The sequence below is a fragment of the Verticiella alkaliphila genome (assembly GCF_018904615.1).
In the GTDB taxonomy this organism is placed as follows: Bacteria; Pseudomonadota; Gammaproteobacteria; order Burkholderiales; family Burkholderiaceae_B; genus Verticiella; species Verticiella alkaliphila.
The window spans coordinates 113,166-169,006 of the sequence record NZ_JADCNH010000005.1 but is presented as its reverse complement, the minus strand read 5'-3'; the positions used below and the strand labels follow the sequence as shown (position 1 = coordinate 169,006).

Annotated in this window: 48 protein-coding genes, 2 tRNA genes and 7 pseudogenes (1 of these 57 only partly in view); 40 read left to right on the top strand and 17 right to left on the bottom strand. The window is 66.4% G+C overall.

The genetic code is table 11. From position 1 onward, the window contains the following. Positions 1–55: 55 nt before the first annotated feature. A complete protein-coding gene (locus IMZ29_RS05935; protein ID WP_216181544.1) occupies positions 56–880 on the top strand; it encodes an SIR2 family NAD-dependent protein deacylase in 825 nt (274 codons plus the stop codon). Between the two features lie 40 nt (positions 881–920). Here IMZ29_RS05935 and sstT read toward each other — a convergent pair whose 3' ends face one another. Both sstT and IMZ29_RS05925 read right to left on the bottom strand, forming a co-directional pair. Further along, positions 921–2,147 (bottom strand): serine/threonine transporter SstT, encoded by a 1,227-nt coding sequence (sstT, locus tag IMZ29_RS05930; protein ID WP_216181541.1) that lies wholly within the window; start codon positions 2,145–2,147, stop codon positions 921–923. Between the two features lie 97 nt (positions 2,148–2,244). Next, positions 2,245–2,580, bottom strand: a complete 336-nt coding sequence (locus IMZ29_RS05925) for a thioredoxin family protein (RefSeq protein WP_216181538.1) — start codon at positions 2,578–2,580, stop codon at positions 2,245–2,247. A 174-nt stretch (positions 2,581–2,754) separates the two neighbouring features. Here IMZ29_RS05925 and IMZ29_RS05920 point away from each other — a divergent pair, with 174 nt between their 5' ends. The 4 genes from IMZ29_RS05920 to IMZ29_RS05905 all read left to right on the top strand — a co-directional run bounded on the left by IMZ29_RS05920 (position 2,755) and on the right by IMZ29_RS05905 (position 5,904). Then, on the top strand, positions 2,755–3,681 hold the full coding sequence (locus IMZ29_RS05920; RefSeq protein WP_216181678.1) for an ABC transporter ATP-binding protein: 927 nt from the start codon (positions 2,755–2,757) through the stop codon (positions 3,679–3,681). After that, positions 3,678–4,439, top strand: a complete 762-nt coding sequence (locus IMZ29_RS05915) for an ABC transporter permease (protein ID WP_216181535.1) — start codon at positions 3,678–3,680, stop codon at positions 4,437–4,439. Before IMZ29_RS05920 ends, IMZ29_RS05915 begins: the two co-directional genes overlap by 4 nt. A 4-nt stretch (positions 4,440–4,443) precedes the next feature. Continuing rightward, positions 4,444–5,673, top strand: coding sequence for an MFS transporter (locus IMZ29_RS05910; protein ID WP_253206881.1), 1,230 nt, complete (start codon positions 4,444–4,446; stop codon positions 5,671–5,673). Between the two features lie 75 nt (positions 5,674–5,748). Beyond that, on the top strand, positions 5,749–5,904 hold the full coding sequence (locus IMZ29_RS05905) for a DUF3309 family protein (protein WP_216181532.1): 156 nt from the start codon (positions 5,749–5,751) through the stop codon (positions 5,902–5,904). A 103-nt stretch (positions 5,905–6,007) separates the two neighbouring features. Here IMZ29_RS05905 and IMZ29_RS05900 read toward each other — a convergent pair whose 3' ends face one another. The 4 genes and pseudogenes from IMZ29_RS05900 to gnd all read right to left on the bottom strand — a co-directional run. Further along, a complete protein-coding gene (locus tag IMZ29_RS05900; RefSeq protein ID WP_216181530.1) occupies positions 6,008–6,577 on the bottom strand; it encodes a gluconokinase in 570 nt (189 codons plus the stop codon). After that, positions 6,538–7,260, bottom strand: coding sequence for a 6-phosphogluconolactonase (gene pgl, locus IMZ29_RS05895; RefSeq protein WP_216181528.1), 723 nt, complete (start codon positions 7,258–7,260; stop codon positions 6,538–6,540). Before pgl ends, IMZ29_RS05900 begins: the two co-directional genes overlap by 40 nt. A 2-nt stretch (positions 7,261–7,262) precedes the next feature. Further along, positions 7,263–8,753: a glucose-6-phosphate dehydrogenase gene (gene zwf / locus IMZ29_RS05890; protein ID WP_216181526.1), complete on the bottom strand. Its 1,491-nt coding sequence runs from the start codon at positions 8,751–8,753 to the stop codon at positions 7,263–7,265. Next, positions 8,750–9,745 (bottom strand): annotated as a pseudogene (gene gnd / locus IMZ29_RS05885) (phosphogluconate dehydrogenase (NAD(+)-dependent, decarboxylating)); the annotation flags it as partial. The pseudogene gnd and the gene zwf, both read right to left, overlap by 4 nt. A gap of 279 nt (positions 9,746–10,024) precedes the next feature. Here gnd and IMZ29_RS05880 point away from each other — a divergent pair. The 10 genes from IMZ29_RS05880 to IMZ29_RS05835 all read left to right on the top strand — a co-directional run bounded on the left by IMZ29_RS05880 (position 10,025) and on the right by IMZ29_RS05835 (position 20,051). After that, positions 10,025–10,228, top strand: a complete 204-nt coding sequence (locus IMZ29_RS05880) for a cold-shock protein (protein WP_216181522.1) — start codon at positions 10,025–10,027, stop codon at positions 10,226–10,228. Between the two features lie 211 nt (positions 10,229–10,439). Continuing rightward, entirely contained in the window at positions 10,440–12,632 is a 2,193-nt protein-coding gene (locus tag IMZ29_RS05875; protein ID WP_216181520.1) for a putative bifunctional diguanylate cyclase/phosphodiesterase, read from the top strand. A 201-nt stretch (positions 12,633–12,833) separates the two neighbouring features. Then, complete coding sequence (locus tag IMZ29_RS05870; protein WP_216181517.1) at positions 12,834–15,731, top strand: monovalent cation/H+ antiporter subunit A; 2,898 nt, start codon at positions 12,834–12,836, stop codon at positions 15,729–15,731. Then, positions 15,731–16,075, top strand: coding sequence for a Na+/H+ antiporter subunit C (locus IMZ29_RS05865; RefSeq protein WP_216181515.1), 345 nt, complete (start codon positions 15,731–15,733; stop codon positions 16,073–16,075). The genes IMZ29_RS05870 and IMZ29_RS05865 overlap by 1 nt, the downstream gene beginning before the upstream one ends. After that, the gene (locus IMZ29_RS05860) at positions 16,072–17,715 is read left to right on the top strand and encodes a monovalent cation/H+ antiporter subunit D (RefSeq protein ID WP_216181513.1); all 1,644 of its coding nucleotides are present in this window, start codon (positions 16,072–16,074) and stop codon (positions 17,713–17,715) included. Before IMZ29_RS05865 ends, IMZ29_RS05860 begins: the two co-directional genes overlap by 4 nt. Further along, positions 17,712–18,203, top strand: a complete 492-nt coding sequence (locus tag IMZ29_RS05855; RefSeq protein WP_216181511.1) for a Na+/H+ antiporter subunit E — start codon at positions 17,712–17,714, stop codon at positions 18,201–18,203. Before IMZ29_RS05860 ends, IMZ29_RS05855 begins: the two co-directional genes overlap by 4 nt. Then, entirely contained in the window at positions 18,200–18,478 is a 279-nt protein-coding gene (locus IMZ29_RS05850) for a K+/H+ antiporter subunit F (protein WP_216181508.1), read from the top strand. The genes IMZ29_RS05855 and IMZ29_RS05850 overlap by 4 nt, the downstream gene beginning before the upstream one ends. After that, the gene (gene mnhG / locus IMZ29_RS05845; protein WP_216181507.1) at positions 18,475–18,897 is read left to right on the top strand and encodes a monovalent cation/H(+) antiporter subunit G; all 423 of its coding nucleotides are present in this window, start codon (positions 18,475–18,477) and stop codon (positions 18,895–18,897) included. Before IMZ29_RS05850 ends, mnhG begins: the two co-directional genes overlap by 4 nt. 87 nt (positions 18,898–18,984) lie before the next feature. Beyond that, positions 18,985–19,413, top strand: coding sequence for an OsmC family protein (locus IMZ29_RS05840; protein WP_216181505.1), 429 nt, complete (start codon positions 18,985–18,987; stop codon positions 19,411–19,413). 80 nt (positions 19,414–19,493) lie between these two features. Beyond that, a complete protein-coding gene (locus IMZ29_RS05835; RefSeq protein ID WP_216181503.1) occupies positions 19,494–20,051 on the top strand; it encodes a nucleoside 2-deoxyribosyltransferase in 558 nt (185 codons plus the stop codon). On the opposite strand, the gene IMZ29_RS05830 is transcribed toward IMZ29_RS05835, so the two are convergent. Next, entirely contained in the window at positions 19,985–21,307 is a 1,323-nt protein-coding gene (locus IMZ29_RS05830) for an MATE family efflux transporter (protein ID WP_216181501.1), read from the bottom strand. The two genes, IMZ29_RS05835 and IMZ29_RS05830, sit on opposite strands and share 67 nt — an antisense overlap. 81 nt (positions 21,308–21,388) lie before the next feature. Between IMZ29_RS05830 and IMZ29_RS05825 the strand changes: the two genes are divergently transcribed. From IMZ29_RS05825 to IMZ29_RS05780, 11 genes and pseudogenes are all read left to right on the top strand, one after another. Beyond that, a complete protein-coding gene (locus IMZ29_RS05825; RefSeq protein ID WP_216181499.1) occupies positions 21,389–21,841 on the top strand; it encodes a MarR family winged helix-turn-helix transcriptional regulator in 453 nt (150 codons plus the stop codon). A gap of 73 nt (positions 21,842–21,914) precedes the next feature. Further along, the gene (locus tag IMZ29_RS05820; RefSeq protein WP_216181496.1) at positions 21,915–23,024 is read left to right on the top strand and encodes a metallophosphoesterase family protein; all 1,110 of its coding nucleotides are present in this window, start codon (positions 21,915–21,917) and stop codon (positions 23,022–23,024) included. After that, positions 23,021–23,614: pseudogene (locus tag IMZ29_RS23210) on the top strand (AAA family ATPase); the annotation flags it as partial. The gene IMZ29_RS05820 and the pseudogene IMZ29_RS23210, both read left to right, overlap by 4 nt. 324 nt (positions 23,615–23,938) lie before the next feature. Next, positions 23,939–24,223, top strand: a complete 285-nt coding sequence (locus IMZ29_RS22600; protein ID WP_253206903.1) for a hypothetical protein — start codon at positions 23,939–23,941, stop codon at positions 24,221–24,223. Beyond that, on the top strand, positions 24,216–25,895 hold the full coding sequence (locus IMZ29_RS05810; protein WP_004350508.1) for a ParB family protein: 1,680 nt from the start codon (positions 24,216–24,218) through the stop codon (positions 25,893–25,895). Before IMZ29_RS22600 ends, IMZ29_RS05810 begins: the two co-directional genes overlap by 8 nt. Positions 25,896–25,909: 14 nt before the next feature. Next, a complete protein-coding gene (locus IMZ29_RS05805; RefSeq protein ID WP_003090097.1) occupies positions 25,910–26,470 on the top strand; it encodes a DUF2857 domain-containing protein in 561 nt (186 codons plus the stop codon). Positions 26,471–26,473: 3 nt separating this feature from the next. Continuing rightward, the gene (locus tag IMZ29_RS05800) at positions 26,474–27,712 is read left to right on the top strand and encodes an STY4528 family pathogenicity island replication protein (protein ID WP_003116837.1); all 1,239 of its coding nucleotides are present in this window, start codon (positions 26,474–26,476) and stop codon (positions 27,710–27,712) included. Between the two features lie 429 nt (positions 27,713–28,141). Next, positions 28,142–28,933: a PFL_4669 family integrating conjugative element protein gene (locus IMZ29_RS05795; RefSeq protein ID WP_003098981.1), complete on the top strand. Its 792-nt coding sequence runs from the start codon at positions 28,142–28,144 to the stop codon at positions 28,931–28,933. After that, positions 28,930–29,457 carry a DUF3158 family protein gene (locus tag IMZ29_RS05790; protein ID WP_003098978.1) on the top strand — a complete coding sequence of 176 codons (528 nt, stop codon included), beginning with the start codon at positions 28,930–28,932 and terminating at the stop codon, positions 29,455–29,457. The genes IMZ29_RS05795 and IMZ29_RS05790 overlap by 4 nt, the downstream gene beginning before the upstream one ends. Positions 29,458–29,530: 73 nt before the next feature. Beyond that, complete coding sequence (locus tag IMZ29_RS05785) at positions 29,531–29,971, top strand: single-stranded DNA-binding protein (RefSeq protein ID WP_003098976.1); 441 nt, start codon at positions 29,531–29,533, stop codon at positions 29,969–29,971. 283 nt (positions 29,972–30,254) lie between these two features. After that, complete coding sequence (locus IMZ29_RS05780) at positions 30,255–32,285, top strand: DNA topoisomerase III (RefSeq protein WP_003116834.1); 2,031 nt, start codon at positions 30,255–30,257, stop codon at positions 32,283–32,285. Positions 32,286–33,008: 723 nt separating this feature from the next. Here IMZ29_RS05780 and IMZ29_RS05775 read toward each other — a convergent pair. After that, complete coding sequence (locus IMZ29_RS05775; protein WP_003098972.1) at positions 33,009–33,644, bottom strand: cation efflux transmembrane domain-containing protein; 636 nt, start codon at positions 33,642–33,644, stop codon at positions 33,009–33,011. 411 nt (positions 33,645–34,055) lie between these two features. On the opposite strand from IMZ29_RS05775, the gene IMZ29_RS22595 reads away from it, so the two are divergent. Both IMZ29_RS22595 and IMZ29_RS22590 read left to right on the top strand, forming a co-directional pair. Further along, complete coding sequence (locus IMZ29_RS22595) at positions 34,056–34,265, top strand: sterol desaturase family protein (RefSeq protein WP_014747696.1); 210 nt, start codon at positions 34,056–34,058, stop codon at positions 34,263–34,265. A gap of 12 nt (positions 34,266–34,277) precedes the next feature. Next, entirely contained in the window at positions 34,278–34,652 is a 375-nt protein-coding gene (locus tag IMZ29_RS22590) for a DUF3703 domain-containing protein (protein ID WP_055312603.1), read from the top strand. Positions 34,653–34,719: 67 nt separating this feature from the next. On the opposite strand, the gene cadR is transcribed toward IMZ29_RS22590, so the two are convergent. Beyond that, complete coding sequence (gene cadR, locus IMZ29_RS05765; RefSeq protein WP_003098965.1) at positions 34,720–35,118, bottom strand: Cd(II)/Pb(II)-responsive transcriptional regulator; 399 nt, start codon at positions 35,116–35,118, stop codon at positions 34,720–34,722. Between the two features lie 91 nt (positions 35,119–35,209). Here cadR and IMZ29_RS05760 point away from each other — a divergent pair, with 91 nt between their 5' ends. The 5 genes from IMZ29_RS05760 to IMZ29_RS05740 all read left to right on the top strand — a co-directional run bounded on the left by IMZ29_RS05760 (position 35,210) and on the right by IMZ29_RS05740 (position 40,238). Continuing rightward, positions 35,210–38,122: a heavy metal translocating P-type ATPase gene (locus tag IMZ29_RS05760; RefSeq protein ID WP_003098961.1), complete on the top strand. Its 2,913-nt coding sequence runs from the start codon at positions 35,210–35,212 to the stop codon at positions 38,120–38,122. 3 nt (positions 38,123–38,125) lie between these two features. Next, entirely contained in the window at positions 38,126–38,626 is a 501-nt protein-coding gene (gene lspA, locus IMZ29_RS05755; RefSeq protein ID WP_003098955.1) for a signal peptidase II, read from the top strand. A 336-nt stretch (positions 38,627–38,962) separates the two neighbouring features. Then, positions 38,963–39,274 (top strand): hypothetical protein, encoded by a 312-nt coding sequence (locus IMZ29_RS05750; RefSeq protein WP_003108988.1) that lies wholly within the window; start codon positions 38,963–38,965, stop codon positions 39,272–39,274. 337 nt (positions 39,275–39,611) lie between these two features. Next, on the top strand, positions 39,612–39,824 hold the full coding sequence (locus tag IMZ29_RS05745) for a hypothetical protein (protein WP_073667573.1): 213 nt from the start codon (positions 39,612–39,614) through the stop codon (positions 39,822–39,824). Between the two features lie 21 nt (positions 39,825–39,845). After that, positions 39,846–40,238 carry a hypothetical protein gene (locus tag IMZ29_RS05740; protein WP_003098949.1) on the top strand — a complete coding sequence of 131 codons (393 nt, stop codon included), beginning with the start codon at positions 39,846–39,848 and terminating at the stop codon, positions 40,236–40,238. A 235-nt stretch (positions 40,239–40,473) separates the two neighbouring features. On the opposite strand, the gene istB is transcribed toward IMZ29_RS05740, so the two are convergent. From istB to IMZ29_RS05710, 6 genes and pseudogenes are all read right to left on the bottom strand, one after another. Next, a complete protein-coding gene (gene istB, locus IMZ29_RS05735) occupies positions 40,474–41,265 on the bottom strand; it encodes an IS21-like element ISPa36 family helper ATPase IstB (protein ID WP_003097544.1) in 792 nt (263 codons plus the stop codon). Continuing rightward, positions 41,252–42,750 (bottom strand): annotated as a pseudogene (istA, locus tag IMZ29_RS05730) (IS21-like element ISPa36 family transposase). The gene istB and the pseudogene istA overlap by 14 nt, the downstream one beginning before the upstream one ends. Before the next feature lie 116 nt (positions 42,751–42,866). After that, positions 42,867–42,995, bottom strand: a pseudogene (locus tag IMZ29_RS05725) (Arm DNA-binding domain-containing protein); the annotation flags it as partial. Between the two features lie 227 nt (positions 42,996–43,222). Then, positions 43,223–43,298: transfer RNA gene (locus IMZ29_RS05720), tRNA-Gly, on the bottom strand. 101 nt (positions 43,299–43,399) lie between these two features. After that, positions 43,400–43,473: transfer RNA gene (locus tag IMZ29_RS05715), tRNA-Cys, on the bottom strand. A gap of 116 nt (positions 43,474–43,589) precedes the next feature. Next, positions 43,590–44,429, bottom strand: coding sequence for a LysR family transcriptional regulator (locus IMZ29_RS05710; RefSeq protein ID WP_253206877.1), 840 nt, complete (start codon positions 44,427–44,429; stop codon positions 43,590–43,592). A 319-nt stretch (positions 44,430–44,748) separates the two neighbouring features. Here IMZ29_RS05710 and IMZ29_RS05705 point away from each other — a divergent pair. Beyond that, positions 44,749–45,946 (top strand): annotated as a pseudogene (locus IMZ29_RS05705) (CaiB/BaiF CoA transferase family protein). Between the two features lie 21 nt (positions 45,947–45,967). Next, positions 45,968–46,957 carry a Bug family tripartite tricarboxylate transporter substrate binding protein gene (locus tag IMZ29_RS05700; RefSeq protein WP_216181490.1) on the top strand — a complete coding sequence of 330 codons (990 nt, stop codon included), beginning with the start codon at positions 45,968–45,970 and terminating at the stop codon, positions 46,955–46,957. 25 nt (positions 46,958–46,982) lie between these two features. Here IMZ29_RS05700 and IMZ29_RS05695 read toward each other — a convergent pair whose 3' ends face one another. After that, the gene (locus tag IMZ29_RS05695) at positions 46,983–48,461 is read right to left on the bottom strand and encodes a TPM domain-containing protein (protein WP_216181485.1); all 1,479 of its coding nucleotides are present in this window, start codon (positions 48,459–48,461) and stop codon (positions 46,983–46,985) included. 113 nt (positions 48,462–48,574) lie between these two features. Between IMZ29_RS05695 and IMZ29_RS05690 the strand changes: the two genes are divergently transcribed. Continuing rightward, complete coding sequence (locus IMZ29_RS05690) at positions 48,575–50,575, top strand: hypothetical protein (protein WP_216181482.1); 2,001 nt, start codon at positions 48,575–48,577, stop codon at positions 50,573–50,575. Continuing rightward, the gene (locus tag IMZ29_RS05685; protein WP_216181479.1) at positions 50,491–50,799 is read left to right on the top strand and encodes a hypothetical protein; all 309 of its coding nucleotides are present in this window, start codon (positions 50,491–50,493) and stop codon (positions 50,797–50,799) included. The genes IMZ29_RS05690 and IMZ29_RS05685 overlap by 85 nt, the downstream gene beginning before the upstream one ends. A 135-nt stretch (positions 50,800–50,934) precedes the next feature. On the opposite strand, the gene IMZ29_RS05680 is transcribed toward IMZ29_RS05685, so the two are convergent. Further along, positions 50,935–51,936, bottom strand: a complete 1,002-nt coding sequence (locus IMZ29_RS05680; protein WP_216181672.1) for a LacI family DNA-binding transcriptional regulator — start codon at positions 51,934–51,936, stop codon at positions 50,935–50,937. Between the two features lie 160 nt (positions 51,937–52,096). Between IMZ29_RS05680 and ptsP the strand changes: the two are divergent. The 3 genes and pseudogenes from ptsP to IMZ29_RS05665 form a co-directional block, all read left to right on the top strand. Next, positions 52,097–54,606, top strand: a pseudogene (ptsP, locus tag IMZ29_RS05675) (phosphoenolpyruvate--protein phosphotransferase). Next, positions 54,603–55,691 carry a 1-phosphofructokinase gene (pfkB, locus tag IMZ29_RS05670; protein WP_216181476.1) on the top strand — a complete coding sequence of 363 codons (1,089 nt, stop codon included), beginning with the start codon at positions 54,603–54,605 and terminating at the stop codon, positions 55,689–55,691. Before ptsP ends, pfkB begins: the two are co-directional and overlap by 4 nt. 47 nt (positions 55,692–55,738) lie before the next feature. Continuing rightward, a pseudogene (locus IMZ29_RS05665) lies at positions 55,739–55,841 on the top strand (fructose-specific PTS transporter subunit EIIC); it runs 1,657 nt beyond the window's last position.

Sequence of the window (55,841 nt, the reverse complement as noted above, 5' to 3'; positions counted from 1 at the left end):
ACCATGGCAGCACTGGCGGCAGCCTCCTGCTCGTCGCCTGCGTGGCCCCCTCATCATGTCTGTGCTCCCCCCCGCTTCCCCCCCCGATGCCGACCCGGTCGTCGTGCCGTCCATGCTGGTCGATCGTCTCGTGCATGCCGGCAATATCGTCGTATTCACGGGGGCGGGGGTGTCTGCCGAGAGCGGCATCGCCACCTTCCGGCAGCCCGGCACGGGGCTCTGGAAACGCTACGACGCGGCCATGCTGGCCACCCCGGCGGCGTTCGACGCCGACCCGTCCCTGGTGTGGGGCTGGTACGAGTGGCGCCGTGCGCGCATCCTGCAAGCCCGGCCCAATGCCGGGCATCGCGCCGTTGCCACCCTGGCGCGGCTGCTCCCGCGCGTGACCGTGGTCACCCAGAACGTCGATGATCTGCATGAACGGGCGGGCAATCCGTCCGTGGTGCACCTGCATGGCCGGCTCGATGCCGCCCGCTGCCGGCGCTGTGCGCAGCCCTGGACACATGCCGACGAGCCCGTCGACATGCCCGAGGGGGGCGCTCGGCTCGATCCCCCCGCCTGCCACCGCTGCGGCGGGCCGGTGCGGCCGGGCGTGGTGTGGTTTGGCGAATCCCTGCCCACGGATGCCTGGGAGCATGCCATGGCGCTCGCAACCCAGGGCGGCGTCTTCTTGACAGTGGGCACGTCGGCCCTGGTGTATCCCGCCGCGGAACTGCCGCAGGTCGCGGCGCGGCATGGCGCGCTGGTGGTGCAGATCAATCCCGAACCCACGCCGCTCGATGCCGTGGCAGATGTCTCTCTGCAGGGGCCCGCCGGGTCCGTGTTGCCAGCAATCCTCGCGGCGGTGACGGCACGTTTGGGTCTGGTGCCACGCCGCTGAGGCCTGCGGGTCAGGCCTCAGCGGGCAGCCCGTGCGATGCTCATTGGGGCGCCGGTGCGTCAGCGTCTGCGTCGAGCACGGCCGCCGTGAACACGACGTCGGTGGACGAGTTGAGCGCCGTCTCGGCAGAATCCTGCAGCACGCTGATGACAAAGCCCACGGCCACGACTTCCATGGCCTGCTCCGCGGGGATACCGAAGAGACTGCAGGCCAACGGGATGAGCAGCAACGAGCCACCGGCCACGCCTGACACGCCGCAGGCGCACACGACGGACACGACGCACAGCAGGAGCGCCGTGAGCAGGTCCACCTGCACGCCCAGGGTATTCGCGGCAGCGAGGGTGAGCACGGAGATCGTGATGGCGGCACCAGCCATGTTCACCGTCGCGCCGATGGGGATCGATACCGAATAAGTGTTCTTGTTCAGGCCAAGGCGCCGGCACAACTCGAGATTGACCGGGATGTTGGCAGCCGAACTCCGGGTGAAGAAGGCCGTGACACCACTCTCACGCAAGCAGGTGAACACCAGGGGATAGGGGTTGCGGCGCATCACGAGCCAGGCAATGGCAGGATTCACCACCAGCGCCACGATCAACATGCCCGCGATCAATACGCCCAGCACGTGCACATACGTCAGCAACGTCTCCAGCCCCGTGGCGGCCAGCGTGGCGGCAACCAGTCCGAAGATGCCCAGGGGGGCGAGGCGCACCACAAGCCGCACCAGTCCGGTGACCCCCTGCGAGACATCGTGAAGCACGGCGCGCGTCGTCGGCGACGCATGGCGCAGCAACACGCCCAGGCCGACCGCCCAGACCAGGATGCCGATGAAATTGGCGTTGGCAATGGCGCTGACCGGGTTGTCCACGGCGCTCAGCACAAGGCCGTGCAGCACGTCCACCACGTTCTGTGGCGGCGCGACGTTCGCCGATTCGCGCAGCACGAGTGTGGACGGAAAGAGAAAGCTCAGCGTGACGCCCACCAGCGCGGCGGCCAGCATGCCGACGACGTAAAGCAGGAACACCGGCCGGACACTGGTTTGCCCCGTGCGCTGCATGTTGGCGATGGATGCGATCACGAGCACGAAGACCAGCAGCGGTGCGACCGCCTTGAGGGCCTGCACGAAGAGTTCACCCAGGAGGCCGACGCCCAGGGCGCCAGCCGGCCAGAGCACGGCCAGGAGGATGCCGAGCACCAGACCGATGGCAATCTGTGCCACCAGGCTGCCGTGGAGGATGCGGTGTCGCAGGGAACGGGAAGTAGCGGTCATGATGAGGACAGGCGCCCCGGCTCTCGGGGGCCGACGCAAGGTTTGAGGAAGCGGACCTGAAAGGACGCTGGCGTGTCCGGCCACGCCATGGGAGGTCCTAGGGAAGTTCCGCGGGGTAGCTTTGCAGGGCGAGGGCGATCTGCCGCCCGATGTCCCAGCTCGCCAGGCGCGCATCGATGGCGCCGTAGAAGACACCGCTTCGCACCAGGTACATCGCGGGCAGGTGAAAGACTTCATAGCGCGTGACAAGACCGCGGTTGGCCTCGGCGTCCACCCAGCAAAGCCGGGCGACGGGCAGGTTCATCTGCGGCAGCGCCTCGCGAGCCTGCTTGCAGTTCCCGCAACCTTTGCTGTGAAAGACGACCAGCGAATCGCCTGTCGCATCCAGGAGGAAGCGGTCAGCGGTGCCATCGTCCAGGTCGACCTGCTCCATGGGAATATCCCCGGGGGAAACCCGCGATTTTACCGAAAATGGCGATCGTTCCTGCCCGGCTCGGGCGCATGGCGCACTGCCCCTGCTGGCGGAAGGGGGGTGACCAGCCGGGATGATGGCCCCGGTTATGATGCTCGGACTCGGCGCATGCGCCGTGTTCACAGGGAGACGGCAGTGCAGCCGGTCATATCGGTCAAAGGCCTGCAGAAGACCTATGCAGGCGGGTTCCAGGCGTTGCGGCAAGTGGACCTGGACATCCGGCGCGGCGAAATCTTCGCCCTGCTGGGCCCCAACGGGGCAGGCAAGACAACCCTCATCAGCATCATCTGCGGCCTGGTCAATCCCACCGCGGGCACGGTGCACGCGGACGGCCATGACGTCGTGCGCGACTACCGCGCCGCGCGCGCCAAGATCGGTCTGGTGCCGCAGGAGCTCTTCACCGATGCCTTCGAATCGGTGTGGGCTACGGTGAGCTTCAGCCGCGGTCTTTTCGGCAAGCCGCCGGCGCCCGACATCATCGAAAACGTGCTGCGCACGCTGTCGCTCTGGGACAAGCGCCACACCAAAGTGATGGCGCTCTCGGGCGGCATGAAGCGCCGGGTGATGATCGCCAAGGCCTTGTCGCACGAGCCGGACATCCTGTTCCTGGATGAACCCACGGCCGGCGTGGACGTCGAGCTGCGCCGCGACATGTGGGAGATGGTCGGGCGCCTGCGCGAGCGTGGCGTGACGATCATCCTCACGACGCACTACATCGAGGAAGCCGAGCAGATGGCCGATCGCATCGGCATCATCACCAAGGGCGAGATCGTGCTGGTGCAGGAGAAGGCCACGCTGATGCGCCAGCTCGGCAAGCGCGAGCTGGCCCTCACATTGAAGCGACCGCTCACCGAGGTGCCCGAGGGCCTGAGGGATCTGCCGGTCGCACTGGCGGCCGACGGCGCCGAGCTCATCTACACCTTCGATGCGAGCCTGGAGGATCCTGGCATTGCGGCGTTGCTCGCACGGGTCTCCGCATGCGGCATCGATTACATCGACGTGCAGTCCCGCCAGAGTTCGCTGGAGGACATCTTCGTCAGCCTGGTGAGGTCCAATTCATGAACATGCACGCCATCCGCGCGATCTATCGCTTCGAAATGGCCCGCATGGGCCGCACCCTGATGCAGAGCATCGCCTCGCCGGTGATCTCCACCGCGTTGTACTTCGTGGTCTTCGGCACTGCCATCGCCTCGCGCGTGGGCGAGATCGACGGCGTGAGCTATGGCGCGTTCATCATCCCGGGGCTGCTGATGCTGTCCCTGATGACGGAGAGCATCTCCAACGCGTCCTTCGGCATCTTCATGCCCAAGTACTCGGGCACCATCTATGAGGTGCTGTCGGCGCCGATCTCGTTCGTGGAGATCCTGCTGGGATACGTGGGGGCGGCGGCGACCAAGTCCCTGATCCTGGGCGTCATCATTCTTGCCACAGCGCGCGCCTTCATTCCCTATTCGATCGAGCACCCTGTCTGGATGGTGGGTTTTCTGCTGCTCACGGCCATCACCTTCAGCCTCTTCGGCTTCGTGCTGGGCGTCTGGGCCCAGGGGTTCGAGAAGTTGCAGGTCGTGCCGATGATGATCATCACGCCGCTCGCCTTTTTGGGCGGCAGCTTCTACTCGATCAGCATGCTGCCGCCGTTCTGGCAGACGGTGACGCTCTTCAATCCAGTGGTGTACCTGGTGAGCGGATTTCGCTGGAGCTTCTACGGCACGGCCGACGTGCACGTGGGCGTGAGCGTGGCGATGACGCTGGTGTTCCTGAGCCTGTGCCTGGCGGCCGTGGCGTGGATCTTTCGCACCGGCTATCACCTGAAGGCGTAAGGACATGAGCACTTGCGCGGGCACAGCGTCCACCGACGCGTACCGGGCGGCCCGGCTGATGCTGGCGGTGCTGGGCGCGGGCTTCGCGCTTAGCCAGTCCTACCGCACGCTGGCCGCCATCCTGGCCGCGCCGCTGCAGACCTACTGGGAACTCTCGCCCCGTCAGCTCGGGCTGTATGGCGCGATGTTCCACTTCTCGTTCGCGGCGTGCCAGTTCGCGATGGGCATCGGCATCGATCTGCAGGGCATCCGCCGCACCATCCTCTGGGTGGCGCCGCTCTGCGTGGCAGGCGCGGTGCTGTGTGCGGTGGCCCCGAGCTTTGGCTGGCTTTTGCTGGGGCAGGCCGTGATCGGTATCGGCTGCGCGCCCGCCTTCGTGGTCTGCACCGTGCTCATTGCGCGCACCTTTCCCCCTGACCGCTTTGCTGCGTTGTCGGGTGCGACGATGGGCGTCGGCGGGCTGGGCATGCTCGCCACGGGTACGCCGGCGGCCTGGCTCGTCGCCGAAACCTCCTGGCGCGCGCCGTATCTCGTGCTGGCCCTCGGCTCCGCCGTGGCCTGGGTGGCCGCCTGTCGCGTCCTGCACGATGATCGCCCCTCCACCGCGGGCGGCAAGCCCACCGTCGGGCAATCCATCCGCGGCTTCCTGCAGCTGTTCTCCCTTCCCCATACCGCAGGGATCGTGGTGCTGGGCGGTCTGACCTACTCGTGCTTCATGGCGATGCGGGGTCTGTGGCTCGGTCCGCAACTGCTCGAGCGCGAGCAGTTCTCGCTGGTGGAGGTCGGCAATCTCGCGCTCGCGGTGTCCGTGATCGCGCTGATCGCGCCGCCACTGTTCGGTCGGCTGGATCCGGGCGATCGCCTGCGTCGCCGCTGGATCCTCACGGGCGCCTGCACATTGGCCACGCTCTTTGCGCTGTTGGCGGTGGTGCGCGGCCCGGTGCTCACCATCGCGCTGGTGCTTGCCATTGCGCTGGTCCATGGCTACGCCGTGCTGCAGTACGCCGACGTGCGGGCTGCCTATCCGCCCGAGATGACGGGACGCGCGATGGCCGTCTTCACCATGGCGATGTTCCTGGGCGTGGCCATCATGCAGTGGCTCACAGGGCAGGTGGCAGGGCTGGCCGTGGTCTGGCAGATCGACACCTATCTTGCCGTGTATGGCTTCGTCGCAGTGGCGCTGTTCCTGGGGGCACTGGCCTTTCGGCTGTTGCCCCAGCCGCCCCGTCATTGACATTCTGGACTGGGATCAGTTCTTGCGAAGTCTGCTCGGCAGGACGGCCTTCCCGCGCTGTTCCAGGAGACCAACATGTTGGGCACGATTCTTCTCATCATTCTTATCTTGCTCCTCGTGGGCGCGTTGCCCGCCTGGCCGCACAGCCGCGCGTGGGGCTACGGCCCGACGGGTGGCATCGGGCTCCTGCTCGTCATCCTGATCGTGTTGCTGTTGTTGGGCTATATCTAGAAGGGCGTTGCATGACCTGGTTGCGGCCAGGTCTTGAGCGACGCGCACGGGCGCGTCCTTGCATCGGGCTTATGGCCCAACCGATGCAAGGGCGCGCTCGTTGTCATGTCTGGCCCATCGTGGCCAGGGCCGGGTGTGTCTCGTGCAGCCACCGCTGCACGCGCGCAGACTTCTCCGCCAGTTCGAGCATGATCGGCAACGACAGGACCGGTTCGTCGACGCCAGGCGGCTCCAGGGCATTGAGTTGGCTGGTCAGCAGCGACGGCGACATGAAGTGGCCCGTCCGATGCGCGAGCCGTGCCGAGATCTGATCGTGCGTGCCGGTCAAGAGCACGAAGCGCACGTTCGGGCGTCCCGCACGCAAGGTGTCCCGATAGCTGCGACGCAAGGCAGAGCAACTGACGGTGCCGCCGCCACCTTGCGCGTTGCGCGCATCGATCCAGCGGCCGATCGCCGCCAGCCATGGCGCGCGATCCTCGTCCGTGAGCGCGACCCCGGCAGCGAGCTTGGCGAGGTTGCCAGCAGAGTGCAGCTGATCACCCTCCTGGAACGGCCAGTCGAGGTCGGTCGCCAGCTGGCGGGCCAGCGTCGTCTTGCCGGTTCCCGTTACCCCCATCACCACCACCACGGGCGTCATGTCAGCCCCTTCGCCGCGGCCTTGTCCAGGAACCATAGCGTTTCCTCCTCGCCCTGCACCTGGGCCGCCGGCAACGTCGTGTCTCCCGCGGCCAGCTGCTGCATCACGGGTGCCTTGTCCTCGCCCGCCACGAGAAATGCCACCGAACGAGCACTGCGCAGCACGGGCAAGGTAAGCGTCATGCGCGCAGGTGGCTCTGAACGGACGACGCCGCGCGCCCACGCCGGGTCGTTCGCCGCCATCGGATCACCGGGGAACACGGATGCGGTATGGCCATCTGCACCCACGCCCAGCAAGACGACATCGAACAAGGGCCGACCGGGGTCGAGTGCCTCGTGGCCATAGAAAGTGCGCAGCGTGTGCTCGTAGCGCAACGCCGCCGTGCCCGGATCGGGCTCGATGGGCATCATGTGCACCTGGGCGGCGGGCACGTTGACCTTGTCCAACCAGGCGGCCCGCGCGTTGCCTGCGTTGCTTGCAGGGTCGTGACGCGGCACCAGCCGCTCGTCACCCCAGAAGATGTGAACGCGCGACCAATCCAGCGTCTCCGCCCAGGCGGGCGACCCGAGCAGCCGATACAGGGATAAGGGCGTGCGTCCACCGCACAGAGCGAGCGAGAATCGTCCGGGCTTTCGTGCGATGCGTCCTGCAAGCCAGCGCGCGACGACCTTGGCGAGATCGTCGGCATCGCGAGTGACGAAGCGTTGGTCCTGCGCCATGATCATGCTGCGGGCTCCCACCATTGCCGGCCATCCCGCTCGATCAAGGTGCGCGCGCCCTCCGGGCCGTCGGAGCCGGCGTGGTAGAACTCGGGTTCGGTGCCTTGTGACCAGACGGCCTGGAAGGGCGCAACGGCGGCCCAGGCGGCCTCGACTTCCTGCGCGCTCTGGAAATGGGTGGCGTCGCCTTGCAGGCATCCATACAACAGGGTTTCGTAGCCCGAGCCAGGGCGCTGGCCCAGGGCTTCATCCACGTTCAATGCGAGCTGACGGCAGGTGAGGGTATTGCCAGGCCCGGGCTCGCGCAGCGGCCATTCGAGCACCAGCGTTTCCGGATCCAGGCGCAAGATGGCGCGCGTGGGCGTCGGCAGCGTCGGCACACCAGGCACCTGCGGCTGGCGGAACTGAATCACGATTTCCGTGGCGCGCCGGGAGAGCCGCTTGCCCGTGCGCAGATAGAAGGGCACACCCTGCCACCGGGGCGTGTCCAGCATCAGGCGCAGCGCGACGTAGGTTTCGACCGTGCTGTCGGATTCCACGTTCTTCTCGTCGCGGTACGCTTTCCCATCGCCTGTCGGCGGCGCGCTGTACTGACCCCGCACGCCATCGTCAGCGGCTTGAGCCGGTTTGGGGCAGCGAATGGCGGCGACTGCTGCCGTCTTGGCCGCCTGCCAGTCTGCAGCGGTGTCGCCCTGGGGTGGCTCCATCGCCACCAGCGCGAGCAGCTGCAGCAGATGGTTCTGCACCATGTCGCGCAGCGCGCCGGTGGCTTCATAGAAGCGTCCACGACCTTCCACGCCGAGCGTTTCCACGGCGCTGATCTGTACGCTGTCGATGAAGTCGCGATGCCAGAAGGGCTCGACGAACCCGCTCGCGAAGCGATACACCGCGAGATTGCGCGCGGCATCCTTGCCGGCGAAATGATCCACACGATAGATCTGTGTCTCTTCGAGATGGCGCCTCAGCGTGGCGTTCAGCGCGCGCGCGCTGTCCAGGTCAATGCCAAAGGGCTTCTCGACAGCCACCCGGCGAAACGCACCCTGCGCTTCACGCAGCAAGCCGGCCTGCGCCAAATGCTCGACGATCGGCCCGAAGAATCGAGGCGCGGTACCGAGATAGAAGATGGCGTTGCCGCCGTATTCATCCAGGCGTTGCGCGATCGCTGCATACGTATCGTCTTCGAGGAAGTCGCCGGTCTGGTAATGGATGTTGGGCGAGAAGTCGCACCAGCAGTCGTGGTCCAGGGCATGGCCGCCGCCCTCGGCGTGCGGATCGCTCGCCAGGGCGCGCAGGGCTTGCGCGATGCGCTCGCGAAAGGCTTCGTCCGTGGCCTCGTTGTGATCCACGCCGACGATGCGTGTCTCTGGGTTGAGGAGCCCCGCGCGGCAGAGCCGGTACAGCGCGGGCACGAGCAGGCGCTGCGCGAGATCGCCATGCGCACCAAAGAGGAACAGCGTGGCTGCGGGGGTGGGTTTCAGGTCCGTGGTGTTCATCCGCGCGGCTCCTCACGAGGTGATTCCAGGTGGCCGCCGAAGGCGAGGCGCATGGCCGACAGCAGGCGGTCTGCGTAGCCACCGGTCACGCGGGATCGGAAGCGCGCATAGAGGGCGGCCGTGAGCACGGGGGCCGGCACAGCATGCTCGACCGCCGCGTTGACGGTCCAGCGACCTTCGCCGCTGTCACCCACCACGCCGGAGAAATCGGTCAGCGCCGCATCCCGGTCCAGCGCCTGGGCCGTGAGATCGAGCAGCCATGAAGACACGACGCTGCCGCGTCGCCAGGCCTCGGCCACGGCCGCCACGTCGATCTCGAAGCGTTCGTCTTCCGGCACGCTTGCCTCGCCCTTGGCCTGCAGGAGATGAAAGCCTTCGGCCAGCGCCTGCATCATGCCGTATTCGATCCCGTTGTGGATCATCTTGGCATAGTGGCCCGCACCGGCGGGGCCGACGTGCACGTAGCCCTTCGCTGGCCGCGCGTCGGTGCTGCGACGTCCTGGCGTGGCCGACGCCGCATCCTCGCCGGGCGCGAGCGCCACGAAGAGCGGATCCAACCGCTCGACGATGTCCGCTTCGCCGCCGATCATCAGGCAGTAGCCCCGGTCCAGGCCCCATACGCCGCCAGATGTCCCTACATCCAGATAGTGCAGACCGCGTTGCGTGAGGGCGTGACCCCGGCGCACGTCGTCTTTATAGAAGGTGTTGCCGCCATCGATCACAATGTCTCCGGGAGACAGGTGATCCATGAGCGCGGTGATGGTGTCCTCGGTGGGGGCGCCAGCGGGCAGCATCACCCACACGATGCGGGGCGCCGACAGCGCCTCGACCAAGGTGGCGAGCGTGTCCGCGTCCACCGCCCCGTCTGCCGCGAGCGCAGCACGCGCGGCGGGGAGGGCATCGTGAGCCACGATGTCGTGGCCATGCCGCATCAGACGGCGCGCGAGATTCGCGCCCATGCGGCCCAATCCGATCATGCCGATTTGCATTGATTTCTCCTGCTGCCGAACCCGGCCTGAGCGTCGGGTTCACTGCGCTGTCCAGCACACGTCATTCCCGGGAAAACCCGCAGAAACGCTGGCTCGCGGGGCACTTCTGCCCCCTTGGGGCAGGGGGTTGACAAGGCGGTTTTTCGCCAGCATAGTGCGCAGCAAGATTTTCAAGTGTCTAGCGCGAAGCTTGCGTGAGCCGGATCCGGTCTTGTCCTGCTGCCTATCCTTGATTTTCTGGTCACCCTGGCATTTTGCCTATTTCGTCTTAAGGAAAGCAGTATGGAAACCGGTGTCGTTAAGTGGTTCAACGCGGAAAAGGGTTTTGGCTTCATCGTCCCCGATGCCGGCGGTAAGGATCTCTTCGCCCACTTCTCCGAAATTCAAGGCTCGGGCTACCGCACCCTGGAAGAAAACCAGCGCGTGAGCTACGTCGCCGGCCAAGGCCCCAAGGGCCCGCAAGCCACGAAGATCCAGCCGCTGTAATCCACGGCGATCTTCCGCAGTCATTGAAAGGCCCGCGCTTCGCGGGCCTTTTGTTTTTGGGATGCGCTGGGATTCACCGCTTGCCTCGTGCGCATGGGTCGGGGCCGATTCCTGCTGAGCTAACGCCGTATGCTATTGGTCATCACTCATTGCAATCCCTCGGTTTGCGTTACGATTGTTCGACGTGTTCAACAGGACGTTCGAGGTCTGCATGCCCGGCACCGCAAACCCCGCCCAACCTACGCCGGATGAAGCTGCACGGCTGCGCGCACTGGGCGCCTACCATGTATTGGACACTCCCCCGGAGGACGACCTCGACCGGCTTGTGCGACTCGCCCGGCGCCTCTTTCACGTCCGTGCTGCCGCCATTGCCCTGCTGGACCGCGAACGCTACTTTCTGAAAGCCAAATCGGGCACGGCATGCGATGCAGTGCCGCGTGATGATGCAGCGTGCGATACCGTGACACTCACGGGCGACGCATGGATGCTCAGCGATATTTTGCGTGAGCCGCATTTGAACTGCCGGGGCTGGGATCGTGTCCTGCCCGGCTTGCGGTTCTTCGCCGGGGTACCGCTGCTGGCAGCGGATGGTCATCAGCTCGGGGTCTTCTGTCTGTTCGACGATCGTGCGCGGGACGATGTCGGACCGGTGCAGGCCGAGTGGTTGAGCGAGCTCGCGAGCCTCGCCATGAACCGATTCGAGGTGCGGCGGCTTGATGCTGCCCGCCGGGTTGGGCGACATCGTCTGGAGAACCTCGCCTCGACGTCGCCGGATGCCATCGTGTGCTTCGATGACGAGGCACGCATCACTTTCTGGAATCCGGGGGCCACGCGTCTGTTCGGCATGTCGGTCGAGGCGATGTTGGGCCGTCCCTTCCTGACCTTGCTCGATCCCGCATCGCAAACCCGGCACGCCGTGCGCATGCACCAACTGGAGGCGGGGCATCAGGAGGCGGCGCAGCCCACGCAGCGCCTGGTCGGCCTGCATGCCAATGGTTCGCCCCTGCTCATCGACGTCTCGCTGTCGCTATGGCGGGAAGACGGGCAGCCTGTGTTTGGCGCCATTGTGCGCGATCTGTCGGCGTGGCGGCTGAGCGAAGAGCGCCTGCTGCGGCTGGCCCAGCTGGATCCGCTCACGGCATTGGCCGATGCGGCCACGTTTCGCCAAGCGGTGGCCGCGCTGTCGCCCACCGTCCCCGCTGCCGTGCTGCTCGTCGCCCTCAACGGCATCAAGCCGATCAATGATGCGCGCGGCACCGAAGCCGGCGATGCGGTGCTGCGGGCCATGGCACACCGCTTCCGGCTCCTGTTTCCGGAGTCCGGAACGCTTGGCCGCCTGGGCGGCGCCGAGTTCGCTGCGCTCGTGCCCGAGTGTGCGGACGCCGCGGAATGCGCGGCGCTGTGCCGTCGCGTGCTGCACGCGGTGTCTGAACCGCTGGAAGTCGATGGGGTGCGCGTCGAACTCACCGGGAACATCGGGATTGCCCTGCATCCCTTCGATACGCCAGCTGAAGCCGGCGGACTGCTCGCCAATGCCGACCTCGCACTCTACGAGGCCAAGAAGCAGGGTGGCAACACGTTTCGCTTCTTCGTGCAGGAGTTGCGCGAGGCTGTGATGCGTCGGCGCAAGATGGAACACGAGCTGATCGACGCCTGCGACCAGGGCCAGTTCGTTCTTTTCTATCAGCCGCAGGTGGCCCTGGACACCGGACGTGTCGTCGGCGCAGAAGCGTTGCTGCGCTGGCGCCACCCGGTCGCTGGCGTGCTCGCGCCGGGCGAGTTCATCCGCATCCTCGAAACCAGTCCGTCCATCGAAACCGTCGGGCGCTGGATTCTCACCCACGCATGTCAGCAGGCGGTGGCGTGGCGGCGCCTGCATCCCGAATTTCGCGTGGCGGTGAACCTCTTTGCTTCGCAGTTCCAGAGTGACCGCCTGCTCCAGCTCGTCAATGAGGTGCTGGCTGAGACCGGGCTGGACGCCACCGGACTGGAGCTGGAGATCACCGAGAACACGTTGCTGCGGCCCGACGCACGCATGATGGAAACGCTGCAGCAGCTCTACGATTCCGGGGTGAGTATCGCCTTTGATGATTATGGGACGGGCTACGCTTCGCTCAGCCTGCTGAAACGGCTGCCCATCACGCGCCTCAAGATTGACCGCTCTTTTTTGACGAACTTGCCAGGAGATGCGGCAGACGCCGCCGTGATCCAGGCCATTTTGTATCTCGGTGCGAAGTTTCATCTCGACGTCGTTGCCGAGGGCATCGAAACGCCTGCCCAGGCGCAATTCCTGCGAGAACAGGGCTGTGCGCTCGGGCAAGGCTATTGGTATGGCGTGCCCATGCCTGCAGAAGCATTTGCGACCAAGTTCCTCGCTTCGTCGCGCCGTTCGCCAGAACCCTGACAGCTCTTCCTGAGGACGCTCGACCCTGTAGGGAGGCGGACGCGTGCCCAGTTGTTATCTCGCACCAAAATGGTGCGAAGAAAGTTTTTTGCAAGTTGAGTGAACTTCGGTGCAGATAATCGTCGAAGACTACAATTCTTGCAGGTAAAATTCCGAGGTCGCGGCGATGGCGTCGGGAACTGGATCGCATCAGGCTGCTACATGTCGTTACTTCCCATCGTACTCCTCCCGCTGCTAGGCAGCCTCGTTGCAGGACTGCTCCCCCATAACGCCCGTAACCGGGAGGCGTGGCTGGCGGGCGCGATCACGGTGGTCGGCCTCGTCCTCACCGTCATGGCGTATCCGCAAGTGGCGGCCGGGGAGCCGCTGCGCCTCGAATACGCATGGCTTCCCCAGCTGGGCCTGGATTTTGTCCTGCGCATGGATGGATTCGCGTGGCTCTTCACCCTGCTGATCCTCGTGGTCGGGCTGATGGTGATCTTCTACGCGCGCTATTACATGTCGCCTGAAGACCCGGTGCCGCGCTTCTTCAGCTTCTTCCTCGCGTTCATGGGTGCCATGCTGGGCCTCGTGCTCTCGGGCAATCTCATCCAGATGGTGCTGTTCTGGGAGATGACGAGTCTCGTCTCCTTCATGCTGATCGGCTATTGGCATCACAACGCGGAAGCCCGGCGCGGCGCCCGGATGGCCTTGATCGTGACGGGCACGGGCGGGCTAGCCCTGCTCGCGGGCGTGCTGCTGCTGGGGCAGGTGGTAGGCAGTTACGACCTGGACGTGGTGCTCGCCGCAGGCGACATCGTGCGGGCACATGCCTGGTATCCGGCCATTCTCATCTTGGTCCTGCTGGGCGCCTTCACCAAGAGCGCGCAGTTCCCGTTCCATTTCTGGCTGCCACGAGCCATGGCGGCGCCTACGCCGGTCTCGGCCTATCTGCACTCGGCCACGATGGTCAAGGCCGGGGTTTTCCTGCTCGTGCGTTTCTGGCCCGTGCTGGCCGGCACGGATACCTGGTTCTGGATCGTCGGCACGGCGGGCCTCGTCACGCTGCTGCTCGGCGCGTACGCCGCGATGTTTCAGCAGGATCTGAAGGGCCTGCTCGCATACTCGACGATCAGCCATCTGGGCCTCATCACGCTACTGCTGGGCCTGAACAGCCCGCTCGCGGCCGTGGCAGCGATCTTTCACATCCTCAATCACGCCACCTTCAAGGCCTCGCTCTTCATGGCGGCGGGCATCATCGATCACGAGACCGGCACGCGTGACATCCGCAAGCTGTCCGGGCTCTACAAGGCGATGCCCATCACCGCGACGCTGGCGATGGTGGCCAGTGCCTCGATGGCCGGCGTGCCGCTGCTCAATGGGTTTCTGTCCAAGGAGATGTTCTTCACCGAGACCGTGCTGATCAGCGGCGATGCCTTCATGCGCGTTGGCCTTCCCCTGGCAGCCACGGTGGCGGGGATGTTCAGCGTGGCGTATTCACTGCGCTTCATCAAGGACGTCTTCTTTGGCCCCGTGGCCACAGATCTCCCGCTGGCCCCGCATGAGCCACCGCGCTGGATGCGCTTTCCGATCGAGCTGCTGGTGCTTGCCTGCCTGGTGGTGGGCGTCATTCCCGCCTTGACCGTGGGCGGCATCCTGCACGTCGCAGCCCAGTCGGTGCTGGGTGCACAGACACCTGAGTACACGCTCGCGGTGTGGCATGGTTTCAATCTGCCTCTCGTGATGAGCATTGTGGCTCTCGTGGGCGGCGTTCTGGTGTATTTCCTTCTGCATCGGTTCCTGCGCATGGGTACGCTAGATCGCGTCCCGCTCATTTCCGGCCTGGATGGGCGCAGCACCTTCGAGGCCACGCTCAATCTCGTGGGCTCGCTCGCCGACCGTGCCGAGCGCTTCTTCGGCACGCAACGCCTGCAGCCTCAACTCTTCATCATGTTGCTGCTCGCGCTTCTGGCGGGGGCCGCACCGCTCGTCGCCAGTGGCGTGACCTGGGGCGACAAGGCGCTCACGCCGGTGGACACGTCGTTCGCGCTGCTTTGGGCCGTGGGCATCCTATGTGCATTTGCCGCTGCCTGGCAAGCAAAGTACCACCGTCTCGCGGCACTGATGCTCATGGGTGGCTCTGGTCTCGTCACTTGCATTACCTTCGTCTGGTTCTCGGCCCCGGATCTGGCACTCACACAGCTCATGGTGGAAGTCGTGACCATGATCCTGATCCTGCTCGGCTTGCGCTGGCTGCCGGCCCTGCCTCGCGCGGACGCCGCTTTGCCCGGGGCCAAGCGGGCCAGCCGGCGGGTGCGTGACATCGTCATTGCCAGTCTGGGTGGTGTCGCCATGGCGATCGCGGCCTTCGCCATCCTGACGCGTACGTTCCCGCAGAGCATCTCGCCGTACTTCCTGGATCGCGCTGCGCCGGAAGGTGGCGGCACCAACGTGGTGAACGTGATCCTGGTGGATTTCCGCGGGTTCGACACCATGGGCGAGCTCACCGTTGTCGGCATCGTGGCGCTCATTGTGTACGCCTTGTTGCGTCGCTTCCGTCCGTCCCCGGAAAGTCTGGAACTGCCTCGCCAGCAGCGCGGCCCGCGCGCAAGCGATGTGCCGCCTACGCATGGTGCGGAAGATCAGGCAGCCCGCGGCTACATGCACGTGCCAGGTGTATTGATGCGCCTGCTGCTGCCCATCCTCGGCATGGTTGGGATCTACTTCCTGCTGCGTGGCCACAATCTGCCGGGCGGCGGCTTCGTCGCCGGGCTGGTGACGGCCGTCGCGATCATCCTGCAATACATCGTGGGCGGCACGCTCTGGGTGGAGAAGCACATGAAGATGCGGCCGCAGAAGTGGATGGGCTGGGGGCTCCTTTTTGCCGTGGGCACGGGCCTGGGCTCGCTACTCTTCGGTTACCCCTTCCTCACGTCGCATTCGCCGTATGTCGACGTGCCGTTGATCGGTTCGGTGCATGTGGCGAGCGCGCTCTTCTTCGACCTGGGCGTCTATGCGCTGGTCGTGGGCTCCACCGTGCTCATCCTCACGGCGATCGCCCACCAATCCGTCCGTAGTCATCGGGCTGCGGAGAAACCCGTCGCCGAAGGAGGTCAGTAATGGAGCTCGTCCTCGCCCTCGGCATTGGCGCTCTGACCGGTACGGGGATCTGGCTGGTGCTGCGTCCGCGTACCTACCAGGTCATCCTCGGCCTGTCGTTCCTGTCGTATGCCGTGAATCTCTTCATCTTCGGCATGGGCCGTCTGTCGATCGATCAGGCGCCCATCCAGGAGGCCGGGCGTTTTGCCAGCCTGTTGCAGTATGACGATCCGCTGCCGCAGGCCCTGGTCCTCACGGCCATCGTCATCGGTTTTGCCATGACGGCTCTCTTTCTCGTCGTCCTGCTCGCGTCTCGCGGTCTGAGCGGCACTGATCACGTCGACGGCAAGGAGCCTGACGAATGATGCGTTCCATGGACCACCTGCTGGTCGCTCCCGTGGCGCTGCCCATGGTGGTGGGCGCGGCCATGCTGTTGCTGAACGAGCGACGCCGCTCGCTCAAGGCGGGCATCGGCCTGGCGAGCGTGATGGCCCAGTTGGGCATCGCGCTCACGCTGGCCTGGCAACTCCATGCCGCCGATGCATGGCCGGATTCGCTCGCTGTGTACCTGGTGTCGAACTGGTCGGCCCCGTTCGGCATCTCGCTGGCTGCCGATCGTCTCACCGCGCTCATGCTGTCGATGACGGCAGTGCTCGGCCTGGCTGCGCTCACCTATGCGGTCGCGCGCTGGGACCGCGCCGGCGTGCACTTTCATCCGCTCTTCCAGTTCCTGTTGATGGGGATGAACGGCGCCTTTCTCACGGGCGACATCTTCAACCTCTTCGTGTTCTTCGAGATCATGCTCGCGGCCTCGTATGGGCTGGTGCTGCATGGCTCGGGCAGCACCCGGGTGAAGGCTGGGCTGCACTACATCGCCATCAATCTCCTCGCCTCGTCGCTCTTTCTGATCGGGGTGGCGATGATCTACGGCGTGGCCGGCACGCTCAACATGGCGGATCTCGCGGCCAAGGTGCCGGACATCGTTGGCGATGATCGTGCCCTGCTGCAGGCCGGCGTGGGCGTGCTGGCGGTGGCCTTCCTCGCCAAGAGTGCGATGTGGCCGCTGAACTTCTGGCTGCCGCCGGCCTATTCGGCCGCGAGCCCGCCGGTAGCCGCGGTCTTCGCGATGTTGAGCAAGGTAGGGGTGTATGCGGTGCTGCGCCTGTGGCTGCTGATGTTCGCACCCGGCACCGAGGGCTCGGAAGGCTATGGCGGCGACTGGCTGGTGTATGGCGGTCTTGCCACGCTCGCCTTCGGCACGGTGGGGCTGCTGGCCTCGCAGGAGCTGACGCGTCTTGCGTGTTTCAGTCTGATCGTGTCCTCTGGCACGCTGCTCTCGGCCGTGGGCTTCGGCCATGCGAGCGTGACGAGCGGTGCGCTCTTCTATATGGTCGTGTCCACTTTCGCGGTGGCGGCCTTCTTCCTGCTCGTCGAGCTCATTGAGCGCACGCGAGTGTTCGGCGCGAACGTGCTGGCGCTCACCATGGAAGTCTTCCAGGCCGAAGGCGCCATCGAGACGGCCGAAGTCGACGAGGTCGGCGTGGCGATTCCGATGGCCATGGCCTTCCTGGGGCTCGCGTTCTTCACCTGCGCGCTCTTGATGGCAGGGTTGCCCCCGCTGTCGGGCTTCATCGCCAAGTTTGCCTTGCTGTCGGCCGTGCTCGATCCCGTGCAGCAAACCGCTGCCTGGATCTCGGGCGGGCAGGTCTGGGCGGTCGTGGCGCTCGTCATCCTCTCGGGGCTGGCCGGCATCATCTCGCTGTCGCGTGCCGGCGTGCGCGTCTTCTGGTCGCCCGCTGACCGCACGTCGCCGCGCCTGCGCCTGATCGAGGTGGGCCCGATCGCGTTGCTGCTCGGGGTGTGCGTGGCGATGACCATCGCTGCGGGCCCAACCATGCGCTACATGGAGGCCACCGCCCAGGCACTGCACTCGCCTGCGTCCTACAGCGACGGCGTGCTGTCCACGCCGCGCGTACCGTCGCCCACGGCCCAGGAGGCACCATGATCAAACGCTGGCTGCCCTCGCCGCTGCTCTCGCTCTTTCTGCTGATGCTGTGGCTGCTGCTGAACGAGTCGCTGTCGCTCGGCCACCTGATGTTGGGGAGCGCGCTGGCCCTCTACGGCCCCCTCACCACTCGCGCCCTGCGCCCCACACCGGTGCGCGTGCGCGCGCCGCTGGCCATCCTGCGACTGGCGGGCCGCGTCGCCAAGGACATCGTCACGTCGAATTTCCAGGTTGCACGGGTCATTCTGGGACGGCACGAATACCGGCAGCGCTCCGGCTTCATGAAGATTCCGCTGGACATGCGCGATTCGCACGGCCTTGCAGCGCTCGCGTGCATCCTGACCGCGTGTCCGGGCACGGTGTGGGCGGGCATCAACGAGGAAACGCACGTGCTTTCCATCCACGTTCTGGATCTGCAGGATGAAGGTGTGTGGATCGACATCGTGAAGAACCGCTACGAGAAACTCCTGATGGAGATCTTCGAATGACACCCGTGCTCGGCTTTGCCATTGCGCTCTCCCTGCTCTTGCTCTCGGTCGCTATCGCGTTGGCCGCGCTGCGCCTCATCAAGGGCCCGACGGCCCAGGATCGCGTGGTCGCCCTCGATTCGTTTTACGTGAGCGGGATGCTCATGCTGCTGGTGCTGGGCATCCGGTTCGGCCATCACCTGTATTTCGACGTCGCGCTCCTGATCGCACTGTTCGGTCTGGCCGGCTCGGTCGCCATGGCCAAGTTCCTGCTGCGCGGGGAGGTGATCGAATGAATCCCGAACTGGTCCCGGTCTGGGCACAATGGCTGGTGGCGCTGCTGCTGGTAGCGGGGTCGCTGCTGGCGCTGGTGGGTGCCTTCGGGCTCATGCGACTGGCCAACTTCTTCCAGCGTATCCATGCGCCTGCGCTGGGCAACACGCTTGGCACGTGGTGCACCGTCATCGGTTCGATGGTGTTCTTCTCCATGGCGGGGGGGCGCTCGATGCTGCACGAGCTGATGGTGAGCTGCTTCATCATTCTCACCGCGCCTGTGACCTCCATCCTGCTGGTACGGGCGGCGCTTGGCCGGGATCGCCGGGCCCAGCCAGGATGGCAGGATTCGCCGGAAGGCATGACCGACGTCGATGACACCGGTCCGGATCACGGCCGTGCCTCCATCAAGCCTGACGACCGGCCGCGGCCGAGTGCGTGAGGTCTGCCGCTGGCACGCGGCTTGCAGCCGAGCAGGGTTTCCGGGCCGAGTGCGCCCGGAGGTTCTGCAACTCATCGGGAGAATCTCATGAAGAAATTCGGCTCCGCCGTCTGGGAAGGCGATCTCAAGCAAGGCAAGGGTACGGTGTCCACGGAGAGCGGTGCGCTGTCGGCTGCTCCCTACGGCTTCAATGCCCGCTTCACCGAAGGTGCCGGCACCAATCCGGAAGAGCTCATCGGTGCCGCTCACGCCGGCTGCTTCTCGATGGCCTTGTCAATGATGCTGGGCGAGGCGGGCTTCACCGCGGACCGCATCGAGACGCGCGCCACCGTCACGCTGGACAAGAAGAGCGCGGGTTTCGAGATTACGGCGGTGCACCTGGACGTGACGGCCAAGATCCCCAAGGCCACCCAGCAGGATTTCGACGCGATCGCGCGCAAGGCCAAGGAAGGCTGCCCGGTCTCGCGCGTGCTGAACGCCGAGATCACCATGGATGCCAAGCTGCAGACTGCCTGATCCTGCCAGCCTGGCCCGAAGGCCGCGCCGCGTGAGCGGGCGGCCTTTTTTCATCTGAACTGACGGCAGCGAGCCCTACCATGAACCTCTACCTGGCCGGTTTCGACGTCTTTCGTACCGACGCGCAGGCGCACGGCGAGCGCCTGAAGGCCGCGTGCGCGGCGCACGGCATCACGGGCTGGTATCCGCTCGATGGCGACGTGCCGCCAGGGTTGTCGGGCCCGGCCGCTGCCCGCTGGATCTTCGAAGCCAATGTGGCGCGCATTCGGGCGTCCGATGCCGTCATGGCCAATCTGAATGCGTTTCGTGGGCACGAGCCGGATTCCGGCACGGCGTTCGAGGTCGGTTACGCCGCGGCGCTCGGCAAGCCGATATGGGCTTACACCGACGAGGCCCGTCCGCTCGTGGCGCAACTCGGGCAGGGCGCCGACGCGCCGGGGCAGCCCGTCCACGACACCGACGGCTATCTGGTCGAGGACTTCGGGCTTCCCGTCAATCTCATGCTGGCCTGCGCGGCCCGGCTGGTGGTGGGCGATGCGCAGGCCTGCCTCGCGGCCATCGCCGCCAGCCGTCAGCGGGCGGCTGGCGCGGGAACGCCGGCGCCAGGCGCGGGGGCGGCCGGCTTGGATACGGTGTGAATCGCGTAGAGGTTCACGAGGCCATAACCCATGAAGGCAATCGCGACGGCATAGAAGAACGCGACCGGGTCGGGTGACAGCTGCAGCGCGATCGTGCCGCCGGCGAGCACGAGCACGGCTCGGGTGAGGGCACCGATCATCGCGGGCACGATGCGGCCGAACGCTTGGGACGCGAAGAACGCCGTCAGGCCGAAGCCAAAGAAGAGGTAGAACGGGCCGACGTGACGCAGGTAGCTGGCGGCAACCTCGGTGGCCGCGGGCGAGGCGTCGAACCAGCGCACCCAGAGGCTGGGGAAAATGGCTGCGGTACTGCCCAGGATGCCCAGGAGCAGGCCGGAGGCGATGACGCCCGCGAGTGCGAAGCGGCGAGCACCGGCATGATCGCCAGCGCCGCGAGCTTGCCCGGCGAGCGTCACCAGCGACACGCCGATGCTGAACGCGACGGGCACGAGTACATACTCGAGCCGCGCGCCGATGCCAAAGCCGATCAGGACGTCAGGGCCATAGCCGGCCGCAAACCGGATCGACAGCGCCACGCAGAGATTGCTGAGCAGCACGGACACGATGGAAGGCACGCCGATGCGCAGGATCATTCCGGCGACGTCTGTCTGCCAGCGGAACTGGGCAAGCCCCGTGAGCACGCGCGTGCGGTGGATGCCGATGAGCAGGGGCACCAGGCTGGCCGCATAGCTCACGACCCAGCTCGTGCCGATGCCGGCCACGCCCCAGCGCGCGGCAAGCGTGGGCGCGAGCACCGCGTGCAGGGCCGCGGCCGCCACCAGCGACACGGCTGGCAGCCACATGCGACCCTGACCGCGGGCGATGCCGCCGAGCGCGCCATTGACCCAGACCGCCACGCAGCCGACGAAGATGGGCAGCGCGTAGCGTACGGCTTCGGCCAGGATGGCCTCGCGCCCACCCAGCCCGGCGAGCAGCGTCTGTGCGAAAGCCACCCCGGCCGCGCAGAACACCAGCCCGATGACCACGGCCGTCAGGAAGGCGTGCCAGGCGATGCTGCGTGCGCGCACGGGATCGGCCGCACCAGTGGCCCGGGCGATCATGCCGGCGACCGCAGCGCCGTAGGCGCCGTTGGACGTCTGCCCCAGCAGCATCTGCAAGGGCAGCACCAGCGCGACGGCGGCCAGGGCGGTGGCGCCCAGCCGCGCGGCGATGATGCCATCGACCATCGACATGACCAGCAGGGCCGCGAAAGCCACGAGATTGGGAAGCGTGAGACGCGCGATGGCAGAGAGCATGATGGCGAGAGCTTGCAGTTACGTGCATATGCACGTATGGCACTATACGCAGGTGATCGACGTTCGCCAAGAGGCCGCGACATGACGCAGCCGTCCCCCGTAGAACCCCGCGCCCAGGGATGCACGGCGTTTCGCCTGCGCCGCTTGTCGCGCCGGGTGAGCCAGCATTACGACACGCACCTTGCTGCCGTGGGGCTGCGTTCCACGCAGTTCTCGTTGCTGGGTTCTCTCGTGCGCCGCGATCGTCCGCCGCTCACGCGCCTGGCCGAGGTGCTCGACATGGACCGCACCACGTTGACGCGCAACCTGCGCCCGCTCGAGGCCGCGGGGCTGGTGCGCATGGAGACGGGCGAGGACGCGCGCAGTCGCCTGGTGGCGATCACGCCAGCAGGGCGCGAGCGCTGGGAGTCGGCCGTGCCGCTCTGGGAGGCGGCGCAACGCACGCTCCATGAGATCCTGGGGGCGGACGACGTCGTGCGACTGCACGGCGCGCTCGACGGCGCGCTCGCCAGTCTGAAGGGCGTGACAGCCTAGGCTTACGACGCACCTGCGGTATCCTCGCCGATCGGGCGCGTAGCCACGCGCCGCAAGAGAGGGCAGACGGGCAATGGTGCGATTCCTGCACACGGCTGACTGGCAGATCGGCCGCCAGTACGGACAATTCGACCCCGAGGACGCCGCGATGCTCGCGGAGGCACGGCTGGCGGCCGTCGAGGCCATTGCCGCGCAGGCCGCGCAGGAGCGGGTGGACGCGGTGCTCGTCGCGGGCGACGTCTTCGACATGCAGGAGGTCTCGGACCGCACAGTGCGCCGGCTGTTCGGCGCCTTGTCCGCCTACGCCGGCCCCTGGGTCATGATCGCCGGCAACCACGATGCCGCCTTGTCGGCGAGCGTATGGACGCGCGCGCAGCAGCTCGGCTGTGTCCCTCACAATGTGCATCTGCCAGCCGCGACGGGCGTGGTCGACCTGCCCGATGCCGGACTCGCCGTGCTCGCCGCGCCGCTCACGCAACGCCACACCTATGACGACGTGACCGCCGCGTTCGACGCCCTGGCGAGCGAGCCCGGACGCGTGCGCGTCGGTCTGGCCCACGGCAGCGTGAGCGGTCACCTGCCCGACACCATCGATTCCGCCAACCCGATTGCGGCCGACCGGGCCGCGCGAGCACAGCTGGACTATCTGGCCCTGGGCGACTGGCACGGCTGCCTGCAGATCGACGCGCGCACCTGGTATGCGGGCACCCCGGAGCCGGACCGCTTCCGCGCGAATGCCCCGGGCCAGATGCTGCTGGTGCAGATCGACGGCCCCGGCGCGACGCCTGATGTCACGCCGCGAGCCGTGGGGCGCTACCGCTGGCACGCCGTCGAGGCGAGGATCCACCTGCCGGGCGATGCCGACGCGCTTGTGCATCAGCTCGCGGGCCTTGGTGCGGACGATGTCGTGCAGCTCAAACTGTCTGGCGAGGTCAACGGCGGCACCCACGCCCAGGTGATGACGGCGGTGGGCGAGACACAAGGCCGCGTGCGGGCGTTGCGCCTGGATGCGCGGGCCCTCGAACTCGTGCCGGACGACAGCGACGTGGCCGCCTTCGGCTCGAGCGGCTATCTGGCCGACGTGGCTGCCGAACTGCGGGCGCGGCAGGACGATCCGGCGCAAGCGACGGCAGCGCGTGAGGCGCTGCGGCTGCTCGTGGGCTTCGCGCGGGAGGGCGCATGATGCATTTGCGCACGCTTCGCCTGTCGGAATTCCGCCGATTTGTGCCAACATTCGAACTGGCCGGACTGGCGCCCGGCCTGAACCTGATCACCGGGCCCAACGAGGCGGGCAAGAGCACGCTGGCCGCCGCCGTGCGGGCCGCGTTCCTGGAGCGGTATCGCACCAGCACCGTCACGGATTTCGCGCCCCATGGCGTGGCTGGAGCCAAGCCCACGGTCGAAGTCGAGTTCCATCTGGACGGGCGCGACTACCGCCTGCGCAAGACCTTCCTCAATCGCGCGCGCTGCGAGCTTCAGGTCGAGGGCGGCGAGCGCCTGGAAGGCGAGGCCGCCGAAGAGGCGCTGGCGCGTCTGCTGGGCTTCGCGCTGCCAGGCCGCGGCCAGAGTCGCCCCGAACATGCGGGTGTGCCAGGGCTGCTCTGGATCCGTCAGGGCGACAGTGGTGACCGAACCCCGGTGCAGCACGCGGGCACGCACGTGCGCGAAGCCTTGGCCAAGCTCTCGGGCGAGATCGCGAACGAGGAGAGCGATCGGATCCTCACGCGGGTGGAGGCCGAGCGCGGGCTGCTGCTGGATCTGCGCGGCAAGCCGCGTGGCGCGTATCGCGAGACGGAAGAGGCGCTCAGCCAGGCGCGCACGGAAGTGGTGCGCCTGCGCGAAGCGCGCGCCGCGCTGGAGGCGACGGTGGATCGTCTGGCCATCCTGCGCCGCTCGCATGCGGACGACGAACGCGAGAAGCCCTGGCTGGTCTTCGAGGAGCAGGCGGCCCACGCCCGCGCACGTGAGCAGGCGGCAAGCCAGGAGAAAGCCCAGCTCGACAGCCTGCTGCGCGAGCGGCGCCAGACCGACGAGCAGATCGCCTTGCTGCTCGAACAGGTGCGGCGCGATCACCAGGACGACGAAGAGCTCGTGGAACTGACGGCGGCGCGCACGCGCGCGGCCGAGGACGCCGAGGTTGCCCACAAGCGGCTGCGCGCCCTGATCGAGTTCGCGGTCGGTGAGGGCTGGCACGTCAAGCGCACGCCGGGCGGGCACCTCAAGTTCACCAAGGCCGGCTGCGCGGCGATCTACACGAGTTCGACAGCGAGTGACCACCGGGCCGAATTGAACGCCCGTGCGCAGATCCGCCGCGCCGAGCGAGAGGCCCGCATGGCGCCGGCCGGCGGTCGTGGGGACTGCGAGGGGTGCGGCCATGGCTGACATGACCTCGCAGGACATGGCAGGCAAGCTGCTCGCGGCCGGCTTCGAGCGCAGCGGCCCAGCGGCTACGGCCTTGAGCGACCCGATCGCGGACACGCCCATGGTCGTGACGCTGGACCAGTTGCGGCCCTACGACCATGACCCGCGCATGAAGCGCAACCCGGCTTACGAGGAAATCAAGGCATCCATCCGCGAGCGCGGCCTGGACGCGGCGCCGGCCATCACGCGCAGGCCCGGCGAGGACCACTACATCATCCGCAACGGCGGCAACACGCGACTGGCGATCCTGCGCGAACTCTGGTCGGAGACCAAGGAAGAACGCTTCTTCCGCATATCGTGCCTGTTCCGACCATGGCCGGAGCGCGGTGAAATCGTCGCGCTGACCGGGCATCTTGCCGAGAACGAACTGCGCGGCGGCCTCACGTTCATCGAGCGCGCGCTCGGCGTCGAGAAAGCACGGGAGTTCTACGAGCAGGAGAGCGGCGCCGCCCTGAGCCAGTCGGAACTGGCCCGCCGCCTGGCGGCCGATGGCTTCCCCGTCCAGCGGTCGCACATCACCCGCATGGCCGACGCGGTGCGCTACCTGCTGCCCGCCATTCCCACTGTGCTCTATGGCGGCCTGGGGCGCCACCAGGTCGAGCGGCTGTCGGTCATGCGCACGGCCTGCAAACGCACCTGGGAGCACTACGCCAAGGACCGTTCGCTGCCGCTGGACTTCGACAGTTTCTTTCAGGAGGTGCTGGCGCAGTTCGACACGCAGGGCGACGAGTTCGCGCCGCAGCGCGTGCAAGACGAGCTGATCGGCCAGATGTCCGAGCTGCTGGGCATCGGCTACGACGTGCTGGCGCTGGACCTGACCGAATCGGAAAGCCGCCACCGGGCGCTGGTCAGTGACCCGACGCCACCTGCGGCGCAGCCGGCGTTGCCTTCGCCCACCGCCGGCACGCCGACTCCGCCGGGCGCAGCATCGTCCATCGCCACGCCTGCAGCGGCGGCCGGTCCTCCACCCGCCAGCCCTCCGGCGTCCGAGCCCACCTTGCGCCACGACGACACGGCGGTTGGCGAAGCGGCCACGGGAAGCCAGCCGGCCGCACCGGGCGATCTGCTTCGCGAGCACATCGTCTCGCCAGCACCGACGACAGAACGGCTCCAATCGATCCAGCGCATGGTCGCCGACCAGTTGGGCGATGCGCTGCCGCCCGACTTCTCGGCGAGCGTGCTGCAGTCCATCCCGGTGCAAGCCGGCGGACTCTATCCGATCTCCGACGTCTGGTACATCGACGCCGGCCTGGACACGCCCGATCGGCTGCGCATCCACATCGCGCAGTTCGCGCGCGAGATCGCCGGGGAGGCAGGCCTGGACGAGTGCATCGAGGATCGCGCCGATGGCATCGGGTTTGCGTGCCGCGCCCGCGGCCAAGCCCCGTCGCCGCTCGGTCGCGCGGTGCTGACGCTGCTCACTTCCCTGACGGGTCAGCCCGTCGCCGAAGCGGGCCTGGACGGCGCGCAGCTCGCCGCCGACCTGCCGACCCTGTTGCACGGCCAGAGCCAAGGCCATGGCAGCGGCGCAAGGCGCTTGAGCGACACGGCGTTGGTCAAGCTCTTTCGGCTGCTGCGCCTCGCCCGGCGTCTGCTGGACCTGGAAGCCGGCACCACGGCGCCCGGGACGTGAGCGAGGGAGGCCGCATGTCCACATCGCATCCGCTCAACCAGGCCGTGATTGCCCAGGCGCTGTATGACCTTCGCAACGGCCAACTGCGCCGCTGCAAGGCCATGGGCTTCGGCGAGGCCGAGCTGGATGCGCTCAAGCACCCCGCGCTGATCAGCGTGCTGGCCAACGCCAGCGTCTCGTGGTGCTCGGTCACGGTCAACCGCGAAGTGCTGCAGCGCCTGCTCAACCAGGCACAGGACGTGGAGAAGGAAATCGCCACGGTCGATCGCATGCTGCGGCTGGGGGCCAGCACGGAGATGGTCAGCCGCTTCTATGGCCTGACCCATCAGGAAGTCGCCCTGCGGCGGGAGATCCTCGGCCTGCCCAAGCGCAAGGGGCGCCACCCCGTCCTGGACGAGACCCAGGACACCGAACTGTGGCGGCAATGGAAAGCCGTGACCAGCAGCAGGAACGTCGATCTGGAGGACGAGACCTCGATTCTCGATGCGGCCATGGACCTGGCCGAGGGCATGTCGCTGCCGCTCTCGGTGGTCTGGGCCGCGATCAGGAACTGGGTCGATCAGGGATTGGGCTAGGCCATGGCCGTGGACGACACCGCCCCACGAGCCCAGCGCCCTGGCCCCATCGCACTCGCCGACCTGTTCGACGCTGCGCTGAAGGACCTCGCGCCCAAGTCCAGCTCTGGCGCTCCCGCGTCCCTGCCTGCTCCAACGCCCACGCCTCCTACGTCCGGCGACGCCTTCCTGTTCAGTGGCAATCGGCACGAGAGCGTGCCGCGGCGGCTGTTCCTCGACCGCCGCCTGACACCGCTGGAGCGCAACGCCTGGCAGGTGTTCCGATTGATGCTCAACGACGATGGCGTCACGGCATTTCCCACCTATGAGCAGTTGCGCCCCTGGCTGGCGTCGATGCCCTGCGCAGGCCAGGCCTCCCATGAGACCGTGGCGCGGGCGCTGACGCTGCTGCGCCTGACGCGCTGGCTGAGCCTCGTGCGACGACGGCGCGACCCCAAGACCGGTCGCATCCTCGGCAACCTCTACGTCCTGCACGACGAACCGCTGACGCCGTTCGAGGCGATGCAACTCGACGCCGACTACCTGGCCCTGGTCAGCCAGTCGCTGGGGCATTCGGCCAAGGCCGTCCAGGTGGTGGGACTCAACACCCTCCAGGAGATCGCGGACGACCCGATGCTGTCCGGACGCACCTTGCCGTCGCGGCTGCAAGTGCTCGCCGAGCGCCTGGCCGACCAGGGCATCACCGCCTCCGAAAGTTATCCACAGGAGGATGCGGTCCACGATTCCGAAGAAGGGCCCGCGAGCCTTCTTCGGAATGGCGATCGCCCATCTTCGGAATCCGAAGCAGGGCCGAAACCCGCGCCAGACGGCGCTCTTCGGAATTCGAAGCAGGACCGTACAGTACGTAGTAGTCGTATTGATGAAGTACGTACTACCGCGCAGGCGCGTGCGCTGGGCGACCTGCAATGGCCCAAGCGCTTCGCGGAACTGAAGGCGGAACAGCAGGCCGGAGCCAAGATGGCGTTGCAGCAGGTGGACGCTGCCCTGCGGCAGGCCGTGCTGGACGAATGGGCCGCACGGTGCGGCAAGCATGGCATCCGCAACCCCGCCGGTTATCTGTTCGGCATCATCCAGCGCGCCATGCGCGGCGAGTTCAATGCCTGGGCCAAGCAGACCGGCCCGGCACCGCCAACACCATCGGCGGCGCGAGCGCCACCAACCGAGCCGCCGCGCAACGTCGTGCCGCCCGAGGTGGCCCGGCAGCACATCGAGCGCCTGCGCGATCTGCTGCGCAAATCCTGAGCACAGGGCTTGTCAAAGCCGTGAAGTAGATCTCCATGGCGGTCGGCAGAAACGGTCCCCTGGGGACGGCTGTGCGGTGAAGCGCCGGGCGACGGCGCGACATGCTGCGCAAAACCTGAGTAGAGCGCATGCAAGACCATGAAGCAGACCTCCATGGCGCTCAACGGAACGGTCCCCTGGGGACGGCTGCGCGGCGAAGGATCGTGTCGAACGGCAGCGCGACGTGCGGTGCAGCACGCATACCGTCAACAACCGAGGACGGGAACGCCGATGTGAGTGCCCATCTGCGGAGCGGTCCCCAGGGGACCGTTGCGCGCTGCGCCGCCAGCGCGCACAGAACCGGGGGTCGGCTCATTTCGGTTTGTTGACTGACTGCCTTCCGCTGCATGCGGATGCTGGCGGCTCCCTGTCCACCAGCGAGCGATCACCATGGCAACCAGCAACGAACCATTGCAACTCAACCTCGGCTCCCTGCGCAGCGCGATGTCGCTGACGCTGCACACCCACCACGCCTCGCGCATCTGGCATGGCCGCGCCGCCGCCGAGGGGCGACCGGGCATCGTCGGCCTGAACGGCTACATCGCCGTCATGAACAAGATGAAGCGCGGCTCGGAGCAGGACGACCCATACAGCGACTGGTGGATGCTTCGCATCGAAGACAAGCTCGACCAGACCAGGACCACGCTGCAGACGCTGCGCGACCAGGTGGACCAGGCCCTGGCCGGCGTGCCCGCCGCGTTGACCCTGGGCGAGAACCTCAACGTGCAGCCCGTCAAGCTTCCGCTGTTCGTCAATGCGCAGTTGGGCTTTGCCGCCGTCTATCTCCTGGCCGACTACGACGACATCGCGCGCAAGCTGATCCTCGCCCACCACACCGCGCTGATCGATCGCTCGACGTTGGAGCGCTGGCTCAACGAAGGTGCCCACGCGCTGCGCAGCCTGTTCAGCCTGGCCCAGCAATACCGCTACTCGGGCTGCACCCGCGACGACTTCGCGGCCAAGAACGCCGCAGCTCGGGCAGCATTGGAGAAGTTCGGCGAACTGCCGCAGGACGTGCTCGAAGGCATGCGCCGCTCGAAGTTTGCGCCGCCCGTCGTGCGCCGTGGTCTGCAACAGCGTGGTGATAGCGCTGCCGCAGCCGCATCTCCCACCGACGAAGGCGCTGCCGCCGATTCGGCCGAGGCCAAGTCCACAGCCGCCGGCGAGGACGAACCGGCATGAGCGACCCGAACCGCGAACCGCGCTACTTCCGTCGTCTGGAACAGCCAGCCTTCATGCGGCTGGAACACGCGGCCTCTCTAAAAGGCCTTTTAAAGCCTTTTAAAGGTAAAGGGGACTTCGAGGCCTGGGCCAGCCAGTGCTTCGCCATGCGCGACGAGTTGATTGCCCTGGCGCAGCGACAGGTGCTGCCACAGGCGTGCGGGCATCCCTTCCACCTGCTTCCCGTCGAGCTGGCCCAGCAGACCACTGGCGCAGGCACGACCTTTCTTCGCTGGCGCAAGCACGATCGATCGGCCATGGGCGTGGCGTTGTGGCAGGAGCTGATGGCGAGCCCCAGCACGCCGGTCAACCTGCTGCACGACCTGCACGAGATCGAACTGCAGCGCGTCATGCTGAACATGCAGATCAGCCTGCTGCACACCCTGGGCAGGCAAGCACAGGAATGCGCCAGCAAGGCCGCGCAGGCGGACAACACCTACCTGCGCCGGCTCGCGTCCGTTCCTGCCGCAGTGCGCGATCGGTGATTGCGCCTGCCATCCGAGCACGCGCCCGAGCCCAACGAGGCACGGGTATTTCAACCACCACGGAGATTCCAACATGAGCACACAATTCATCGGCGAGGGCAACATCGGATCGCCTCCCGAGTACCGCGAATTCCCCAATGGCAACGACGATCCTCGCCGGTTGCTCCGGCTGAACGTGTACTTCGACAACCCCGTCCCCACCAAGGGCGGCGAGTTCGAGGACCGCGGCGGCTTCTGGGCGCCGGTGGAACTCTGGCACCACGACGCCGACCGCTGGCAGCAGCTCTACCAGAAGGGCATGCGGGTGCTGGTCGTCGGCCGCATGGAGCGCGACCCCTGGACGGACAACGAAGATCAGCCGCGTGAGACTTGGCAGGTCAACGCGCGCAGTGTCGGCATCCTGCCGTACCGCATCGAGTCTGTGGCCCTCAGCCCGAAGCCACAGGAGGCAGAGCCGAAGCCCCAGGCCACCCAGGAATCGACGGCGCCGAAAGAGACCAAGCGCAGGAAGTGATCGGGCATGGAGGGCGGCTGCCGCAGTGCTTCGCCGCCCTCCATGCGCTGCGAATTATCCCCAGGGGATAGCTCCACCAACGTCCACCGAGTTCCACGCGCGCTCCCGGAAATCGCGGCTCTCGGCCCGCACACTTCCGGCCACGCACCTTCCCCGCACTCGCCATTTCATCGGCGTGAAAGCGGTCGCTGCCGCATGCGGCTTGTTTGCTGCTGCCAGGGGCTGCGCTCGGCATCCTCGATCCCAGCAACTCCATGAACAACAGGAATCGGGATGGACGGATATGCGGCTGTTCTTGTGCGAGAAGCCCTCCCAGGGCAAAGACATTGGCCGGATTCTCGGCGCCACGCAGCGCGGTGAAGGCTGCCTCAACGGTTCCGGCGTCACGGTCACCTGGTGCATCGGCCATCTCGTGGAGGCGGCGCCGCCCGAGGCCTACGACGAGCAGCTCAAACGATGGTCCGTTGAGCAGTTGCCCATCATTCCCCAGCACTGGCGGGTCGAGGTCAAACCGAAGACCGCCACGCAATTCAAGGTCGTCAAGGCGCTCTTGGCGAAGGCGACTCACCTGGTTATCGCCACCGATGCCGACCGCGAGGGCGAATTGATCGCCCGCGAGATCGTGGAGCTTTGCGGCTACCGCGGCCCCATCGAACGCCTGTGGCTGTCGGCGCTCAACGATGCGTCCATTCGGGCGGCACTGGGCAAGCTGCGGCCTTCGGCCGAGACGCTTTCGATGTACCACTCGGCGCTGGCGCGCTCCCGTGCGGATTGGCTCGTGGGCATGAACCTGAGCCGGCTGTTCACGGTGCTGGGGCGACAGGCGGGTTACGACGGCGTGCTGTCGGTCGGCCGCGTACAGACCCCGACGCTCAAGCTCGTTGTGGACCGCGACCGCGAGATCGCGCGCTTCGTGTCCGTACCATACTGGGCCATCGCCGTGTCCCTGTTCGCAGGCGGTTCGACTTTCGCCGCGCAATGGGTTCCACCCGATGCGTGCACCGACGACGCAGGCCGCTGCCTGCGGCAGCCGGTCGCACAGCAGACCATGCAGCAGATCCGCGCTGCGGGCAGTGCCCACGTCGTGTCGGTGGAGACTGAGCGTGTCCGCGAAGGCCCGCCGCTGCCGTTCGACCTGGGCACCTTGCAGGAAGTGTGTTCCAAGCAGCTTGGGCTGGACGTGCAGGAAACCTTGGAGATTGCCCAAGCCCTGTACGAGACGCACAAGGCCACGACGTACCCCCGCTCGGACTCCGGCTACCTGCCCGAGAGCATGTTTGCCGAAGTGCCCACCGTTCTCGACAGCCTGCTCAAGACCGATCCCTCGCTGCGCTCGATCATGGGCCAGCTCGACCGCTCGCAGCGCTCGCGCGCCTGGAACGATGGCAAGGTCACGGCGCACCACGGCATCATCCCGACGCTCGAACCGGCGAAGCTCTCCGCCATGAGCGAGAAGGAACTGGCCGTGTACAGGCTCATCCGGTCGCATTACCTGGCGCAGTTCCTCCCTCACCACGAGTTCGACCGCACTGTGGCCAAGTTTTCGTGCGGGGGGCAGAACCTGGCGGCCACGGGCAAGCAGGTTGTCATCCCGGGTTGGCGCCAGGTGCTCGCCGAGCCGCAGGCCGAAGACGGTGATGGCGAGGGCGATACTGCGGTCCGCGCCCAGGTGCTGCCCGCGCTGCCGAAACTGTATGAGGGCCTGGCATGCCAGGTGGCCGACGTCGATCTCAAGGCACTCAAGACGCTGCCGCCCAAACCGTACACGCAAGGCGAGTTGGTCAAGTCCATGAAAGGCGTCGCCAAGCTGGTGTCCGATCCCCGCCTGAAGCAGAAGCTCAAGGATACGGTTGGCATCGGCACCGAAGCGACGCGGGCCAACATCATCGGCGGCCTGATCGCTCGCGGCTACCTCGTGAAGAAGGGGCGCGCCATCCGCGCCTCGGATGCGGCTTTCACTTTGATCGATGCCGTGCCTGCGGCGATTGCCGACCCTGGCACCACCGCCGTCTGGGAACAGGCGCTCGACATGATCGAGGCCGGACAGCTCACCCTGGACGTGTTCATCGGCAAGCAGGCCGCGTGGATTTCGCAGTTGATTGCGCAGTACGGCAGCGCCTCCCTGTCCATCAAGGTTCCCCAAGGGCCGGCATGCCCGCAGTGCGGCGCACCCACGCGCCAGCGCAGCGGCAAGAGCGGCCCGTTCTGGTCGTGCAGCCGCTACCCGGACTGCAAAGGCACGCTGCCAGTCGAATCCGGCAGCTCCAAGCGCGGCGCCTCGCGCCCGCGCCGTAGCGGCCGCAAAGGCTCCTGACCGACCCCGTTCCCCGTGAGCCGTGCCCGCCTTCGGCGGCGTGGCCCCTGTCCCGCACTCCGCCGCATGCCCTGCGGGACGCCCAGCGCGCAACGCCTTCTTGATCCGTGTGCGCGTCCCGCCCAGCCGTCCCCGGCCGCGGGACCTGAAGGTAGCTTCTCTGCGAGCCGCACCACGCGCGTTCTGTTGATCTGCGTTTCTTCCGCCCTCTGCGAAGGGTCTCCCGGTGGCTTGCCAGGCTGCACGAGCCACCGGGAGACCCTTCGTGGTCAGCGGTAATCGGTGCCGGTGCCCGCCGGTGCAAAAACGGGCTCCCTTTGTGCGCGGATGTGCGCCAGACGATGCCGGCCCCAGCCACGACATGGGCCGGGTGTGATTGCTTGATGAGCAGACGGTTCTAGCGACGACCGGGCCTGCCAATCAGCCCACGGGTGGTTCCTCTTTTCTCCCGAGCCGAAGGCCGTTGGGCCTTCGGCGCCATTCTCCTGCCCATCAACGTCCCGGCCCGGCCATTGGCCTGGGCCACACGAACAGGAGAGACGACATGCACCCTCAACCTTGCGCACCGCTGCTGTACGGCAGACGGAGGTCGAGAACGGCATGCCCGCCTATCGCGCGGCCATCGCCAATGGTACGCTCGGCTGCAGCCGAGGCCGTAGCCCAAAGGCTGGACTACCTCTTTTGCAGAGGTAAACCTCGGGATGAACTGGGCGAAAACATGCCTTATGTGCCCGCCTTACGGCGAGCTGTTTCCGATGCTTCGCGCAGGATTTCCCGCCCCCCATTCGCTGCGATTGCGGCCACGATGACGCCCAGCACCAGATCCGGGATGTTCGACCCGAACCCCATCACCAGCACCCCGGACAGCACAATCGCACCATTGACGATGGAGTCGTTGCTGGTAAAGATCGCTGACGCCTTGAAGTTCACATCTTCCCCGCGATGGCGGCGCAGTAGTCTGAGGCACACTAGGTTCAAAGCCGCGTTCAGCGCGGCCATGGCCATCATGGCTGGGCCGACAGGCTCTTCCCCTCCAGCGAAGCGGCGTAGGACTTCCAACAGCAGCAGCGCGGCCAGGCCGATTAGCAAGAAACCCGACAAGCGGGCCGCGCCCACCTTGACCGTTGCCGCACGACCGACGGCATACAGGCTAACCGCATAGACCGACGCATCGGCGAGGTTGTCCAACCCGGCGCCCATCAGCGCCGTAGAGCCAGCCCAGATGCCAAGGGCAATGCCGGCGGCGGACTGCGTCAGGTTGATCAGCAACACAGTCAGAAGAATCTTTCGGTCCTTCGCATCGCTCGCATCTAGGCGGCCCAACTCGTCGTTTTCGTGATTTCTGTGGTTTTCAGCCATGCATTGTTCCTTCCAAATCGATGGATGCTGAAGCCTGTAGCGGCTGGAGAGTCAAGGCGCAGATGCAACGAACTTGCCACAGGGTCTTCCCGGACGCCCTTGACTCTACCGTAGCTAGAAGGTTTTCCAATCCAGTCAGAGCTTTAGGACAGAACAGATGAGCACCAATGCGCCCCCTTCATTGCGACTGTCATCCGGTATGGCTGCTATCCACTGATCCGTGGCGCCACTGCGGTTGTGCTCTTCGGCGAGCTCGCGACCGGCCGGCCGTCTTTTCCGACGGAGCTACTCACAGTGATCGTCGCGCTCGCTTGTGCCGCCTTGCTAGAGGGCGGGCGGCCTTTCCACTCCCCGTTGAGCCAGTAGCGGCGTTCCAAGCTGTGGTTGGCCGTCGGCGCATGGCTCGGCTTCTTGGTCGTGCATCTGGCCTTCCAGCACTCCAATCTGGGATACCGGGTCGGGCCGTTGGGATTGTTGATCGGGGTGGCTGAAGCCCATCGCTGGCATCACAAGCGTGAGCACGAAGACGCCCAAGTCAACTACGGCGATTTCTGGATGCCCGGGGGCCACTTGTTCAGCGCTTTCCGGTCGCAAAAGCACACGCTGGGCGCCAAAGAGTGACACTCAAGAAAGATGGACTTTCCAATGGACTACGGCCCGCAGCTTGTCTATCCCTTCCGGAGCCGGCCAGCAGCGGCAAACGCTTGCGCTGCTGGCTATACGATCTTGCCCACGTCGCATTCTTGCGCGAGTCGGGCCTTGCGGCTTCTTGCGAAGCGATCGCGAGTTGCGTGGCGTGCCCATGAGTCGGGCCGCGTCGTGGCGCACTGCTACCTTGGCCTGCACCTGCACCTGCGCAGCCACGCCGCGATGCTCGGTCTGGCCTGGAGAACCCGTAAAGTGGCGGAGATTGCGGCGCGCAGGTCGTCCGGCTCGCGCTGGCTCCTGTGGGCCACGCCCTCGGTCGCACGCCGTCTCAAAACGTCAGAACCGCGCGCTTTCGCATGATGGAGCGCGGCACGTGGCTCTCAGAACTGGACCCGATCACTTCCAGCACCGATGACACGCTCGAGCTTCAGGCGGGCTCGGCCAAGCTGTTGAGAATGCCGCACTCGCGCGAGGTTCGGGCGCTATCGCAGGAGCGTCGCAGATCCATTAACTCGCGCTCCAAGGCGCGCAATTCCTTCATCTTGGTCCGCACTTGCGCGATATGAGCGTCGACCAGCGCGTTCACCTCGCCGCAGCCCAACTCTGGCCGATCCCGTAAGTTCAGCAGTTGACGGATCTCATCCAGCGTCATGTCCTTCGCCCGGCAGCGGCGGATGAACAGCAAGCGCTGCAAATGGACTTCGTCATAGAGCCTGAAGTTGCCCTCGCTACGTGCAGGCTCGGGCAGCAAGCCTTCTGACTCGTAAAAGCGCACGGTCTGCACCAAGCAATCTGCCTTCTTGCCCAGTTCACCGATCCGCATCATGGTTGCTTCCTATAAAAAACTTGACTCTATATCTACTAGAGGTTTTCTAATGATGGCATCCGGGGAAAACCTTGTCAATGAAGAGCGATCTATGAACAAAGAACCTTCCAGCCCATGCGCCTGCTCCGGCGGCAATGGCCAACAGACGGCGTGCGCCAGTGAGCAGGCCAGCACTGAAACCACCGTTTTCCACGTGAGCAACATGGATTGCCGCAATGAGGAAGCACTGGTGCGGCGAACGCTGGAGGGCATGCCCGGTGTCGAGCGGCTCCTGTTCGATCTTCCGCAGCGTTTGTTGACCATTTCGCACCGCGAAGTCTCGGCCGATGCCTTGGAGCAAGCGCTGAATTCGGTGGGCATGAAGGCTCAGGCTGTCCGAGACGCCGCCGTGTCGACCACCTACCGCATCGAGAACATGGACTGCCCGAGCGAGGAGAAACTCATCCGCTCGCACCTCGGGGCAGTCGAGGGAATTCAGGACCTCGACTTCGACCTCGCTGAGCGCACCCTGTCGGTGAAACACCTCGCTCAGGCACGCGCGCAGATGGAGCAGGTCCTGGCCTCGATCGGCATGCGCGCCAAGGAGCAGACCTTCGGCCACACGGGGCCGATCGAAGCCGCGGCTGTGATCCCATCCTCGGCCCTGCAGCAGCAACCAACCGCTGCCGTTTCCGCGCCGCCGATCGGCGAGCGGGTGACGTACCGGATCGAGAACATGGATTGCCCGACGGAAGAAGCGCTGATCCGCGACCGGCTGGGCAAGCTGCCGGGTGTGACCGCGCTCGACTTCAATCTGATGCAGCGTGTGCTGGGAGTCCAGCACACGCTGGCGACCTCAGCGCCGATCGAGAAGGCGCTTGCTTCCATTGGAATGCAGGCTGCGCGGCAGGACATGCAGACAGCCACCACGGTACTTCGCATCGCGAAGATGGACTGTCCGACCGAGGAAAGTCTGATCCGCGGCAAGCTGCAAGGCATGCCGGGCGTGCAGGGAATGGATTTCAACCTGATGCAGCGCACGCTCACGGTTCGGCACACACCCGACGCGATCAAGCCGGCAGTCGAAGCCATCGAATCGCTGGGCATGGAAGCCGAGGTCCAGAGGACTGATGAGCCGCGCGATGCCCCGGTGGCCGCGCACAAGACCAATTGGTGGCCGATGGCGGTTTCGGGCGTTGCGGCGGTGGCCGCCGAAGGCGTGTACTGGGTCAACGACGGCAATCATTGGGCCGTGATCGTGCTGGCACTGGTTTCGATCTTCACCGGCGGCCTCAGCACCTACAAGAAGGGCTGGATCGCGCTGAAGAACCTCAACCTGAACATGAACGCCCTGATGGCCATCGCGGTCACCGGCGGCATGGCGATCGGCCACTGGCCGGAGGCCGCCATGGTCATGTTCCTGTTCGCGTTGGCGGAAGTGATCGAGGCGAAGTCGCTGGACCGCGCCCGCAACGCCATTCGGGGGCTGATGGACTTGGCGCCCGAGACCGCGACCGTGCGGCAGGCCGATGGCTCATGGACAGAGCTGCCGGCCAAGGAGGTCGCAAAGGGCGCGGTGGTCCGCGTGCGTCCTGGCGAGCGCATCGCACTGGACGGCCTGATCACCTCGGGTCGATCGGCCATCAACCAGGCGCCCATCACCGGCGAGAGCCTGCCCGTCGAGAAGGCCGAAGGTGACCAGGTCTTCGCCGGAACCATCAATGAGACCGGCTCTTTCGAATACAAGGTGACCGCAGGCGCCAGCGACTCGACGCTCGCGCGCATCATCCATGCCGTGGAGTCCGCGCAGGGCAGCCGTGCGCCCACGCAGCGCTTCGTCGACCAGTTCGCCCGCGTCTACACGCCGGCGGTGTTCGCGGTGTCCGTGCTGGTTGCCGTCGTGCCGCCGCTCGCCTTCGGCGGCGCATGGTTTGACTGGGTCTACAAGGCCCTGGTACTGCTGGTGATCGCCTGCCCCTGCGCTCTGGTCATCTCCACGCCGGTCACCATCGTCAGCGGCTTGGCCGCTGCCGCCCGACGCGGCATCCTGATCAAGGGTGGCGTCTACCTGGAGGGCGGGCGCAAGCTCAAGGCGTTGGCCCTGGACAAGACCGGCACACTCACACATGGCAAGCCCGAGCAGACCGACTTCGTGCCGCTGATCGGCGAGGCGCAGGAAGTTGCCGCCTGGGCCGCAAGCCTCGCGGCACGCTCGGACCATCCTGTGTCTCAGGCCATCGCCCGCAAGGCGAACCGTGACGGCATCGCGCTGCACGAGGTCGACGACTTCGCGGCGCTGCCTGGCCGCGGCGTGCGCGGCCGCGTCGCCGGGCGCATGTTGCACATGGGCAACCACAGGCTCGCCCAGGAGCTGGGCCTGAGCGAAGCGACGCTCCAGGCTCGGCTGGAGACCCTGGAGCGCCAAGGCAAGACAGCGATCCTGCTGATGGACGATGCGACCGTGCTCGGCATTTTTGCAGTGGCCGACACCGTGAAGGAAACCAGCCGTGAGGCGGTGGCCGACCTGCAGGCGCTGGGTGTGCGCACGCTGATGCTGACGGGGGACAACCAGCACACGGCCGCGGCCATCGCTGCCCAGGTCGGAATCTCTGAAGCCCGTGGTGACCAACTGCCCGAAGACAAGCTCAAGACCATCGAAAGCCTGGTCGGCGGCGAGGGCCAGGTGGGCATGGTGGGCGACGGCATCAACGATTCGCCCGCGCTCGCCCGTGCCGACATCGGCTTCGCCATGGGCGCGGCCGGCACCGACACCGCGATCGAAACAGCCGACGTCGCCCTGATGGACGACGACCTGCGCAAGATCCCCGCCTTCATCCGGCTGTCGCGTAGCACTGCGGCGATCCTCACGCAGAACATCGTTCTGGCCCTTGGCATCAAGGCGGTGTTCCTTGCGTTGACGTTCACAGGGCATGCCACCATGTGGATGGCTGTGTTCGCTGACATGGGGGCAAGTCTTTTGGTTGTCGTCAATGGGCTGCGCCTCCTGAAGTTCAAGGCGGCATGAACAATGGATGAACCATCTCTTCGCAAGACGCAGTGGTACTCACTCGCGATCGTTATATTCGCCGGCGATCAGGCAGCTAAGAGCTACATTGACGCGACAACTCCCTTGGGTTGGTCGCACGAGGTGGCGTCATTCTTCAACCTAGTTCACGCTCTCAATCCCGGCGCGGCGTTCAGCTTCCTTGCTGGCGCGGGCGGCTGGCAGCGGTGGTTTTTTCTGGCGATCGCGTTCGCAATATCGGCATGGCTCGCATGGCTGCTCTCCCGGCCGCTGCGCAAAACGGAAGGCCTTTCGTACAGCCTCATTCTGGGCGGCGCATTGGGCAACGCGTTCGACCGCGCCACGCGCGGGCACGTTATCGACTACATCGACTTTCACCTGCACGGCTGGCACTGGCCCGCCTTCAACATCGCTGACATGGCCATCGTGGGCGGGGCGATCGCGCTGGTGGCCCAGTCGTTCATGAGCGTGGAGAACCCGGCCGCCACAAAGGAGTCCCAGTGACATTGGGACGATCCGGAAATTCGCAATGCACACGGTGCAGGACACCAATCTGAAGAGAACGGCCCCCAGCATGAGCGGCCGCGGCTTGGCCCTCATGCTAGCGCCCACCGCCGCTTTTGCTGCAACGCCCTGTTGCGATGGCGGCGATTGCTGCAACGACGTCGCAATGCCTTGCTGTGAATAAACAGCACGCAAGCCAGTTGACCTGGCAATTATGAAAGTCCATCACGGCGATGCTGGCCTTTTTCGTTCCAATGAGCCGTCACGGAGAGGTGATGATGAAGCTATGCCGGGATCCTGCAAGCTTTAGGACGGTCTTCTTTACCGCATAGCGATATGCTGATGTCACCCGTTCGCCTCGCCTGGCAAGTACAAGTAGTTCGTCGCGGTTTTCTGGCCGTGTCCGCCCGCTTCGCTGGCCCTTTTGCCCCAAACAAGCGCAATCATGCCTGCGTTACCACCAAAGTTCGCCCCCGCCAGTTGCTGTTCCTAAAGGGCATCAAGCTCAACGCCATCGCCGACCGGCCAGCGTATTTCGCATCGCTGCGTGCCCGTCGGGGCCAGCCCATCGTCATCCTCGCAGAGCTGGGACCGGACGAGGCATTCGCCCTGTGGAAGCAGCATGTACTGGGCGACAGGCCTCGCTGACCCAGTTTCGCCTCATCCTCCTGACAGCCCCGCACTTATTGCGGGGCTTTCTTTTTTCCGCGTTCGCCAATCGGGGCTGTTGCAAATGCCGATTTCCGGCTGACGCGGCTCGCCTCGCGCATGAAGCTGCCCGCATGTGTCGCTGATTCGTCAGCACCATGCCAGCAGCCAGAGTTTCCAGGCTGCCGCGGATTCTTTCCGCGCTACCCGCCAGTCCGCCATCGCATCGAGTCTGCGGACGCGCGTCACCCGTGACGCCGATGCTTTTTTCTCAACCGCGTGCGGGAGCTGCCATCCCGTGAGGGACGAGGCCCCGCTTTTTCCAAGGAGCCCGTCCATGTCCCAGCAAGCCTCTTTCGGCCAGTTGGCCTTGATCCATTGCGGCAAGTTCCTGCCGCTCGAAATCCTGCATAGCGCCGCCGGCCACTACATCGGCACGCGCGATACAGAAGGTCCCGTTTCGCGGGAATCCTGCCAGTACTTCCGCAGCTATGCCGCGGCTCAACGTGCCCTCGAAAGAGGCGGCGGGTCCCAGCTCGCCACACCCTGATCCAACTGGAGGAACCACGTCATGAACCAGCTTTTGCCCCAGGAAGTCGTCGATCAGATCATGCGGGAAGAGCAGCATTTCGCCGCCGCGCCCCAAGCCTTCTTCGAGGTCTGGAAGCGCGGCGTCGAGATCGCAGGCCCGCAATGGTTTGGCGACGGCACGCGCGAAGGCCTGAACCAGGCAAAGAGCAAGTGGGATCTGCGTCCCGACATGCTGCGTGCCAACGACGCACTCGGCGTCCTGAGCAGCGGGGAACGCATGTTCCTGTCCGCCATGTTCAGCTTCTACAACGCGCGCGAGGGCGGTGCCATGCTCAAGCGCTGCCACTTCCAAGGACTGTCGGACTTCGATGGTCTCGATCTGCAACGCCGCAAGGTCATCGCCGATCTGTTGGTGAACTACAGCGGTTGGTGAGCCGGTCTGCGGCATACCACCGTCTTTTTGTTCACTGCCCATGAGGGACATGCGTCCACGCGGCCATGTCCCTCGATTTTTCTTCCGTCAGCCTGCGCCGATTGGCCCAAAGCCCTCGATCAGTGCCGCCTGACGCTTTTTCCACTTTCAACCCACCGGGGTGTTGGCGCGCACTTAAAACTGACCCAGGCTGCGCGTTGAACTTTGACCCACCCGGTGTACGGGGCTGAGGGTATCAGTTGGTGGTCTGGGTGGTGGCCTCCTTTGCCCTGATTCTGGCTTTGGTCTTGTTGGCGGCGGTGCTGTTGCGCAGCCGCCAGGAGTCGTTGCCGGTCTCCAGGATGTGGCAGTGATGGGTGATGCGATCCAGCAGCGCGGTGGTCATCTTGGCGTCGCCGAACACCTGACCCCATTCGGAGAAGGCCAAGTTGGTGGTGATGGCGAGGCTGGTGCGCTCGTAGAGCTTGCTGATCAGGTGGAACAGCAGCGCGCCGCCTGAGGGGGTGAACGGCAGGTAGCCCAGTTCATCGAGGATGACCAGGTCGGCATAGGTCAGGCGCAGGGCGATCTGCCCGGCCTTGCCCTGGGCCTGTTCCTTCTCCAGCGCATTGACCAGTTCGATGGTGGAGAAGAAGCGCACGCGCAGGCGATGCTGGCGCACGGCCTGGATGCCGATGGCGGTGGCCAGGTGGGTCTTGCCGGTGCCCGGTCCACCGACAAGGACGACGTTCTCGGGGGTGTGGATGAAGTCACCCTGGTGGAGTCGTTCGACCAGTGCGCGATCAACGGGACTGGCCGCGAAGTCGAACCCGAGCAGGTCACGATGGACGGGGAAACGTGCGGCCTTCATCTGGTTGGCCTGGGCACGAACCTGCCGTTCGGCGGACTCGGCCTGCAGCAGTTCGGCCATCCAGTGTTCGGGCTCCATGGTGTGCAGGCGCATCTTGGCCAGCAGTTCGGGCCACTGGCTGGCCATGCCGTGCAGCTTGAGCTGCTGCATGCGCAGCGGCAGGTCAGGCGTCGACATGATCTGCCTCCCGCAGGGCGTCGTAGCGGGCCGGATCGGACACCGGCGGATGACGCAGCGTCACTCGCGAGGCGACCGTCTCGATCGTGCGGTCCGGATGCTGCAATCGCCCCAGCACGTTGAGCACGTGGTCGGCGCGCACCAGGCCGGACTCGAGTGCCAGTTCCACCGCCACCAGTACCGCTTCGAGCCCGTGCACGGGTACGGCGGCCAGCACCTGGGCCATGGCGCGGTCGCCGTGAGGCTGGCGCAGCAACACCTGCTGCAGCTTGCGCAGCGGATCGGGCATGGACAGGAACGGCGCGCGTCACGCAGTGCCCCCGGCTTGCGCTGGACCAGGGCGATGTAGTGCTGCCAGTCGTAGTGGACCCGATCACGCTCGAAGCTGCGCCGGTGGCGGGCGACCTCGGCCTCGCCGACCACCACGGCCAGTTCGAAGGGATACACGCGCAGGCTGGCGACGGCGTGGGCGTGTTCGCACGGCACGCTGTAGCGGTTGCGCTGGAAGCTGACCAGCGCGGTCGAACTGACCCGCACCGGCCGCTCGATGTAGCCGTCGAAGGGCGCGGGCATCGGCATCAGGTGGGGCTGTTCGTCCTCCAGAGCTTCGGCCACGGTGATGTCGGAGGCATCCGGATGCGCCTGCATCGGCCAAGCGGCGCGGCACTCGCTGGCGAGCCAGGCGTTGAGGGTGTCCAGATCTGGCCAGTGGCGGGCCCCGGCCTCGATCCAGATCTGTCGGCGCCGGTCCTGCACGTTCTTCTCGACCCGCCCCTTCTCCCAACCCGCGGCGCGGTTGCAGAACTCCGCGGCGAACAGGTAGTGGCTGGTCATGGCGTGGAAGCGGGCGTTGACCCGCCGTTCCCGGTGCTGGCCGATCCCGTCCACCGCCGTCTTCATGTTGTCGTAGATGCCGCGGCGCGGCACGCCACCGAAGGCGGTAAACGCCTGGGTATGAGCATCGAACAGCATCTCGTGGCTCTGGGTGGGATAGGCCACCAACCAGAAGGCGCGGCTGCAGGCCAGCTTCACGTGGGCGAGATCCAGCGGCATCTTGGCGTGGCTGCCGACGAAGGCGTACTCGCGGCTCCAGTCGAACTGGAAGGCTTCACCCGGAGGAAAGTGCAACGGCACGAAGGCCGGGCGGCGGCTGGCGCCGCCGGCCGCCTTCCACTGGCGGATGAAGGCCGTCACCCTGGTGTAGGTGCCCGGATAGCCGATCGCCTGCAACTGCGAGAACAGCACCTTGGCGGTGCGTTGTTCCCGCCGGGGACGATGGCTGTCGGCACGCAGCCACGTCTCCAACTGGGACCGGTAGGGATCGAGCCGGGAGGGCGAGGCTCGCCTGGGATAGACCGGCTCGGACTGGCCGCTGCGCAGCCATCGCCGGATGGTATTGCGGGATAGGCCCGTGCGCTTGGCGATCTCGCGCAGCGGCAGGCCATCGCGGAAATGCATCCGCCGGATCTTGGCCAACATGACCATGGTGATCACTCCTGAAATCCCCCGAGCAAAAGATGCTCAGGATGTGGGCTTCAGGTGGGTCAGTTTTACCCGCGCATCACCGCCGAAAGTGGGTCAGTTCTGGATGCGCGCCAACAGTAATAGCGCAAATGCCACGACTTGCCGCCGGTGCGGGCGACCACCAGGCCGAGGCCATCGGTGTCGGGGATGCTGTAGGTTTTCTCGGCGGCTTTGGCTTGCCGCACGGTCAGATCAGAGAGTGTCATCATCAAGCTCCTAAGTCTTGGACTTAGGCCCGATGCTGCTTGTCATCCCGATCCAACCCCAGCAACAACCCGGAACCGGCACGACCCGCATTCTTTGGCCTTGTTTTTGGCCTCAAAAATGGTGGCTGTCAGTGGACTTCCGTGGCTTTCGCTGGAATGAAAAAAGGAGCCGAAGCTCCTCTTTTCAATGACTTACAGACGTCAGTGGAAGTCTGTAGATCATAAATTGGAGCGGGAGACGAGTCTCGAACTCGCGACCTCAACCTTGGCAAGGTTGCGCTCTACCAACTGAGCTACTCCCGCGTATTTCGCTGATCGGTGATCAGGAAAGACAAAGATCATACCACACTTTTAAGGCTTTCCAGAATTTTCGCATCAAAGCGGCGACGCTGAAGCGAAAAATCTGGAGGCGCAACCCGGAATCGAACCGAGGTCTACGGATTTGCAATCCGGTGCATAACCACTCTGCCATTGCGCCAGCAGGCAAACACCAACGGCATTTGCAAGTCATCCCATGCACGGCAAGCCGTGTTTGGGAAAGGGGAAGATTATGAAACAACCGAGACACGTTGTCAAACGAGCCCGTGTTCCGATTCAGTCCTCACCGATCTTGGGCAAGGGGCCGGTGCCGCCCATTTTCTCGATCAGGAAGTCGATCAGGGTGCGCGTCGCGCGCGACTGGAACCGACCTGGCATGTAGAGCAGATACAGGTGGCCGCGGTTGATCGTGAGCTCGCAATCGCGCAGGCTCGTCACGACCGTCCCGGCAAGCACGTCGTGATGCACGGTGTAGTCCGGCACGATGCCCACGCCCAGACCCGCCAGGATGCATTCGCGCAGGTAGGGGAAATTGCGCGAGACGAGCGTAGGCTTGAGCAGCACCTGTTCTTCCTTGCCGTCTCGGCTGGCCACCAGGCGCTCCTTGCCGGCAATGCCACCGGAGGTCATGACCGGCGTGCCCTGCAGCGCCTGCAGCGTCTGGGGCATGCCGTTCTGCTCGGCCCAGTGGCGGGAGGCGCATACGACGTAGCGCAGTAGTCCGAGGTCGCGTGCGACGAGCATGGGGGGCGGTGCGGTCATGACACTGAGCGCAATGTCCACGCCATCGCGCACCAGATTCTCGATAAAGTTCTCCAGCCGGATGTCGAGCACGATGCCGGGGTAGCGCTGTTTGAATTCGATGAGCCACGGGCCCATCACCATCTGGCCGTAGCCTGTGGGCGCGCTCAGGCCGACGCGGCCCGTCATCTCGTCCTTGCTGGATTTGGCCACTTCGCGCACGACCGCGGATTCGTGGACGATGTTGCGGGCGTGGTAGTAGACGCGTTCGCCCACGGGCGTGAGGTCCATGCCCTGCGGGGTGCGCCGCAACAACTCGGCGCCCAGCGTCTTCTCGAGCTGGGCGAGGTGATAGCTCACGTTGGCGCGCGACATGCCGAGAGCGCGGGCAGCCTGGCTGAGATTGCGCTGTCGACGATGGCGACCAGGATCGAGAGAGACAGGAGGTCCAAGGGTTTCTACGGATTCGTTCGAAGTTTTGTGACGCCGGACCTCGGCGTGTCTGGCGGACGCCGGCGCTTCTACAGCATATTGGCGGCTTGCATGTTCAATATTCTTTGACGTGATGTCAATGGCTTTTGGGGTTGTCAGCCGGGCTGGCATGACGACAATACGGGCCCCGGTTCCCCCTCGGCCTGCCCTTCGTGCCGCAGGTCTGCCGCAGCCGGGATTCCTGCCACTGGAGGAGATAGACATGCTGGGCATTCAACCGCTTGCGGGATTCCGCGTCCTGGATCTGTCGCGCGTACTCGCCGGGCCCCTGTGCGGCATGGCTCTGGGCGACCTCGGCGCGGACGTGATCAAGGTCGAACACCCGACACGCGGCGACGACACGCGCGATTGGGGGGTGAAGGTGGGCAAGGACAACACGTCCTACTTCAACAGCGCCAACCGCAACAAGCGCTCGATCAGCCTGGATCTGCAGAACCCGGAGGGCCAGGCGATCGCGCCGGCTGATCGCGCAGTCGGACGTCGTCATCCAGAACTTCAAGCTGGGCGGCGCCGACAAGATGGGTCTTGGCTACGACCAGGCCAAGGCCATCAACCCTGGCATCGTGTACTGCTCGATCTCCGGCTATTCCGTGCTCGGACCGGAGCGCGGCCGTCCCGGCTACGACCTCGTCATCCAGGGCGAGTCCGGCATCATGGCCATGAACGGCGAGGAGGGCCAGGGCCCGCTGAAGTTCGGCGTGGCTGCCGTGGACATGTTCACCGGCATGCTCGCCGCGCAGGCGATCCTGGCCGTGCTGCTGGAGCGCACGCGCACGAGGCATGGGCGCCACGTGCAGATGGCCTTGTACGACTGCGGTCTGGCGATCACCTCCTATTACGGAATGGCAGCCTTGCTGCAGGGCGGTGATCCGCCCAAGTTCGGCAACTCGCATCCTTCCATCGTGCCCTACGGCGTCTTCGAGGCCGCCGATGGCCCGCTCGTGATCGCGGTCGGCAACAACGGCCAGTTCCGCCGCTTCTGCGAGCAGGTCCTGCAGATGCCAGCGCTGGCCGCCGATCCGCGCTTTGCCACCAATCTCGAGCGCTCGCGTCATCGAGACGCGCTGCTGTCGATCCTGTACGAGCATCTGGCGCAATGGCGCCGGGCCGATCTGCTCGCCCGGCTGCACGCGGCCGACGTGCCCTGCGGCGAAGTGCATGGTCTGAACGAAGCGCTGCTGTCTGCGCGCAGTCGCGAAGCCGGCCTGCTGCACGACTACGTCGACAGCGTCGCCGGTGCGCAGTCCATCCATGCGCCGGCCTACGTCATCGACAACGCCCGCAGTTCCGTGCGCCACGATCCGCCGCACCTGGGTGAACACACGCACGCCGTCCTGCAGGAGCTGCTCGGCCTGGACGACGCGGCCCTGAACGACCTGAAGTCACAACACATCATCTGATCACACTACAAGGAGATAGTTATGCGCCACACCTCTCGTCGAACATTCCTGCAAGCCTCGACGCTGTCCCTCGCGGCTGCGCTGGCCTTCAACCCGCTGACCGCCCACGCCGCCGATTGGCCGGAGCGCGCCGTGCGCATGATCGTGGCCTTCCCGGCCGGCGGCCCCACGGACGTCGCTGCGCGCGCCGTGGCGCAGAAGCTGTCCGAACGTCTTGGCCAGCCCGTGGTGGTCGAGAACCGGCCGGGCGCCTCGGGGTCCATCGGCACCGCAGCCTTCGTCAAATCGGCGGCCGACGGCTACACGATCTCGATGTTCGGCATGCCGGCACTCGTGTCGCCGCTCGTCTATGGCAACAATCTCTACGACGTCCGTACCGACTTCACCACCGTGGCGACCGTGTACGACCTGCCGTACGTCATCGTCGTGAATCCTCAGGTGCTGCCGGAGGTGAGCGATCTGCCCAGCCTGATCGCTGCCGCCAAGGCCAAGTCCGTCGACTACACGACGCCGGGTACCGGCAGCATCGCGCATCTGGCGATGGAACAACTGAAGGGCGTGGCCGGCTTCGACATGCTGCACATCCCCTACAGCGGCAGCGCGCCCGCCATCACCGATCTACTCGGTGGCCAAGTGGGCGTGATGATGGCCGACACCATCGCCGCCATGCCGCACATCCGTTCGGGCCGCCTGAAGGCCGTGGCCCTGGGCTCGGTCGATGGCAAGACCTTCCTGCCGGACGTGAAGGCGATCTCCGAACAGGGTTACCCCGATTTCGCGGCCAGTTCGTGGAGCGGCCTGGTGGTGCCCAACGGCACCCCGACCGACGTGACCGCGCGTCTGGAGAAGGAGCTGAGCATCATCCTCACGCAGGACAGCATGCGCGAGCAGATGGAGAAGATCGGCGCCGTGGCGACGTATCAGTCGGGCGCCGACATGAAGACGCGTCTGGTGAGCGAATTCGAGCGCTGGGACCGGGTCGTGAAGGACAACAAGATCACCAACCACTGATCGGGACACAGAGGCTGCGGCGCGTTCACCAGCGGCCCCCTGCACCGCCACCCCCACTGGAGCCGCCGCCGAAGCTGCCCCCGGAGGTGCCGCCGCCGCCCGAGCCGCCCGAGCCCGAGCTCGAGCCATCCGAGAGCTTGGCCAGCACCACCATCCCCAGCGAGACCTTGTAGTCGCAGAAGCGGCAGTACTGCAGGCGTTCGCCGGCGCCTTCGCGCGAGCGGGTGGCGGCTTGGCGCACCTTCACTTCGGGCTTGCCCAGGGCTTGTGCGTGACACTCGGGGCAGGCACTGAACTGCCGTGCCTTGGCCCCGGGAAAGGCCACGACCTCGGTGCTCCCCGTGCCGGCATCCTGCCAGATCTCGTACGAGCGGGCGCCGATGCGCTCCTCACAGACCTGTTCTGGGCTCAGATGCCCCTGGGCCGCCTTCTGCGTGATCCTGTCGCGGTGCAGGCGGGTCCATTGACCGGCCCGCGTGGGTGCGGTTTCACGTGCGCGGGCTTCCCGGCTGTTCGTGACGAGCCGGTAGTACGCGTGCCAGGCGAGCGGCGCGAGCAGCAGCGGGATGACTGTGAGGCGTGCAAACGCCACGCGCATGTCCAGGCTCGTCTTCACATCGCGCGTGCGCTCGCTCAGGTAGTGGCTGCTCATGTGGTGGTGGTAGAGCAGCAGCAGCACGCCGAAGCCGGCCGCGAACACAGGCAGGTTGACGATCCGGAAGACGCTGTCGATCGCGTCCAGGAACATCAGCAGGAACGTGAGTGCAAAGAGCAGCACGATGTAGCTGACGACAGCGAACCAGAACGGGTGGGAGCCGTAGTGGGTGCGCTCCACGCCATACCGTGCGACGACCCGTTCGCGCGCCCGGCTGATCCAGACGAAGGCGAGGGCGAAGACGCCGAGCACCCAGAGTGTGCGCTCGAGCGGCGCCGCATGGCGGTTCCAGTAGGTGGGCTGGTAGGCCGCGAGGTGCTGGAGTTCGAGCGCGTGATCCGGCGACAGGAAGACGCTCTCCACCGCCTTCGCAGCTGCGAGCACAGCCATGTCCACGTTGCCGTCGCGCAGGTAAGGTACGAGATAGGTCTCGCCGATGCGGCGGAGCAACGCGTCGGGAAGGATGCCTTCCACCCCATAGCCGGTGATGAAGCGATACTCGCGGCGCTCCATGGCAAGAAAGAGCAGCAGGCCGTTGTCGCTGCCGGCCTTGCCGATGCCCCAGTGCGTGAAGAGATCCAGGGCGAACTGGAAGTCGCTGTCGCCCACGTAGTCATCCACGACAGCTACGGCGAACTCGGCCCCGGTCTCGGCCTCGATGCGCGCGCTCAGTGCGTTCAGCTGCGCCACGGTACCGGCGCTCAGGTGCGCATCCGGGTCGCTCACGAAGCGCTCCTGACCCTGCGCCTTGGGGTTGGGCAGCGAGGTGACGGTGTATTGGGCATGCGCGCCCAGACACCAGAAAAGCGCAAGGAGTCCGGTCAGAAAGGATGTCAGCGTCTTGGGCATCGGGATGCAGGCTCGCCAGCGTCGGGATCGCCATCGTACCGGTTACGGTCGGCGAACGCTGTGTCGCGCCGGTTCTGATACCGTAGCGCCACCTGCCCACGAGGACGTGCCTGATGTCTGAACCGTGTTCGTTCACCGCCTTGGTCCACATGACGCCGCCGGCATTCGCCGCGATGATGCGCTCGAAGGCGCTGGAGCCGTTGGCCGAAGCCATCGCGGCAAGCGTGACGGACGGGCTGGATGATGTCGTCGTCTTCAAGTATCTGAAGAAGGAGCAGGCACTCGTCGTGCATTGCTACTTCCACTATGACCGGCCGCTCGAGGACTTGCTGGCGCAACCGGAGATCGAAGCCATCCTGAAGGCGGTGCAGGTCAAGGACCTCGAGGGCGTCGATCGCGCGGTCATCTCGCACGATGCCAACAACTTCCTCGCGTCGCCGCCGAGCGCTGGCTTTGCGATCCGGCCAGGCACCTGCGCGCGCGAGGACGGCTTCGACGCAGCCACACTCGCCCGCTTCGACGCCGTGCAGGACGCGCACTTCTTCAAGATCGCGGATCAGTTCCAGCGCCAGGACCGACCGTGGTTCACGTCCTCGCGCATCGTGGATCCGGCCTTGCGGCGCAAGATCGAGCGCAAGCTGCAGGCGCGCCGTCAGGCAATCGCGAAGTCGCAGCTGCCCAACGCCACGTTGTTGCAGCCCGTGCGGCTCTTTGCGGACTATCACTACAACGGGCATCTCGTGCTGTGGCGGGATCACGGCGCGCTCGTGCCGTTGCCGGGCGTTGATCCCTACACGCTGAAGCAGACGGCCTATGGCGTGGCCGACGCGACTCAGGTGGTGGTTCGAGGTCAGGTGGTCCGGACGGATCCGGCCAGGTTCAAGGCGGTGGGCAGCCAAGCGGCCACGTTCTATGTGTGTCCAGACGGCGTGTTGGACACCGAGGCGCGGCGGATCCCGGGCGCGGACCCGGCCACCTTCACCGTGCAGGGCCCCTTCGGGCGCGACCAGTATCGCTGGTATCGGCGCGATGGTCAGGTCATCGAGGATGCGGGCCCCGGCGGTCACGTGGACGACAGCCTGTACTTCATGCCGTTCATCCTGCTCCTGGGCAGCGGTGCCGTCTATCTCGGCGAGTCTCGGTTGCCGGTGGATGCGGCCTCGTGCGAGGTGATCCGCAAGCGCGCGTTGCGGCGCGATCCGCGCGTGGGCGCGCTGCTTTGGCTACGTGACAAGGCGGGGGACGTCATCGTGTCGTGTTGGGGGCGCTTCGGTGGGGACATGACGCCCGAGGTACAACGCCGCGCAGACCCGGAAGCCGCCTGGGCGCAGGCCGAGGCACATTGGCATGCCTTGCTCGATGCGCCCGACCCGATCGACCGCTTGAGAGCCGAGGTGAAGCAGGCACAGGCGCAGGGCGGTGATGTCGAGGCCTTTGCCGCCTTCTTCGCGGACTGGGCTGCGCATCATCGCGAGGCGGTCTGGCGCGAGGATCCCTACAACAGCTTCTTCTGGGAGGGCCTCGAGCAGTATGCGCACAGCCTCCTCGGGCAGGGCCAGGCCGAGCCGCTTCTCGCGTGCTTCGAGGCGGTGAAGGCAGAGGCCTGGCGATGGCCATCGATCCTCGAGCCGGTGGCCTTGGCGTGCCTCGTGATGGGCCGCCCCGATGACGCGCTCGCCGCGGTGCGGCGCGGCGCGTGGTCGAGCTTTCACCTGGCGTCTCGCCTGCTCGCCCGGCCTGAATTCGCTGACCTGGTGGCGCGCGACGATGCGGCCGATCTGCGGTCCCTCGCCGAGTACCTGCGCGAGTCGCCCGGGAGCAAGCCTGCCTTGCCCGCGTCCCTGGCCGTGCACTGGCTGGACGCCATCCCCGAAGGCATCGGCTCAATGCCCTGCAACACCTCTTCGCGCAGTTCGAGGTGCCAGGCATGGCGCAGCTGGAGCCGCTGCGCGCCGCCAATCCCGATGCGGCGGCTGCCTGCGAAGCGGCGTATGCGCGATTTCTCAATGCGACGATGCTCGATCCGGTCATGCGTCGCTTTCCGGCCTATGACGCGCGCAGCCACTACACCGTCTGGGGCGATTTGCCCGGCCTGCACCCGGGCGTGCATCTGATCGCGGCATCGGCCTTGTATGCGGAGGGTCTCTTCTGGATGGATCAGGGCGCGCAGGGGCTGCGGCGTGAATTCCTGCTGGCGCAGCACGCGCTGCGGCGCGCGCGGGATCTCGCGCGCGAGCCGCGGTGGGCTAACGATCCGGCGTGGCAGGCGCTGGTGCAGGATCGCCTGTATGCGTCCTGGGTCTCGCAGCCGCTCGCGGAGCATCGGGCTAGCGCCTGATCGCTGGTGCGCTCACACGGCACGCGAGCGTGCTCGGTGCCGTCCCGGCAAGCGCCGTCGCGAGTCACACAGCCTTCGCGATCGCGGGTGCAACACTGCCTGGCGCGGCGCTTGCCTGTTCCCCGTCGACCGTGGTCACGCCGCGCTGCCCGTGCCTCTCGGGGCCGTGGAGCCGCGCGGCAGGCAGCGTCCATGCATCGTCAGTCGGCGTACCGGCAGATGCGGCGTTTCGATGCGTTCAAGCAGCAGGGCCATGGCTGCGCGCCCCATGTCTTCGACGGGCTGTTCCATCACGGTGATCCCTGGTTCGACCAGTTCGGTCCAGCGCTCATTGTCGAAGCCGGCGAGGGCGAGATCCTGCGGGATGCGAAAGCCGGCGCTGCGTGCGGCCTTCAGGGCTCCCATCAGCAGCAGGCTGTTGCTGGCCACAAGGGCATCGGGCCGGTCGGGCTGCCGCAGCCAGGCATCGACTTCGGCAATGGCGGCATCGACCGTCGGCGCCACCTCGCGATACGCCGCGTCGAGACCATGGGCCCGCATGGCCCCGAGATAGCCATCGCGGCGCTCGGCGGCCGTCGTGCTGGTGCTGCCAAAGAGGCCGCCGATTCGACGGTGGCCTTGTACCCACAAATGCTCCACGAGTTCTGCCGTTGCTGCCTGGTTGTCCAGCACCACGGCATCGTGCCGGCTGCCGGGCACGGTGCGGTCGATCAGCACCACCGGGCAATCCAGCGCGAGCCGGCTCGCCCGGCCAACGGTGCCGCGGGTGGGGGCGAGGATCAGGCCGGCGATGCGCTCGTCCTGCATGAGTTCCAGGCACTCGGCCTCGCGCTGCGGATCTTCGTCGGTATTGCACAGCGTGAGCCGCATGCCGGCTTCGTGCGCGGCCTTTTCCACAACGTGGATGAGTGCGGTGAAGAACGGGTTGCGGATGTCCGCCACGATCACGCCGAGCACGTCGGTGTGCTGCGAGCGCAGCCGCCGGGCGGCCATGTTGGGGCGGTAGCCTGTCGCGCGCACGGCGGCGAGCACGCGCTCGCGCACGACGTCGCTCACGGATCCTTCACCCAGCGCACGTGACACGGTGGATTTGGAGACCCCCGCCACCCGGGCCACATCGTTGATGCTCACACGCATTGAAATCGTTCCCATCGAATACCGCTTCGCCAGGGGTGGCGGCCATCGCAAACGGCGTCCAGACCGCCGCGTTGCTATTGTGCACTGCACATAAAATCCGGATTGGGAACGTTCCCAATTCCGATATACTACACCCGCCCCGTCTGACTCTGGAGTCCCCTTGTCCACGCCGTCCGCTCTTGCCCCGGCCACCCGGGAACTGATCCAGTTGCGCGCCCAGGCTCGCGACAAGACCGATGCCATTGCCCAGGCCGCGCAGATGCTGACTGCCGTGGGCTGCGTCGGTCCAGGCTTTGCCGCCAGCATGTTGGGCCGCGAGGCGCTGGCCAATACCTTCCTCGGCCACGGCGTGGCGATCCCGCACGGGCAGGGGGAGGACAAGCATCTGGTGCGCCGTGACGGCATCGCGGTACTGCAGTTGCCAGACGGGGTCGAATGGAATCCCGGCCAGACCGCGCACCTAGTGGTCGGCATCGCCGCCCAGTCCGATACGCACATCACGGTGTTGCGCCGGCTCACGCGTCTGCTGCAGGACGAGGCTGCGCTGCAGCGCCTCTTCGTCACCGAGGACGCGAACGAGATCGCGGCCGCGTTGGCGGGCGAGGACGCCCCGGTGACGGGCGCCTCCGCAGCGACGGATCTGGCCGAGCGCTTCGACTGGGTCGTCGCGTACCCCAGCGGTCTGCATGCCCGGCCGGCCACCCGGTGGGCCGAGACGGCACGCGGATTCTCGGCACGCGCCCAAGTGCGCGCCGGCGCCGAAGCCGCCGATGCGAAGAGCCTGGTGGCGCTGCTGCAGCTCGGCTTGCGCGAGGGCGACGCCCTCACGGTGTCGGCCGAAGGTGCGACGCGCCGGCGTTGCTCGCCGCCCTGCGCAAGGTCATGGACGGCCTCGTCGCGCAGGAGAAGGCCGACGCCGAGCGCGCAGCCCAGCGCAAGGCCGCACCCGTGGCCGGGTGGAACCCGCCCCAGGCGCAGGCAGCCGTCGCCGGCATTGGCGCCAGCCCGGGGCTGGCCATCGGCCCGGTGCACGTGCTTGCGGCCGCTCAGGCAGATGTGGTGGATCGGCCGACCTCGCTGGGCGAGGGTGGGGCGCAGCTGCAGGACGCGATCAATCGCACGCGCCTGCAATTGAAGGCGTTGCAGGACGACACGCAGCGCCGCCTGGGCGCGGCGGATGCCGCCATCTTTGCCGCGCAGGCCGGGCTTCTCGAAGACACGGATCTCATCACGCGCACCTGCCAGGCCATGGTGCAGGGGCATGGCGTGGCCTGGTCCTGGCACGATGCCGTGGAGCAGGTTGCCGGCAGCCTGAGCAGCCTGGGCAATCCGGTGCTGGCTGCCCGCGCGGCGGATCTGCGCGACGTGGGTCGCCGCGTCCTGGCACAGCTGGATCCGAGCACGGCGCAAGGTGGCATGGCGGGCCTGCCGGACGTGCCCTGCATCCTGCTTGCCACGGATCTGTCGCCCTCGGATACGGCCAATCTCGACACCGCCCGCGTCCTCGGGCTGGCCACGGCACAAGGCGGCCCCACCTCGCACACGGCCATCCTCGCGCGTACGCTGGGTCTGCCGGCGGTCGTGGCCGGCGGGGCAGGGCTGCTTGGCATCGCTGCCGGCAGCGAGGCCATCCTCGACGGCACCACGGGTCGGCTGTACTTGTCGCCGTCTGCCGAGGATCTGGCCAGTGCACGCGCGTGGATCGACGAACAGCAGGCGATCCGCGAGCGCGAGGCGGCCCAGCGGGCGCAGCCGGCGCAGACCACCGACGGTCATCACATCGACATCGGCGCCAACGTGAACCTGCCCGAGCAGGTGCCGCTGGCGCTCGAGCAGGGCGCCGAGGGCGTGGGCCTCATGCGCACGGAATTTCTCTTCCTGGAGCGAGGCAGCACGCCGGACGAGGACGAACAATACGCCACCTATCGCGCGATGGCGCAGGCGCTCGACGGCCGTGCGTTGATCGTGCGCGCGCTCGACATCGGCGGCGACAAGCAGGTGGCTCATCTGGAGTTGCCGCGCGAGGAGAACCCGTTCCTGGGCGTGCGTGGCGCCCGGCTGCTGCTGCGCCGGCCCGATCTGCTGGAGCCGCAGCTGCGCGCGCTCTATCGGGCCGCCAAGGACGGCGCGCGCCTGTCGATCATGTTCCCCATGGTCACCTCGGTGCCAGAGCTCACAGCCTTGCGCGCGATCTGCGAGCGCATTCGCGGCGAACTCTCGGCGCCCGCCGTGCCCCTGGGCATCATGATCGAAGTGCCGGCCGCGGCTGCCCAGGCCGATGTGCTCGCGCGCCATGCGGATTTCTTCTCCATCGGCACCAACGATCTCACGCAGTACGTGCTGGCCATCGATCGTCAGAACCCGGAGCTCGCCGCCGAGGCCGACAGCCTGCATCCAGCGGTGCTGCGCGCGATCCGCGCCACCGTCGAGGGCGCGCGTGCGCAGGGGCGGTGGGTCGGCGTGTGCGGGGGGCTCGCAGGCGACCCCTTCGGCGCGGCGCTGCTCGCCGGGCTGGGCGTGGACGAGCTCTCCATGACGCCGAACGACATTCCTGCCGTGAAGGCGCGGTTGCGCGCCAGTGCGCTCGACGCGCTGCGCTCGCTCGCCGAGCAGGCGCTCGATTGCGAGGATGCCGCGCAGGTGCGCGCGCTCGATCGGGGGACAGCATGAGCACGGCCACGCAAGCGTCGCAGACCGCGGCTGGCGATGGCCCGCGTGTGCAGGGCAGTGCCGCATCCACCGCCGTCGAGGGGCGCGGCGGGCCGGTGCCGACGCACGAAGGCCACGGCCGTGCGCCAGGGCTCGGGAGCCTGTCGGCGATCACCGTGACCCTGAACCCCGCCATCGACCAGACCGTGCGGCTGGCGCGACTGCAGCCCGGCCACGTCCACCGCGCCAGCAGCGTGCGTGAGGATGCGGGTGGCAAGGGCATCAACGTGGCGGCCTGCCTGGCGGATTGGGGTCTGCCCACCGCCGCGCTGGGGTTGCTGGGTGCGGGCAACGACACGGTGTTTCGCGCGCTGTTCGCAGCGCGAGGCATCACGGATGGTTGCCTGCGCGTGCCGGGCACGACGCGGACCAACATCAAGCTGGTGGAGGACGGCGGCGGCGAGACGACGGACGTCAACCTGCCGGGGCTGCGCGCGGATCTCGCCGCACTCGCCCGCGTGCGCGAGCAGCTGGCCGGCCTCGTCGCGCCCGGCATGCCGGTGGTGCTCTCGGGCAGCCTGCCCGAGGGGCTGCCTGCCGACGCGTGGGCGCAGTTGCAGTCGATGGCAGGGCAGGCTGACGCACGCGTCCTCCTGGACACGAGTGGCGATGCGCTGGTCGCCGCGCTCGGTCATGCGACGCCGCCGTATGTCGTCAAGCCGAACCGTCACGAGCTCGAGGCCTGGACGGGCAAGGCCCTGACCGACCGCGCAGCGTTGCTGGCCGCCGGGCGCGACCTGCTGGCACGCGGCATCGCGCTGGTGGTGATCTCGATGGGCAGCGACGGCGCCTTGTTCGTGGACCGCAGTGGCGCCCTGGTGGCGCGGCCCGCGCGGCTCGTGCAGGGCAGCACGGTGGGGGCGGGTGACGCGATGGTCGCGGGCATCGCCGCGGCGTTGCGCGAGCCGGCGTTCACGTTGCCCGCGTGCGCGCGATTGGCCACCGCGTTCTCGATGAGTCGTCTCGGCAGTGGTGACGCGCGGCGACTCGATCCCGCGCAGGTGCGCGAGCTGGCCGGCAGCGTACTGATCGAGACTGTGGTTTGACGGCCTTGCCGACACCGGCAGCCGATATCTGATTCATGGAGTTCCCCATGCAAGCATCCCTCGTGGTCATCGCCGCCGGTGAGCGCAGCATCGAGGCGGTCCTCGCCGCCGAAGCATTGCGCAACGCTGCCCGTCAACACGGCCTGGACC

Coding starts and splice junctions, on each gene's coding strand:
- IMZ29_RS05740 (WP_003098949.1), top strand. CDS start 39,846: ATGAACCAGCTTTTGCCCCAGGAAGTCGTCGATCAGATCATGCGGGAA.
- lspA (WP_003098955.1), top strand. CDS start 38,126: ATGGATGAACCATCTCTTCGCAAGACGCAGTGGTACTCACTCGCGATC.
- IMZ29_RS05700 (WP_216181490.1), top strand. CDS start 45,968: ATGCGCCACACCTCTCGTCGAACATTCCTGCAAGCCTCGACGCTGTCC.
- istB (WP_003097544.1), bottom strand. CDS start 41,265: ATGTCGACGCCTGACCTGCCGCTGCGCATGCAGCAGCTCAAGCTGCAC.
- mnhG (WP_216181507.1), top strand. CDS start 18,475: ATGAATCCCGAACTGGTCCCGGTCTGGGCACAATGGCTGGTGGCGCTG.
- IMZ29_RS05680 (WP_216181672.1), bottom strand. CDS start 51,936: ATGCGTGTGAGCATCAACGATGTGGCCCGGGTGGCGGGGGTCTCCAAA.
- IMZ29_RS05825 (WP_216181499.1), top strand. CDS start 21,389: ATGACGCAGCCGTCCCCCGTAGAACCCCGCGCCCAGGGATGCACGGCG.
- IMZ29_RS05800 (WP_003116837.1), top strand. CDS start 26,474: ATGGCCGTGGACGACACCGCCCCACGAGCCCAGCGCCCTGGCCCCATC.
- IMZ29_RS05840 (WP_216181505.1), top strand. CDS start 18,985: ATGAAGAAATTCGGCTCCGCCGTCTGGGAAGGCGATCTCAAGCAAGGC.
- zwf (WP_216181526.1), bottom strand. CDS start 8,753: ATGAACACCACGGACCTGAAACCCACCCCCGCAGCCACGCTGTTCCTC.
- IMZ29_RS05905 (WP_216181532.1), top strand. CDS start 5,749: ATGTTGGGCACGATTCTTCTCATCATTCTTATCTTGCTCCTCGTGGGC.
- IMZ29_RS05810 (WP_004350508.1), top strand. CDS start 24,216: ATGGCTGACATGACCTCGCAGGACATGGCAGGCAAGCTGCTCGCGGCC.
- IMZ29_RS05835 (WP_216181503.1), top strand. CDS start 19,494: ATGAACCTCTACCTGGCCGGTTTCGACGTCTTTCGTACCGACGCGCAG.
- IMZ29_RS05900 (WP_216181530.1), bottom strand. CDS start 6,577: ATGGTTCCTGGACAAGGCCGCGGCGAAGGGGCTGACATGACGCCCGTG.
- IMZ29_RS05750 (WP_003108988.1), top strand. CDS start 38,963: ATGCTGATGTCACCCGTTCGCCTCGCCTGGCAAGTACAAGTAGTTCGT.
- IMZ29_RS05785 (WP_003098976.1), top strand. CDS start 29,531: ATGAGCACACAATTCATCGGCGAGGGCAACATCGGATCGCCTCCCGAG.
- IMZ29_RS05935 (WP_216181544.1), top strand. CDS start 56: ATGTCTGTGCTCCCCCCCGCTTCCCCCCCCGATGCCGACCCGGTCGTC.
- IMZ29_RS05925 (WP_216181538.1), bottom strand. CDS start 2,580: ATGGAGCAGGTCGACCTGGACGATGGCACCGCTGACCGCTTCCTCCTG.
- IMZ29_RS05760 (WP_003098961.1), top strand. CDS start 35,210: ATGAACAAAGAACCTTCCAGCCCATGCGCCTGCTCCGGCGGCAATGGC.
- IMZ29_RS05775 (WP_003098972.1), bottom strand. CDS start 33,644: ATGGCTGAAAACCACAGAAATCACGAAAACGACGAGTTGGGCCGCCTA.
- IMZ29_RS05745 (WP_073667573.1), top strand. CDS start 39,612: ATGTCCCAGCAAGCCTCTTTCGGCCAGTTGGCCTTGATCCATTGCGGC.
- IMZ29_RS05860 (WP_216181513.1), top strand. CDS start 16,072: ATGATGCGTTCCATGGACCACCTGCTGGTCGCTCCCGTGGCGCTGCCC.
- cadR (WP_003098965.1), bottom strand. CDS start 35,118: ATGATGCGGATCGGTGAACTGGGCAAGAAGGCAGATTGCTTGGTGCAG.
- IMZ29_RS05830 (WP_216181501.1), bottom strand. CDS start 21,307: ATGCTCTCTGCCATCGCGCGTCTCACGCTTCCCAATCTCGTGGCTTTC.
- IMZ29_RS05865 (WP_216181515.1), top strand. CDS start 15,731: ATGGAGCTCGTCCTCGCCCTCGGCATTGGCGCTCTGACCGGTACGGGG.
- IMZ29_RS22590 (WP_055312603.1), top strand. CDS start 34,278: ATGGACTTTCCAATGGACTACGGCCCGCAGCTTGTCTATCCCTTCCGG.
- IMZ29_RS05820 (WP_216181496.1), top strand. CDS start 21,915: ATGGTGCGATTCCTGCACACGGCTGACTGGCAGATCGGCCGCCAGTAC.
- IMZ29_RS05685 (WP_216181479.1), top strand. CDS start 50,491: ATGCGTCGCTTTCCGGCCTATGACGCGCGCAGCCACTACACCGTCTGG.
- IMZ29_RS05875 (WP_216181520.1), top strand. CDS start 10,440: ATGCCCGGCACCGCAAACCCCGCCCAACCTACGCCGGATGAAGCTGCA.
- pgl (WP_216181528.1), bottom strand. CDS start 7,260: ATGGCGCAGGACCAACGCTTCGTCACTCGCGATGCCGACGATCTCGCC.
- IMZ29_RS05870 (WP_216181517.1), top strand. CDS start 12,834: ATGTCGTTACTTCCCATCGTACTCCTCCCGCTGCTAGGCAGCCTCGTT.
- IMZ29_RS05850 (WP_216181508.1), top strand. CDS start 18,200: ATGACACCCGTGCTCGGCTTTGCCATTGCGCTCTCCCTGCTCTTGCTC.
- IMZ29_RS05910 (WP_253206881.1), top strand. CDS start 4,444: ATGAGCACTTGCGCGGGCACAGCGTCCACCGACGCGTACCGGGCGGCC.
- IMZ29_RS05805 (WP_003090097.1), top strand. CDS start 25,910: ATGTCCACATCGCATCCGCTCAACCAGGCCGTGATTGCCCAGGCGCTG.
- IMZ29_RS05795 (WP_003098981.1), top strand. CDS start 28,142: ATGGCAACCAGCAACGAACCATTGCAACTCAACCTCGGCTCCCTGCGC.
- IMZ29_RS05915 (WP_216181535.1), top strand. CDS start 3,678: ATGAACATGCACGCCATCCGCGCGATCTATCGCTTCGAAATGGCCCGC.
- sstT (WP_216181541.1), bottom strand. CDS start 2,147: ATGACCGCTACTTCCCGTTCCCTGCGACACCGCATCCTCCACGGCAGC.
- IMZ29_RS05780 (WP_003116834.1), top strand. CDS start 30,255: ATGCGGCTGTTCTTGTGCGAGAAGCCCTCCCAGGGCAAAGACATTGGC.
- IMZ29_RS05690 (WP_216181482.1), top strand. CDS start 48,575: ATGTCTGAACCGTGTTCGTTCACCGCCTTGGTCCACATGACGCCGCCG.
- IMZ29_RS05880 (WP_216181522.1), top strand. CDS start 10,025: ATGGAAACCGGTGTCGTTAAGTGGTTCAACGCGGAAAAGGGTTTTGGC.
- IMZ29_RS05855 (WP_216181511.1), top strand. CDS start 17,712: ATGATCAAACGCTGGCTGCCCTCGCCGCTGCTCTCGCTCTTTCTGCTG.
- IMZ29_RS05710 (WP_253206877.1), bottom strand. CDS start 44,429: ATGTCGCGCGCCAACGTGAGCTATCACCTCGCCCAGCTCGAGAAGACG.
- IMZ29_RS05790 (WP_003098978.1), top strand. CDS start 28,930: ATGAGCGACCCGAACCGCGAACCGCGCTACTTCCGTCGTCTGGAACAG.
- pfkB (WP_216181476.1), top strand. CDS start 54,603: ATGAGCACGGCCACGCAAGCGTCGCAGACCGCGGCTGGCGATGGCCCG.
- IMZ29_RS05695 (WP_216181485.1), bottom strand. CDS start 48,461: ATGCCCAAGACGCTGACATCCTTTCTGACCGGACTCCTTGCGCTTTTC.